The organism is Aliidiomarina haloalkalitolerans (assembly GCF_003987315.1).
Lineage (GTDB): Bacteria > Pseudomonadota > Gammaproteobacteria > Enterobacterales > Alteromonadaceae > Aliidiomarina > Aliidiomarina haloalkalitolerans.
This window is the reverse complement of the sequence record NZ_PIPI01000004.1, coordinates 1-57,671: the sequence shown is the minus strand read 5'-3', so window position 1 is coordinate 57,671 and position 57,671 is coordinate 1. Positions and strand designations below refer to the sequence as shown.

General features: G+C 49.2%; 54 protein-coding genes and 1 rRNA gene (1 of these 55 running past the window's edge). 32 read left to right on the top strand and 23 right to left on the bottom strand.

Annotated features, from left to right (window positions below; genetic code table 11):
* Window positions 1-1,665 carry the 5' portion of a transketolase gene (tkt, locus tag CWE06_RS07115; RefSeq protein ID WP_126792599.1) on the bottom strand. The gene continues 327 nt to the left of window position 1, outside the view, so 1,665 of the gene's 1,992 nt are visible here — the first part of the coding sequence; the start codon lies at window positions 1,663-1,665; its stop codon lies off the left edge, out of view.
* A gap of 203 nt (window positions 1,666-1,868) precedes the next feature.
* On the opposite strand from tkt, the gene metK reads away from it, so the two are divergent.
* The 6 genes from metK to ruvX all read left to right on the top strand — a co-directional run bounded on the left by metK (window position 1,869) and on the right by ruvX (window position 6,486).
* Entirely contained in the window at window positions 1,869-3,011 is a 1,143-nt protein-coding gene (gene metK, locus CWE06_RS07110) for a methionine adenosyltransferase (RefSeq protein WP_126792597.1), read from the top strand.
* A gap of 151 nt (window positions 3,012-3,162) precedes the next feature.
* Window positions 3,163-3,615, top strand: a complete 453-nt coding sequence (locus CWE06_RS07105; RefSeq protein ID WP_126792595.1) for a hypothetical protein — start codon at window positions 3,163-3,165, stop codon at window positions 3,613-3,615.
* Between the two features lie 143 nt (window positions 3,616-3,758).
* Complete coding sequence (locus tag CWE06_RS07100; RefSeq protein WP_126792593.1) at window positions 3,759-4,487, top strand: 16S rRNA (uracil(1498)-N(3))-methyltransferase; 729 nt, start codon at window positions 3,759-3,761, stop codon at window positions 4,485-4,487.
* A 9-nt stretch (window positions 4,488-4,496) separates the two neighbouring features.
* A complete protein-coding gene (gshB, locus tag CWE06_RS07095; protein WP_126792591.1) occupies window positions 4,497-5,456 on the top strand; it encodes a glutathione synthase in 960 nt (319 codons plus the stop codon).
* A gap of 11 nt (window positions 5,457-5,467) precedes the next feature.
* Entirely contained in the window at window positions 5,468-6,052 is a 585-nt protein-coding gene (locus CWE06_RS07090; protein WP_126792589.1) for a YqgE/AlgH family protein, read from the top strand.
* A 17-nt stretch (window positions 6,053-6,069) separates the two neighbouring features.
* Entirely contained in the window at window positions 6,070-6,486 is a 417-nt protein-coding gene (gene ruvX / locus CWE06_RS07085) for a Holliday junction resolvase RuvX (RefSeq protein WP_126792587.1), read from the top strand.
* Between the two features lie 18 nt (window positions 6,487-6,504).
* Here the strand turns inward: ruvX and CWE06_RS07080 are convergent, their stop codons facing one another.
* Window positions 6,505-7,902: a PhoH family protein gene (locus CWE06_RS07080; protein WP_126792585.1), complete on the bottom strand. Its 1,398-nt coding sequence runs from the start codon at window positions 7,900-7,902 to the stop codon at window positions 6,505-6,507.
* A 163-nt stretch (window positions 7,903-8,065) separates the two neighbouring features.
* Here CWE06_RS07080 and CWE06_RS07075 point away from each other — a divergent pair, with 163 nt between their 5' ends.
* Window positions 8,066-8,725: a pseudouridine synthase gene (locus CWE06_RS07075; protein ID WP_126792583.1), complete on the top strand. Its 660-nt coding sequence runs from the start codon at window positions 8,066-8,068 to the stop codon at window positions 8,723-8,725.
* On the opposite strand, the gene murU is transcribed toward CWE06_RS07075, so the two are convergent.
* Both murU and CWE06_RS07065 read right to left on the bottom strand, forming a co-directional pair.
* On the bottom strand, window positions 8,662-9,405 hold the full coding sequence (gene murU / locus CWE06_RS07070; protein WP_126792581.1) for an N-acetylmuramate alpha-1-phosphate uridylyltransferase MurU: 744 nt from the start codon (window positions 9,403-9,405) through the stop codon (window positions 8,662-8,664). The two genes, CWE06_RS07075 and murU, sit on opposite strands and share 64 nt — an antisense overlap.
* Entirely contained in the window at window positions 9,402-10,472 is a 1,071-nt protein-coding gene (locus tag CWE06_RS07065) for an aminoglycoside phosphotransferase family protein (RefSeq protein ID WP_126792580.1), read from the bottom strand. The genes murU and CWE06_RS07065 overlap by 4 nt, the downstream gene beginning before the upstream one ends.
* A 282-nt stretch (window positions 10,473-10,754) precedes the next feature.
* On the opposite strand from CWE06_RS07065, the gene CWE06_RS07060 reads away from it, so the two are divergent.
* Genes CWE06_RS07060 through CWE06_RS07035 form a run of 6 tightly spaced genes read left to right on the top strand, consistent with a single transcriptional unit; the run spans window position 10,755 to window position 17,370 of the window.
* A complete protein-coding gene (locus CWE06_RS07060) occupies window positions 10,755-13,028 on the top strand; it encodes an LPS-assembly protein LptD (protein ID WP_157981152.1) in 2,274 nt (757 codons plus the stop codon).
* 10 nt (window positions 13,029-13,038) lie between these two features.
* A complete protein-coding gene (gene surA, locus CWE06_RS07055) occupies window positions 13,039-14,322 on the top strand; it encodes a peptidylprolyl isomerase SurA (RefSeq protein ID WP_126792576.1) in 1,284 nt (427 codons plus the stop codon).
* Between the two features lie 6 nt (window positions 14,323-14,328).
* Complete coding sequence (gene pdxA / locus CWE06_RS07050; RefSeq protein WP_126792574.1) at window positions 14,329-15,348, top strand: 4-hydroxythreonine-4-phosphate dehydrogenase PdxA; 1,020 nt, start codon at window positions 14,329-14,331, stop codon at window positions 15,346-15,348.
* On the top strand, window positions 15,341-16,153 hold the full coding sequence (rsmA, locus tag CWE06_RS07045; protein ID WP_126792572.1) for a 16S rRNA (adenine(1518)-N(6)/adenine(1519)-N(6))-dimethyltransferase RsmA: 813 nt from the start codon (window positions 15,341-15,343) through the stop codon (window positions 16,151-16,153). Before pdxA ends, rsmA begins: the two co-directional genes overlap by 8 nt.
* Window positions 16,150-16,524: a Co2+/Mg2+ efflux protein ApaG gene (gene apaG, locus CWE06_RS07040; RefSeq protein ID WP_126792571.1), complete on the top strand. Its 375-nt coding sequence runs from the start codon at window positions 16,150-16,152 to the stop codon at window positions 16,522-16,524. The genes rsmA and apaG overlap by 4 nt, the downstream gene beginning before the upstream one ends.
* A gap of 33 nt (window positions 16,525-16,557) precedes the next feature.
* Window positions 16,558-17,370, top strand: a complete 813-nt coding sequence (locus CWE06_RS07035) for a symmetrical bis(5'-nucleosyl)-tetraphosphatase (protein ID WP_126792569.1) — start codon at window positions 16,558-16,560, stop codon at window positions 17,368-17,370.
* Between the two features lie 76 nt (window positions 17,371-17,446).
* Here the strand turns inward: CWE06_RS07035 and tyrS are convergent, their stop codons facing one another.
* Window positions 17,447-18,646 carry a tyrosine--tRNA ligase gene (gene tyrS / locus CWE06_RS07030; protein WP_126792567.1) on the bottom strand — a complete coding sequence of 400 codons (1,200 nt, stop codon included), beginning with the start codon at window positions 18,644-18,646 and terminating at the stop codon, window positions 17,447-17,449.
* 155 nt (window positions 18,647-18,801) lie between these two features.
* Here tyrS and CWE06_RS07025 point away from each other — a divergent pair, with 155 nt between their 5' ends.
* Window positions 18,802-20,106, top strand: coding sequence for a peptidoglycan DD-metalloendopeptidase family protein (locus CWE06_RS07025; RefSeq protein WP_126792565.1), 1,305 nt, complete (start codon window positions 18,802-18,804; stop codon window positions 20,104-20,106).
* A 3-nt stretch (window positions 20,107-20,109) separates the two neighbouring features.
* Window positions 20,110-21,258 carry an anhydro-N-acetylmuramic acid kinase gene (locus CWE06_RS07020; RefSeq protein WP_126792563.1) on the top strand — a complete coding sequence of 383 codons (1,149 nt, stop codon included), beginning with the start codon at window positions 20,110-20,112 and terminating at the stop codon, window positions 21,256-21,258.
* 93 nt (window positions 21,259-21,351) lie between these two features.
* Here CWE06_RS07020 and pepQ read toward each other — a convergent pair whose 3' ends face one another.
* The 4 genes from pepQ to CWE06_RS07000 all read right to left on the bottom strand — a co-directional run bounded on the left by pepQ (window position 21,352) and on the right by CWE06_RS07000 (window position 24,590).
* Complete coding sequence (pepQ, locus tag CWE06_RS07015; RefSeq protein WP_126792561.1) at window positions 21,352-22,656, bottom strand: Xaa-Pro dipeptidase; 1,305 nt, start codon at window positions 22,654-22,656, stop codon at window positions 21,352-21,354.
* A gap of 126 nt (window positions 22,657-22,782) precedes the next feature.
* Window positions 22,783-23,187: a DUF3718 domain-containing protein gene (locus tag CWE06_RS07010; protein ID WP_126792559.1), complete on the bottom strand. Its 405-nt coding sequence runs from the start codon at window positions 23,185-23,187 to the stop codon at window positions 22,783-22,785.
* 260 nt (window positions 23,188-23,447) lie between these two features.
* A complete protein-coding gene (gene erpA / locus CWE06_RS07005) occupies window positions 23,448-23,795 on the bottom strand; it encodes an iron-sulfur cluster insertion protein ErpA (RefSeq protein ID WP_126792557.1) in 348 nt (115 codons plus the stop codon).
* Window positions 23,796-23,867: 72 nt separating this feature from the next.
* Window positions 23,868-24,590 (bottom strand): DUF6776 family protein, encoded by a 723-nt coding sequence (locus CWE06_RS07000; protein WP_126792555.1) that lies wholly within the window; start codon window positions 24,588-24,590, stop codon window positions 23,868-23,870.
* 85 nt (window positions 24,591-24,675) lie between these two features.
* Between CWE06_RS07000 and hemJ the strand changes: the two genes are divergently transcribed.
* From hemJ to CWE06_RS06980, 4 genes are all read left to right on the top strand, one after another.
* Entirely contained in the window at window positions 24,676-25,113 is a 438-nt protein-coding gene (hemJ, locus tag CWE06_RS06995; RefSeq protein ID WP_126792553.1) for a protoporphyrinogen oxidase HemJ, read from the top strand.
* 79 nt (window positions 25,114-25,192) lie between these two features.
* On the top strand, window positions 25,193-26,209 hold the full coding sequence (locus CWE06_RS06990) for an aspartate carbamoyltransferase (RefSeq protein WP_198679064.1): 1,017 nt from the start codon (window positions 25,193-25,195) through the stop codon (window positions 26,207-26,209).
* A 14-nt stretch (window positions 26,210-26,223) separates the two neighbouring features.
* Window positions 26,224-27,510: a glutamate-1-semialdehyde 2,1-aminomutase gene (gene hemL, locus CWE06_RS06985; protein WP_126792551.1), complete on the top strand. Its 1,287-nt coding sequence runs from the start codon at window positions 26,224-26,226 to the stop codon at window positions 27,508-27,510.
* Between the two features lie 103 nt (window positions 27,511-27,613).
* Window positions 27,614-29,308, top strand: coding sequence for an NAD-dependent malic enzyme (locus tag CWE06_RS06980; RefSeq protein ID WP_126792550.1), 1,695 nt, complete (start codon window positions 27,614-27,616; stop codon window positions 29,306-29,308).
* Window positions 29,309-29,371: 63 nt separating this feature from the next.
* On the opposite strand, the gene mrcB is transcribed toward CWE06_RS06980, so the two are convergent.
* From mrcB to pepB, 3 genes are read right to left on the bottom strand one after another with little or no spacing between them, the layout of a single operon-like run.
* Window positions 29,372-31,654 carry a penicillin-binding protein 1B gene (gene mrcB, locus CWE06_RS06975; RefSeq protein ID WP_126792548.1) on the bottom strand — a complete coding sequence of 761 codons (2,283 nt, stop codon included), beginning with the start codon at window positions 31,652-31,654 and terminating at the stop codon, window positions 29,372-29,374.
* Complete coding sequence (hrpB, locus tag CWE06_RS06970; RefSeq protein WP_157981151.1) at window positions 31,654-34,206, bottom strand: ATP-dependent helicase HrpB; 2,553 nt, start codon at window positions 34,204-34,206, stop codon at window positions 31,654-31,656. Before hrpB ends, mrcB begins: the two co-directional genes overlap by 1 nt.
* Window positions 34,207-34,255: 49 nt before the next feature.
* On the bottom strand, window positions 34,256-35,548 hold the full coding sequence (gene pepB, locus CWE06_RS06965; RefSeq protein WP_126792544.1) for an aminopeptidase PepB: 1,293 nt from the start codon (window positions 35,546-35,548) through the stop codon (window positions 34,256-34,258).
* Window positions 35,549-35,624: 76 nt separating this feature from the next.
* Here pepB and sfsA point away from each other — a divergent pair, with 76 nt between their 5' ends.
* From sfsA to panC, 7 genes are all read left to right on the top strand, one after another.
* The gene (gene sfsA / locus CWE06_RS06960; protein ID WP_126792542.1) at window positions 35,625-36,350 is read left to right on the top strand and encodes a DNA/RNA nuclease SfsA; all 726 of its coding nucleotides are present in this window, start codon (window positions 35,625-35,627) and stop codon (window positions 36,348-36,350) included.
* A 174-nt stretch (window positions 36,351-36,524) separates the two neighbouring features.
* Complete coding sequence (gene dksA, locus CWE06_RS06955) at window positions 36,525-36,980, top strand: RNA polymerase-binding protein DksA (RefSeq protein ID WP_126792541.1); 456 nt, start codon at window positions 36,525-36,527, stop codon at window positions 36,978-36,980.
* A gap of 6 nt (window positions 36,981-36,986) precedes the next feature.
* A complete protein-coding gene (gene gluQRS / locus CWE06_RS06950; protein ID WP_126792539.1) occupies window positions 36,987-37,865 on the top strand; it encodes a tRNA glutamyl-Q(34) synthetase GluQRS in 879 nt (292 codons plus the stop codon).
* Window positions 37,866-37,888: 23 nt separating this feature from the next.
* The gene (gene pcnB / locus CWE06_RS06945) at window positions 37,889-39,415 is read left to right on the top strand and encodes a polynucleotide adenylyltransferase PcnB (protein ID WP_420808524.1); all 1,527 of its coding nucleotides are present in this window, start codon (window positions 37,889-37,891) and stop codon (window positions 39,413-39,415) included.
* 7 nt (window positions 39,416-39,422) lie between these two features.
* Window positions 39,423-39,908: a 2-amino-4-hydroxy-6-hydroxymethyldihydropteridine diphosphokinase gene (gene folK, locus CWE06_RS06940; protein ID WP_126792537.1), complete on the top strand. Its 486-nt coding sequence runs from the start codon at window positions 39,423-39,425 to the stop codon at window positions 39,906-39,908.
* A gap of 84 nt (window positions 39,909-39,992) precedes the next feature.
* Complete coding sequence (panB, locus tag CWE06_RS06935; protein ID WP_126792535.1) at window positions 39,993-40,787, top strand: 3-methyl-2-oxobutanoate hydroxymethyltransferase; 795 nt, start codon at window positions 39,993-39,995, stop codon at window positions 40,785-40,787.
* A gap of 30 nt (window positions 40,788-40,817) precedes the next feature.
* A complete protein-coding gene (gene panC / locus CWE06_RS06930) occupies window positions 40,818-41,666 on the top strand; it encodes a pantoate--beta-alanine ligase (protein ID WP_126792533.1) in 849 nt (282 codons plus the stop codon).
* An 85-nt stretch (window positions 41,667-41,751) separates the two neighbouring features.
* On the opposite strand, the gene panP is transcribed toward panC, so the two are convergent.
* The 6 genes from panP to mpl form a co-directional block, all read right to left on the bottom strand.
* Window positions 41,752-43,416 (bottom strand): pyridoxal-dependent aspartate 1-decarboxylase PanP, encoded by a 1,665-nt coding sequence (gene panP / locus CWE06_RS06925; RefSeq protein WP_275065572.1) that lies wholly within the window; start codon window positions 43,414-43,416, stop codon window positions 41,752-41,754.
* A 93-nt stretch (window positions 43,417-43,509) separates the two neighbouring features.
* Window positions 43,510-44,235 carry a tRNA (guanine(46)-N(7))-methyltransferase TrmB gene (gene trmB, locus CWE06_RS06920; protein ID WP_126792531.1) on the bottom strand — a complete coding sequence of 242 codons (726 nt, stop codon included), beginning with the start codon at window positions 44,233-44,235 and terminating at the stop codon, window positions 43,510-43,512.
* Between the two features lie 3 nt (window positions 44,236-44,238).
* Window positions 44,239-45,012, bottom strand: a complete 774-nt coding sequence (locus tag CWE06_RS06915) for an ABC transporter permease (protein WP_126792529.1) — start codon at window positions 45,010-45,012, stop codon at window positions 44,239-44,241.
* The gene (locus CWE06_RS06910) at window positions 45,005-45,946 is read right to left on the bottom strand and encodes an ABC transporter ATP-binding protein (RefSeq protein ID WP_126792527.1); all 942 of its coding nucleotides are present in this window, start codon (window positions 45,944-45,946) and stop codon (window positions 45,005-45,007) included. Before CWE06_RS06910 ends, CWE06_RS06915 begins: the two co-directional genes overlap by 8 nt.
* A gap of 18 nt (window positions 45,947-45,964) precedes the next feature.
* Complete coding sequence (locus tag CWE06_RS06905; protein WP_126792525.1) at window positions 45,965-46,588, bottom strand: flavin prenyltransferase UbiX; 624 nt, start codon at window positions 46,586-46,588, stop codon at window positions 45,965-45,967.
* 23 nt (window positions 46,589-46,611) lie between these two features.
* Window positions 46,612-48,000 (bottom strand): UDP-N-acetylmuramate:L-alanyl-gamma-D-glutamyl-meso-diaminopimelate ligase, encoded by a 1,389-nt coding sequence (gene mpl, locus CWE06_RS06900; RefSeq protein WP_126792523.1) that lies wholly within the window; start codon window positions 47,998-48,000, stop codon window positions 46,612-46,614.
* Window positions 48,001-48,174: 174 nt separating this feature from the next.
* On the opposite strand from mpl, the gene CWE06_RS06895 reads away from it, so the two are divergent.
* The 5 genes from CWE06_RS06895 to CWE06_RS06875 all read left to right on the top strand — a co-directional run bounded on the left by CWE06_RS06895 (window position 48,175) and on the right by CWE06_RS06875 (window position 52,495).
* Entirely contained in the window at window positions 48,175-49,176 is a 1,002-nt protein-coding gene (locus tag CWE06_RS06895) for a class 1 fructose-bisphosphatase (protein ID WP_126792521.1), read from the top strand.
* Between the two features lie 184 nt (window positions 49,177-49,360).
* Entirely contained in the window at window positions 49,361-49,894 is a 534-nt protein-coding gene (gene ppa, locus CWE06_RS06890) for an inorganic diphosphatase (RefSeq protein WP_126792519.1), read from the top strand.
* Between the two features lie 6 nt (window positions 49,895-49,900).
* A complete protein-coding gene (locus CWE06_RS06885) occupies window positions 49,901-50,605 on the top strand; it encodes an ABC transporter ATP-binding protein (RefSeq protein ID WP_126792517.1) in 705 nt (234 codons plus the stop codon).
* Window positions 50,602-52,011 (top strand): ABC transporter permease, encoded by a 1,410-nt coding sequence (locus CWE06_RS12590; protein ID WP_126792515.1) that lies wholly within the window; start codon window positions 50,602-50,604, stop codon window positions 52,009-52,011. Before CWE06_RS06885 ends, CWE06_RS12590 begins: the two co-directional genes overlap by 4 nt.
* A gap of 1 nt (window position 52,012) precedes the next feature.
* On the top strand, window positions 52,013-52,495 hold the full coding sequence (locus tag CWE06_RS06875; RefSeq protein WP_126792513.1) for a DUF3299 domain-containing protein: 483 nt from the start codon (window positions 52,013-52,015) through the stop codon (window positions 52,493-52,495).
* Between the two features lie 148 nt (window positions 52,496-52,643).
* Here the strand turns inward: CWE06_RS06875 and CWE06_RS06870 are convergent, their stop codons facing one another.
* The 4 genes from CWE06_RS06870 to CWE06_RS06855 all read right to left on the bottom strand — a co-directional run bounded on the left by CWE06_RS06870 (window position 52,644) and on the right by CWE06_RS06855 (window position 56,795).
* Entirely contained in the window at window positions 52,644-53,351 is a 708-nt protein-coding gene (locus CWE06_RS06870; protein WP_126792511.1) for a TIGR04219 family outer membrane beta-barrel protein, read from the bottom strand.
* Window positions 53,352-53,374: 23 nt separating this feature from the next.
* A complete protein-coding gene (locus tag CWE06_RS06865) occupies window positions 53,375-53,836 on the bottom strand; it encodes a copper chaperone PCu(A)C (protein ID WP_126792509.1) in 462 nt (153 codons plus the stop codon).
* A gap of 52 nt (window positions 53,837-53,888) precedes the next feature.
* The gene (locus tag CWE06_RS06860; protein WP_126792507.1) at window positions 53,889-54,182 is read right to left on the bottom strand and encodes a hypothetical protein; all 294 of its coding nucleotides are present in this window, start codon (window positions 54,180-54,182) and stop codon (window positions 53,889-53,891) included.
* Between the two features lie 210 nt (window positions 54,183-54,392).
* Entirely contained in the window at window positions 54,393-56,795 is a 2,403-nt protein-coding gene (locus CWE06_RS06855; protein ID WP_126792505.1) for a TonB-dependent receptor plug domain-containing protein, read from the bottom strand.
* 237 nt (window positions 56,796-57,032) lie between these two features.
* Between CWE06_RS06855 and CWE06_RS06850 the strand changes: the two genes are divergently transcribed.
* Window positions 57,033-57,482 carry a nucleoside deaminase gene (locus CWE06_RS06850; RefSeq protein ID WP_126792503.1) on the top strand — a complete coding sequence of 150 codons (450 nt, stop codon included), beginning with the start codon at window positions 57,033-57,035 and terminating at the stop codon, window positions 57,480-57,482.
* A gap of 69 nt (window positions 57,483-57,551) precedes the next feature.
* On the opposite strand, the gene rrf is transcribed toward CWE06_RS06850, so the two are convergent.
* Window positions 57,552-57,667 (bottom strand): 5S ribosomal RNA (rrf, locus tag CWE06_RS06845).
* Window positions 57,668-57,671: the final 4 nt, after the last annotated feature.

The window sequence follows — 57,671 nt, the reverse complement described above, 5'->3', positions numbered from 1 at the left end:
CAGAATCAATTCAGGCTGTTCCGCAAAGTCTTTCAAAACATAAGCACCTTTACGCACGTCAGCGAGTTGCTGAGCGTCGCGTGCCATTTGCGGTACACCTTGGCGCGTGAAAATTAAGCAGGTTGGACCGTCAGTGCGTTCTACCGCAGCTTGCCAAGCAATTGCCGACTCAACTTGGTCACACGGACGCCATGTTTGGCAGTTCGGCGTTAAGCGCAAATTGGCTAATTGCTCAACCGGTTGATGGGTTGGACCGTCTTCACCAAGACCAATCGAATCGTGGGTATAGACATGAATGACAGGCTGCTTCATTAGCGCAGCCATGCGCACTGCGTTGCGAGCGTATTCCATGAACATTAGGAAGGTTGCGCCATACGGACGGAAACCACCATGCAACTGAATACCATTCATAATGGCAGACATACCAAATTCACGCACGCCGTAATAAATATAGTTACCGCTTGCATCTGCAGCCGTCAAAGGCTGTGAGTCTTTCCAAATGGTTAAATTCGAGCCAGCTAAGTCTGCTGAGCCGCCCATTAGTTCTGGTAAAACCGGACCAAGTGCGTTCAAGGCATTTTGTGACGCCTTACGGGTCGCAACTTTTTCTGGGTTCGCTTGCAGTTTTTCAACATAAGCGGTGACCGTTTCGTTCCAGTCTGCTGGCAACTCACCGGCCATCCGGCGACTAAACTCTGCCGCTAATTCTGGGTGTGCTTGACTATACGCGGCGAACAATTCATTCCACTTCGCTTCGACAGCAGCGCCCTTCTCTTTGGCGTCCCACGCAGCGTATACGTCTTCTGGCACTTCAAACGCAGCGTGGTTCCAGCCTAATGCTTCGCGAGTCTTGGCGATTTCATCGTCACCTAATGGGGCGCCGTGACAGCTTTCAGTACCCTGCTTGTTTGGTGCGCCGAAGCCAATAATTGTTTTACAGCAAATTAATGTTGGGCGCGTGCTGTCAGCTTTCGCTGCCGCAATGGCTTGCTCAATCGCGTCACTGTCATGACCATCGACATCGGCAATAACCTGCCAGCCATAACTCTCGAAGCGCTTGACGGTGTCGTCGGTAAACCAACCTTCCACTTCACCATCAATTGAAATGCCGTTGTCGTCGTAAAATGCAATCAATTTGCCAAGCCCCAACGTGCCGGCTAATGAACAGACTTCATGGGAAATACCTTCCATCAAACAGCCGTCACCAAGGAAGGTATAAGTGTAGTGATCAACAATCGGGAATTGTGGTTGGTTGAACTGCGCCGCAAGTGCTTTTTCAGCAATCGCCATCCCAACCGCATTTGAAATACCTTGGCCAAGTGGTCCGGTGGTCGTTTCAACGCCTGGCGTGTAGCCATACTCTGGGTGACCCGGGGTTTTCGAATGCAATTGACGGAACTGTTTAAGGTCGTCGATGCTGACGTCATAGCCGGTTAGATGTAACAGTGAGTAAATCAACATTGAGCCATGACCATTTGACAAAACAAAGCGGTCACGGTCAGCCCAGTTTGGGTTCTGGGGGTTATGTGACATATGATCCCGCCATAACACCTCTGCGATATCTGCCATGCCCATCGGGGCTCCAGGGTGACCAGACTTGGCCTGTTGTACTGCATCCATACTTAACGCACGAATCGCATTGGCAAAATAGCGACGATCTGACATCGGAAACTCCTGACTGTATTGATCAATATGAAGGCGCACAGCGTACACCACTTAGCGCGCGTATTGTCCATCATTCGAGCGATTCACGCAAATTGGAAACGTTGAGAATTTGTTTCATTTAGACAGATAGACGTCTAAATGTAGATTTTTATTCATCAATCGGCTACCATACTCCCACTTTAAGTCTTAGCTTTGGAATTACTATGGCTCGTCACGTATTTACTTCTGAATCTGTGTCAGAAGGTCATCCTGATAAAATTGCGGATCAAATCTCTGATGCCGTGCTTGATGCGATTCTCGCTCAAGACCCAAAAGCCCGTGTGGCTTGCGAAACTTTTGTCAAAACCGGCATGGTTTTAGTTGGCGGTGAAATCAACACCAATGCGTGGGTTGATATTGAAGAACTCACTCGCGACACCGTGCGTAAAATCGGCTATGTCCACTCAGACATGGGCTTCGACGCTGACAGTTGTGCAGTATTAAACGCAATTGGTAAGCAGTCTCCTGACATTAATCAAGGCGTTGACCGTGAGCGTCCAGAAGATCAAGGCGCCGGCGACCAGGGTTTAATGTTTGGTTATGCCACCAATGAAACCGCAGAGCTCATGCCTGCACCAATTATGTATTCGCACCGCCTCGTGCAAAGACAAGCAGAAGTGCGTAAAGCTGGTTTGGACTGGTTGCGTCCTGACGCGAAAAGCCAGCTCACCTTCGTTTACGACAATGGCAAACCAGTCGGTATCGATGCCATCGTGCTTTCCACCCAACATGCTCCGGAAGTCAGCTTGCAAGAATTACGTGACGGCGTGCTTGAACACATCATTCAGCCTGTATTACCGGCTGAGTGGCTAACCAAAGAAACCAAAATCCATATCAACCCAACCGGTCGCTTTGTTATCGGTGGGCCAATGGGTGACTGTGGTTTAACGGGTCGTAAGATTATCGTCGATACCTATGGCGGAATGGCTCGTCACGGCGGTGGTGCGTTTTCGGGCAAGGATCCATCGAAAGTTGATCGTAGTGCCGCTTATGCAGCGCGTTATGTCGCCAAGAACTTAGTTGCCGCTGGTTTAGCGGAGCGTTTAGAGCTGCAAGTTTCGTATGCAATTGGTGTTGCTGAGCCGACATCCATTAGTATCGAAACCTTTGGTACCAGCAAATACGACGAGGAAACACTCATTCGTTTAGTGCGCGAGCACTTTGATTTGCGTCCTTACGGAATTTTAAAAATGCTTGACCTCGAGCGCCCAATTTACCTGCCGACTGCAGCGTATGGCCACTTCGGTCGCGAAGAGTTCCCGTGGGAGCGAACCGATAAAGTAGACGCTATTTTAGCCTCTCTGTAACGCTCGCCCCAGATAAAATTGAAGCCGCTTGAGTCTTGCTCTGGCGGCTTTTTTATTGGCGTTGAAAAATTGCCAACCTGATCGTTGTCGGCTAAGCTCAATGAGATAAAAACAATTATTTGTCAGTACTTTAAAAGTGATGAGGCAAGCTATGAGCGACGATAAAAATATGATTCCCGGCATTAGTGTCAAACAGCAACTTGGACCGGCACTCATCCAAGCGCTGATCTTAGTTATTTTACGATTATTCACAATTCCATTAAGAATTTGGTTAGGTGCTATGGCGCGATTAGCCGAACTCCATGAAGAAACCCGCAATGAATCTGATTCGACAAAAACCACCGAGTTTCCAGTTCTCGACTGGTTTCGTCGTGCCTGGGATGGTGTCATTCTGCTTTGGTGGGTTGGCGGCGGCATTTTCGTGGTGTTTGGATTCCTCGGTGGCATTTTCATCTATGGCATCATGGAAGCCTTCGCTACTGCACTCGCTGCGACCGTTGTGCTCTATTTCTCAGTTATCTTTATCTCGTTAATGAAAGAGTCAATGATTCTATTGTTATCGATTGCCACCAACGTCGAAAGCATTCGTCGCAAGCGCAATTAAGAAATTGAGCTAGCATGCAGGCATACTAGAGGCCTTGCCGCTGTTACGTTGGAGCGGTAACATGACGTTTTAACGAATGTCTTGACGAATGTCTTGACGAACGTCTTGACGAACGTCTCGACGTTTCAGCAGCAAGGATCTGTATGCGTATTCCTCGGTTCTATCAAACTCAAACCTTTGCGCTCAATGGTGTCTTCCAACTGAGCGATGAAGCCAGTCATCATGCGAGCCGTGTGTTGCGTTTACCCGTTGGTGCGACCATCGAGCTGTTTAACGGCGACAATCGTGCTTATACCGCTGAAATTACTGCGGTCAGCAAAAAGAGTGTCGACGTCAAAATCACCGCTGAGCGCGAGGCCAATGTCGAATCAGACCTAAAAATCCATCTCGCCCAAGGTATCAGTAAAGGCGACCGCATGGATTTCGTTTTACAAAAATCGGTAGAACTCGGTGTGCATGAAATTACGCCCCTGTTTACCAAGCGCTGTAATGTGAAACTTAGCGGTGACCGGTTAGAAAAAAAGCAGGAACAATGGCAAAAAATCGTTATCTCAGCATGCGAACAGTCAGGACGAAACTTTGTTCCGAAAGTACTCCCAGCGATGAAGCTCACCGATTGGCTTGCTGCCGAGCGTAACGGTATCACCGTCACTCTCGATCCACATGTCAAAACGCCATTCTCCGGTTTAGCTGAGGCCAATGAATACCATCTCCTGATTGGCCCCGAGGGCGGCTTTTCGGAGCAAGAGGTGTTAGCCACTGCCGCCGCAGGTTGCCACCCGGTTCAGCTTGGGCCGCGGATTTTACGCACCGAAACTGCAGCACTTGCAGCCATAACTGCGTTACAATGCCATTTTGGCGATTTAGGTTAGGAGTCCGACATGATCCGTGTTGCTATCGTCATGGACCCAATTGCGTCCATTACCACTTACAAAGACACCAGTTTCCGTATTGCGCTTGAAGCGCAAGCTCGTGGCTATGAGTTACTTTATCTTGAGCTAGCCGACATGTTTATTGACCAAGGCACGGCGAAAGCACGCGTTCGTCCGTTGCAGGTCTGGGATCGTAGCGAAAACTATTTCCAATTAGGCGCCGACGAAATCGTCAACATGGGCGATCTCGATGTCATTTTCATGCGCAAGGATCCACCATTTGATATTGAGTTTGTTTACGCAACCCATATCTTAGACTTAGCCGCACGTGACGGTGCCTTAGTGGTAAATCGTCCGCAAAGTCTGCGCGACTGCAGTGAGAAGCTATTCACCGCGTGGTTCCCAGACTTGATCCCAGCGACGCTTGTAACACGCAGTACCAAACAGATTCGTGAGTTTCACCAAAAGCATCAAGACATTATATTGAAACCGCTCGACGGTATGGGTGGTGCGTCTATTTTTCGGGTTGACGAGCAAGGCTCAAACCTTGGTGTCATCATCGAAACACTGACTAACCATGGCAAACGTTTCGCTATGGTGCAGGAATATTTGCCGGCCATTAAAGACGGCGACAAGCGCATTTTAATTATCAACGGCGAGCCGGTGCCCTATTCACTCGCACGGATACCGTCTGCGGGTGAAACGCGAGGCAACTTGGCAGCCGGTGGTAGTGGCCGTCCACAGCCATTGAGCGAAAGTGACTTGGAACTGGCTCGCACCATTGGGCCAGTTTTAAAAGAGAAAGGTTTATACCTTGTTGGGCTTGATGTGATTGGCGATCGTATCACCGAAATCAATGTCACTAGCCCGACGTGTATGCGCGAAATTGAAAACGCATATCAAATTAATATTGCAGGTCAATTATTTGATGCTGTCATCGCTGATTTACCCTCAGCATCACGTTCATAAAAGGAGTGGATATGTCAGACACCCCGAAAAAAGCACCGTTTCATAGCCTGCAGAATCATTTTTTAATTGCCATGCCTGGCTTAAATGATCCGTTTTTTCACCACACGGTCACCTATGTCTGTGAGCACAACGAAGAAGGCGCGATGGGTTTAGTGATTAACCAACCGGTCGGCCTTACCGTCGCGAGCTTGCTTGAACAAATTGAAGTGGAAGTCACGACGACCCGTTCGCTCGAAGATATCCATGTTCTCACCGGCGGCCCTGTCGCCACCGACCGCGGTTTTGTTTTACACCCACCACAAGAAGGCTGGCGCAGTAGTTTGCAGTTAAGCGACGAGATTATGATTACTACATCTCGCGATATCCTTGAGTCGCTTGGCTCAGACCGAGCGCCGCAACATTTTTTGCTCACCCTGGGATACGCAGGTTGGGACGCTGGCCAACTCGAAGAGGAAATTGCCGACAACTCGTGGTTAACCATTCCTGCTGACGCTGATTTGTTGTTCCATACCCCCACTGCACAGCGATGGGAAAAAGCTGCTGAGCGTTTAGGTTTCGATATTAATCAGCTCTCCAGTGAAGCCGGACACGCATAGTCGATAGGTAGCAATCCATGAGTATTCTTGGCTTTGATTACGGCACGAAAAGCATTGGCGTCGCCGTCGGTACTGCGTTAACCGGTACCGCTTCGCCGTTGCCAGCTTTGAAAGCCAACGATGGCGTGCCGCAGTGGGCGCAAGTTGAAAAGCTGATCCAAGAATGGCAGCCGGCGCTTTGTGTCGTCGGTCTACCACTGAATATGGATGGCACCGAGCAACCACTTACAGCACGCGCAAGAAAGTTTGCGAATCGACTTCACGGTCGCTTTGGCGTACAAATCTTTCTGCAAGATGAGCGGCTAACCACGGTCAGTGTCCGTGAAGAGTTGTTTGCCCGAGGTGGCTTCCGTGAACTGCAAAAAGGCCGCGTCGATAGCGCCGCGGCCTGTGTGATTTTAGAAGATTATTTTGCCCACCATGCAGCCCTGTAGCTGCCTACCTGTAGCTGATTATAAGTTTTCTTCCGCATACTGTGCCAAACTCGAACGCACAACGCCGTTGAGGTTCATGGTCGAGCTGCCATAGTAATTTTTAAAGCGCTCAACAATAAAGGTTAAGCCGGACGTCACAGCGGTTAAGTAATAGCTGTCAATTTGAGCCAAGTTACCGGAGCAAATAATTTTCGTTCCAGCACCGCAGCGAGTGATGATAGTTTTGAGCTGACTCGCCGTTAAATTCTGCGCTTCGTCAAGAATCACCACAGCATTCTGAATACTCCGACCGCGCATGAAGTTCAGCGACTTAAACTGAATATTGGCTTTTTTCATGGTGAACTCAAGACTCGCATCCATGTGCTCATCATGTTTGTGCAATACTTCTAATGAGTCAGTAATCGCAGCAAGCCAAGGCGCCATTTTCTCCTCTTCGGTACCCGGTAAAAAGCCAATCGATTCGGCTATTTCCGGTGTATTGCGAGTCACGATAATTTTCTCGTACATGCCCTTTTCGACCACTTGTTCAAGTGCTGTGGCAAGTGCAAGTAATGTTTTACCGCATCCTGCGGGGCCCGTTAAAATGATTAAGTCTTGGCTTGGGTCAAGCAAGGCGTGCATACCCATCGCTTGATAGATATTCTTTGGACTAATTCCCCATGCTCGAATACCCATGAGCCGCTCGCGGCCTAAGTCTAAAATTTTCACATGGCTGTCGGTGAAACTTTCAACGCGAGCGCAAAAGTGGTCCGTTTCATCTAGCAAGTATTCGTTCGGGTAAACCGTTGGGAACAAGTCGCGAGCAATAAAATGATAAATGTCGCGACCATCTTGCTCGGTTTTGACCTCGCCAACACTGTCCCAAAAGTTACCCTCAAACTGATAAAAGCCTTTTGACAATAAGCGAATATCATCAATTAATTGGTCCGTACGATAGTCTTCAACGCATTTAACACCTGCGCCTTTGGCCTTTAAGCGCATGTTGATGTCTTTCGTGACTAACACCACTTTCGCCGGTGCTTTGTCTTTTTGTAATTGCAGCGCTGTTTGAATAATCCGATGATCATTTTCATTCAACGCCAACGCAGATTCTGCCTGACGTAACTGAAAATCGGGGAAAATCGACAAGTGCCCCACAGCTTGGTGTTCACCTGAAATCCGCGTCAGCGGCACTCCGTCGATAATTTGCTCTGGAGTTGCTTCATGCAGTGCTTCTTCGAGCGAACGAATTGCCACCCGGGCGTCGCGACTGACGTCTTTCTGGCGGTCTTTGATATGGTCGAGTTCTTCAAGGACGACCATGGGAATGACAACGTTATGTTCTTGAAAGTTTAAAAAGGCAAGCGGTTCATGCAAGAGGATGTTGGTGTCGAGAATATAGAACTTGGGGTCTTCATTCTGAATCGATTCAGGCATAGCCCACCTCTGATTTTTTGTTGTTGTCTTTTGAGCATAGCGCAAGAAAATGACGCTGTGATGAATTCCATAAAAAAAATTCAAAAGGTAGTGATTTCTGGTAACATTTCGCAGCTCTGACCATCCGTCACAAAATTCGTCAAGAAACTCTTATTAGGCTTTTATGTTTGTTTATAACCCGCCCCAAACCCCTTGGTTATCGATTGTGTATCGTGACGAGCATGTCATTGTGCTGAATAAACCCGCTGGGCTTTTGACGGTTCCAGGTAAGGCTCCAGAACACAAAGACAGCTTGGAAAAACGCGTGCAAGCGGTTTTGCCAACTGCACTGATTGTGCATCGATTAGACATGGCGACGTCTGGCTTAATTATTATGGCGCTGGACAAATTTAGTCAGGGCCAGTTAGGACGGCAGTTTCAAGAACGGCAAGTACAAAAACGTTATCGCGCGCGGCTGCACGGGGTGTTAGAAAGTGAATCAGGAACGGTTGAATTACCCTTGCGCTGTGACTGGCCGAACCGGCCGAAGCAAATGGTCTGTTATGAGCACGGTAAGGCTGCTCTAACCAAGTTTGAACGCGTTGCGGTGAATGCAACAAGCACTGAAGTTCTGCTCTACCCTGTCACCGGTCGTTCGCACCAATTGCGGGTTCACATGCAGCAACTCGGGCATGCAATCATTGGCGATCGCCTCTATGGCTGCGAGGATTGCAAACAACAGCCACGCTTATTGCTACACGCAGAGTGGATTGCCTTCCGTCACCCGCGCACGGGTGCGGCGCTCGAGTTTGAACTACCGGCAGAATTCGCTTCGAGCAACTGATTCAGTTGCTGCAAACGTTCTGGGGTGCCAACGTCAGTCCATAACCCTGCATAGTGTTCACCGACTAAACCACCACGTGCTAACTCAGGCAAAAACACTTCGCGCAGCGGCAAGCGTTTTCCGGAGTAGCTCAACCAAGGTTCAAATAGCTGCGGATGTAACACACTCAAACCACTGAAGGTCAAACCAGGTTTGCTCCCTACTCTGGGCGTGACTTGGCGGCTCGAATCAAGACAAAAGTCGCCGAGCGGATTGTGCTCTGGGTTATTCACCAGAACTAAATGACCCAGTTTGTCATTGAGTTCCGTCGGTAAATTAGCGTAATCGTAATCACTAAACACATCGCCATTCACCAGATAGAAAGGATCTTTTCCTAACAGCGGTAAGGCCTGCAAAACCCCGCCGGCGGTTTCCAAACCGCCGGCTGGTTCGTGACTCCAATGAATCGTCAGTCCCCAATCGGCACCGTCCCGCAAACGTTCGACCAACACCTCCGGCAGCCAAGCCGTGTTAATCACCACATCGGTCACGCCAATTGCGGCAAGCTTTTCAAGGTGCCAAACAATTAACGGTTTGCCCGCCACGGACAAAAGTGGTTTTGGCTGACTGTCTGTTAGCGGTCGCATGCGTTCGCCGCGGCCTGCGGCAAGGATCATTGCTGTGCAGGCAGAAACCTTCATACGCTTTCCTGATGCTCCGTTTTCGCAGCCTTAGCCGCAATGGCCGGTTGAATGCGTGCTTTTAGCCAGTCATGGTAGTCCGCTAATTCCGGATAATCAGCGGATACGTCAACAAGATACTGCACGGTGCGCGGGACATCGGCCAAGTAACCTGCCTTGCCATCCCGATGGTAAAGACGTGCGAAAATTCCGCTGGCTTTGGTATGGCGCTGTAAGCCCATCAAATCAAACCAACGGAGAAACTGTTGCCAGCTCACTCCGTCAATGAGGCCTTCTGATTGCAATAGCGCATACGCCTCTTCAACGCGCGCCAACACCCAATCTCGCGGCCAAACGACATAGCAATCACGCAGGAGGGAGACAAGATCATAAGTAATGGGGCCGCGTACCGCGTCTTGGAAATCAATCACGCCTAAATCACGTCCACCTTGTAGCGGCTCAGCCAGTAGCATGAGGTTGCGCGAGTGGTAATCGCGATGAACACCAAGCTGTGGCTGCGCTAATGCGTTCTCAATAAGCAATTCGTTTACCTGCTGCCAAAGCGCTTGCTCTGCGGCTGACAACTCGAGGCCTAAATGTTCCTGCAATAACCAGTCGGTAAACAGGCTATTTTCGCGCTGTAATAAGGCGCGGTCATAATCCGGAATCGCCCCCTGGCGATGTTGTTTTACCGCCATGATCTGAGGCAGCAGTTCAATCGCAGTTTGATAACGCGGTAGTGCCGTTGCCATTGAAAGATTATCCGCGAACAATCGGTTGCCGAAGTCTTCCAAAAGCATCACGCCAAGTTTTGCATCGGTGGCCAGAATTTTCGGTGTGCGCACACCCTGTTCTTGATAAGCAATAGCAAGCGAGACAAATGGCTCGAGCGACTCTGGCGGTGGCGCGTCAACTAGCACCAGACTGTCCGGCTGTTGCGACTGGCTGGGAGAATGCAGGACGACCCGAAAATAGCGTCGAAAACTCGCATCACCCGCAAGTGACTCGACAACAAAACTGGATTTCGGAGCGAGCTCGCTCACTTGACTTTGCAACCAGGGTTGTAACAGACGCAAACGTTGATCCACTGAAACCTCATTTATTTAACTTTTTAACTGCGATGAGCATATTAGCAAATAGCCGCGCAAAGGAAATTGCTTTATCATAATGCTTACGATGCCAAATCAAACAACAATAGTTAAGCTTTCATGAATGAACAGCAGAAATTGATGCTGAATCAGAGACGTTGCCTGCTCAATGAGCATGCGACGCATTCCGCGCTTCCCGCTTCCCGCGCCTTCGTTTTGTCGCGACCATGTCGTTCAGTATTCATGGTGCTCGCGGCCTCGATGACGATGGCGTTTGCCGTCATGCCAGCAACGGCTCAACAAACGAGTCCGCAAACCTTGTCACAACCCGCACAAGCGCCGTCAACGGCTCTCGCGAGCTGCCAAGTGTCGCCGCAGTGGCTTGATCAAATCCCAAGTGCGGATGAGTTGCTACAAGGTCGTGAATTAAGCCTCGAAGATTTACTCGTACGTGCCGACCATACCCAGCTCGACGCTGATCGTTTTGCGCAGTTTCGAGGCAACGTGGTGCTACTGCAAGGTCGCCAACGACTCTTAACCGGTAATGCCGCTTTTGACAATGTCACTGGTGAGTTGCGGGCTGACGGTGGTCTCCTTTTTAGCGACGATTACATTGCCGTGCGAGCGTCTGATATCCAAGCAGACAGTTTTTCGCAAAGTGCTTCAATTATTGATAGTGAATACTTACTAATTGAGCGTTCTGCCCACGGTGTTGCGGGGCAAATCGATATCCGCACGGCCGAAGGTGAACGGCAAGTCATGCTGCACGACGGGACCTTCACAACTTGTCCAGGTGATCGTCCAGCTTGGCAAATCGCTGCTCGCAACATTGAAATCAATGAAAACGACAGTTGGGGTACCGCTCATCACGCACAATTCCGCTTATTCAATGTGCCGGTGCTGTATATTCCACGGTTTAGCTTTCCGTTAACTGACGAGCGCAAGTCAGGACTCTTATATCCGACCATTCGCAGCTCGGCACGCAATGGTGTTGAACTTGAAGTGCCTTACTATTTTAATCTTGCCGAAAACTACGACCTCACGTTAACCCCAAGGTTGATGACTGACCGTGGTGTGATGGGCATGGCCGAATTCCGCTATTTAACGGATAGCCATGCAGGGACCGTTGAAGCCAATTACTTGCACAAAGATCGCCGCAGTAATAACGACAATAGCCGCTCACTTTGGCGAGTCGAACAACAGTCTCGGCTGAACGAGCGCTGGAGTGGTTACTTAGATTATGCGCAGGTGAGTGATACCGCCTACATCAATGATTTTGGCAGCACATTTATAAACCGCGCCGACCCTCATTTATATCGTCGCGGACAATTAGACTATCAAGCGGGTCTAACTCGCATACAAATCCAGGTCGAAGACTTTCAAATGCTTGGGCCATATCGCGCACCCTATCGCACTATGCCGCGTTTTTCTGCTTGGCATGAACAACCGCTTGATTTAGGTTTTGAGCTGAAATGGTTTTCCGAAGTGACTCATTTCCGAAACCCTTTAAATGGCAGTGATACTGCAACTCGAGTGCATGCTGAGCCAACTTTACGTTACGAAGTTATTCGGCCGGCCTGGGACTGGCAAGCGGATTTGAGTTACTTGGTCACACACTATGATCAATTTGCAGACGAGCAACGGGACGCAAGCGTCACACGAGCAATTCCGCAAGTTCGTTGGCATGGGCGTATTCATCTTGAGCGTCCGTTCACCAATAGTTTGGGTTACCAAACTCTGACACCACAACTGCAGTATTTGTATGTGCCTTATCGTGACCAAACCAACATTGGTATTTACGACACGATTCTCATGCAAGACGATTACTACAGTTTGTTCCGTCCGCGTCGTTTTACCGGCCTCGATCGCATCGCTGATGCGCATCAGGTGACATTTGGTGCAACCACAAGCTTTTTTAACGACTACGCCGATGAACTTTTACGTTTAAGTCTTGGCCAAATTATTTATTTAGACGAAAGCCAAACGCAGTTATTTGACGAAACCAGTCGCATCACAGCAAGTAACTCTGAACTAGCCGCAGAACTCGACTTTCGTATTTCTGAGCGCTGGTTTGCTAGTTCGGCCGTTCAATACGATACCGATTTAAGTATTGTTCGCAAAAGTCGAGCGGCACTTGAGTATCGTAAAGACGCAGGGAACTTGATACAGTTGAATCATCGACGCGTTCAAGGCCTTGTCGGTACCACCGAGGAAGTGGAGCAAATTGGTATGGTTGCTTCATGGCGACTAAATCGCGATTGGGCATTTGCAACTCATTGGTACCAAGATTTACGAACAAATCGAACTATGGACGCATTATTTGGTCTGCAATATGACAGCTGCTGTTGGTCGATACAAATTAGCGCTTATCGCCGAGTCAATCGTAATTACGATCTGAACTTTAGTGATGAGCCGTTGCCACCTGCAGAGTTTGATAATGGCGTCAGTTTGCAGTTCAGTTTAACTGGACTCAGCAACGCGGCAAGTTCAGGCATCATGAATTTATTACAACAAGGTATCTTTGGATATCGTCGACCATTTTATTTAAGTAATTAACGGAAGTTCTATGAGAAAAATAACAGCCTTAGTTTTTGGTGTCGTTGCCATTTGGGCGAGTGCCGTCGCAACCGCAGAAACCTTGGTGGATCGCGTCGCTATCATTGTTGATGAGCGAGTCATCTTGGAGAGTGAATTAGAAAGCTTGATTGCTTCTGCTCGCCGTGAAATCCAACAGAACAATACACCCATGCCTTCGGAAACAGCGCTTCGCACTCAGGCTGCTGAGCGTTTAATTTTGCAAAAGCTGCAAATGCAAATGGCTGACCGCATGGGTATCCGCGTGAACGATGCTTACCTCGACCAAGCAATTGCTCAAATTGCTTCCGAGAACAACATGCCAGTTGAAGCAATGCGCCAACAGATTGAATCAAGTGGTGCATCTTGGGCGGAATATCGCGAAGAAATTCGTAACCAGATCGTCATGAGCGAGGTGCAAGGTTCTGCTATTCAGCGTCGTATTTACATCAGTCCGCAAGAAATTGAATTAGTCACTAATTTAATTAAAGAACAAGGCACACAAAGCACTGAATATCGCGTCTCTCACATTCTCATTGGTATGCAAGATGAACAAGGTAATGACGATGAAGCTGGGGCCCGTTCGCGTGCTCAGCGCGTTCTAGAGCTTACCGAGCAGGGTGATGACTTTGCCCAGTTAGCAATTACTAGTTCAAGTGCTGCGAATGCGCTTGAGGGCGGAGACATGGGCTGGAGTCCATTAAATGCCATGCCAACTTTGTTTGCTAACGCTCTGCAAGGCACAACGACCGGTGATGTGGTAGGTCCTTTGCGCAGCGGTATTGGCTTTCATATTTTGAAAGTGACCGATATGCGCGGCGTTGAGCAAGCCACACTCGAAGAAGTCCGTGCCCGTCACATTCTTATTCGTCCTTCGGTGATTTTATCGGACAACCGTGCACAACAAATGCTGCGTGATTTCCGTGAACAAATTATCGCTGGCGACAAGAGCTTTGGTGAACTTGCCCAAGAGCATTCCGCTGACACTCGCTCAGCAACTCGTAATGGTGAGCTAGAATGGGCAGTTCCAGACGTTTATGTGCCAGAATTCCGTGACCGTGTGCGCAGTTTACCTCTGAACCAAATTTCTGAACCGTTCCGCACCACCCACGGCTGGCATATCGTTGAAGTACTTGAGCGCCGTCAGCAAGACGTGACTGAGCAACGCTTCGTCGAGCAAGCTCAGCAGCTGCTGTATCGTCGGAAATTTGCCGAGGAATTAGATGTTTGGCTGCAAGAAATTCGTGCCAATGCATTCATTGAGTTCCGCGACTAAACGCAAATGACTTTACGTATTGCGGTTACTCCGGGCGAACCTGCCGGAATTGGCCCAGACCTTCTCTTACAATTAGCTCAGCAGGATTGGCCTGCTGAGCTTGTTGTTTGTGCGAGCAAAGCTCTGTTATCCGCGCGCGCAAAGGAACTAGGCATCGCCATCACCTTGCACGACTATGATGAAAGTGCTGCACCACAACCTCATCGCGCTGGTCACGTGGTTGTCTGTGACATTCCGCTCGCCGCTCCCGTGCAAGCGGGACAGCTTAATGAGCAGAATGGTCCTTATGTCGTGGAAACATTGCGCCGCGCCAGCGCTGGAAATTTGTCGGGCGAGTTCGCGGCAATCGTGACGGGGCCCGTGCATAAAGGCATTATTAATCAGTCAGGCATCGCTTTTAGTGGCCATACCGAATATTTTGCACTGCAGGCAAACCGCAAAGATGTAGTGATGATGCTCGCAACTCAGGGGTTACGAGTTGCCTTGGTCACCACCCATATTCCTCTTGCTTATGTTTCGAAAGCAATTACCGCAGAGCGATTACAGCAAGTTATTCATATTTTGCATCGCGACTTAGTGGAAAAATTTGCTATTCCACAACCGCGGATACTAGTGTGCGGCTTGAATCCCCATGCTGGTGAAGGCGGCCACCTTGGCTACGAAGAAATTGATGTGATTGCCCCCACTCTCAAGCAACTTAGACAAGAGTACGGCTATCAACTTTCCGAGCCACTACCAGCTGACACTATTTTTCAGCCAAAGTACCTCGAGAACGCAGATGTCGTGCTCGCTATGTATCACGACCAAGGCTTACCCGTGCTAAAATACAAAGGTTTTGGCGCGGCTGTGAACATTACGCTTGGGTTACCTTTTGTCCGCACATCCGTGGATCACGGTACCGCATTGGACCTTGCCGGTACGGGTCAAGGTGACAGTGGCAGTTTTAAAATTGCACTCGAACAGGCAATTCATATGGCCGCGCGCCACCAGCAACAGAAAACAGGACACTCGCAAATTCATGAGTAAAGCTCTCGACGGTCACCGCGCCCGTAAACGTTTTGGCCAAAACTTTCTGCAAGACGAAATGGTCATTGATGCCATTGTTGACGCTATTGCACCGGAACCTGGCCAGCCATTACTGGAAATCGGTCCTGGCTTAGCCGCCCTAACACGCCCAGTCGTGCAACGTAGTGGCCACTTACATGTCGTCGAACTCGACCGCGATCTCGCTAATCGTTTAGAAAAGTCTGCCGAATTTGCCGGTAAATTAACGGTCCATCGTGCCGATGCGCTCAAGTTTAATTTTGCTGATCTCGCTGCAAGCCTCGGCACACCGCTGCGGGTTTTCGGCAATTTACCTTATAACATTTCAACGCCGCTGATCTTCCATTTATTGAGTCACGTTAATACCATTAGCGATATGCATTTCATGTTGCAGAAAGAAGTGATTGAGCGCATGGCCGCCGAACCTGGAAGTAAGGCATTTGGGCGACTGACTGTTATGATTCAGCAAGCCTGTGAAGTCGTGCCCGTGCTTGAAGTGCCACCAGAAGCGTTTGACCCAGCACCTAAAGTCGATTCAGCTGTCGTGCGTCTATTACCTTATGCCGAATCACCTTGGCCAGTTAAAGACCGTGCAACACTAAATCATGTCTGCCATATGGCCTTCCATCAACGGCGGAAGACCTTGCGCAACAATATGAAAAAACTAATGAGTGCAGAAGAGCTAGAATCATTGGGTATCGACCCAGCGGCTCGACCTGAAACGCTCAGCGTGGCTGATTTTGTCAACATGGCAAACTGGATTACAGAGAATAATCGTACGTTATGAAGTCTTACCTTGTCGACGTAACCGTCGCGACTGAGTATTTACCAAATCAGTCGGAGCCCGGTCAAAAACAATTTGTATTTTCGTACACCATTACGATTAAGAATAATGGTGCAGAGCCCGTGCAACTCTTAAGTCGCAAATGGGAAATTACCGACGCTGATGGCAAAACCACTGAGGTCATCGGTGAAGGGGTCGTCGGTAAACAACCAACGATACAACCCGGTAAAACCTTTACCTACACGAGCGGCACTGTTTTACGCACGCCAATTGGCCATATGCAAGGTAGTTATGGCATGGTTAATCCTAATGGGGAACATTGGGACTTAGATATCCCAGTATTCACCTTAGCGAAACCGAATATCTTGCACTAGAAGCCTATCGCTTTAAGGAATGAACGAGGACATATGGCTCGCTATATCGTTGGCGACATCCATGGTTGTTTGCAACCCCTACAACAATTGCTCGACAAGGTCGGGTTTTGTCCTCGTGCCGATGAACTATGGGCGGTCGGTGACCTCATTGGTCGTGGGCCGGAAGCACAAGCCACGCTTGAGTTTCTAGCTGAACTTGGCACGTCATTTCGCTGTGTGCTCGGTAATCATGACTTACATGCGTTGGCTGTCTTTACCGAAGTTAAACCCATTAATCCAAAAGATAAGACCCACGAGATTGCCCGCTCAGCCGACCGCGACTACTGGATCGACTGGTTACGTAAACAGCCTTTATTTATTGCCGATGCTGCGAACTGTATAGCCATGGTGCACGCAGGTATTCACCCTGATTGGCGTATTGACCAAGCCGCCGAATATGCCCAAGAGGTAGAGCTTTATTTGCAAAGTCGCCAGTACGTTCAGCTGCTTGAGCAAATGTACGGCAACGAACCAGCTTCTTGGTCTGATGATTTAAGTGGCTTTGAGCGTTTGCGCTGTATTATTAACGTCTGTACCCGCATGCGTTATTTGCAAAGCGACGGCCGCATTGACCTCGCACACAAAGAGCCCTTAGAGTCAGCACTTCAACACGGATTAAAACCGTGGTACGAAGACTTAACCATTGCACCGTGGCAATTGGCATTTGGTCATTGGGCAAGTCTACAAGGCAATGCGGAGCATCCTCAGGTGTTAGCATTAGATACCGGTTGTGTTTGGGGTGAGCGTTTAACTTTGTGGGACTGCGAACAGCAAAAAAAAATTAGCGTACCCGGATGGATACGCTAATTTCTGTCAAACGTTAGAGTTTTCAGCCTGTTTTATACCGACGTTTCGCTAGCGCCGTACAAGCAGTGCATGAACATTAAGCTAATGTAATCCGGGCAAATTTACGTTTACCCACTTGATAAACCGCTGTGCCCAATTCACAGGTTATGCGCGCATCTTCAACTCGGTCACCATCAATGCGTACCGCATTTTGTTTCACCATACGCATCGCTTCCGATGTTGAAGCCACCAATCCGGCTTCTTTCAACACATTCGCTAAGCCGCGCTGATCTTCCGGCAGCTCTAGCGTTAACTCGGGCATGTCATCTGGAATCGCGTTCTTTTGAAAGCGTTGAATAAAATCTTGCTCGGCAGCGTCAGCGTCTGCAGCGCTGTGGAAGCGCGCAATCAATTCTTTTGCTAACTGAACTTTCGCATCACGCGGGTTAGCGCCAGCGGCAACTTCCGCTTTTAATGCATTAAGCTCTTCCGTTGGCCGGAAGCTCAACAAATCAAAGTACTTCCACATGAGGTCGTCAGACACCGACATGATTTTGCCGAACATATCATTTGGGGCGTCGGTAATACCAACGTAATTACCCAATGACTTCGACATTTTCTGAATACCGTCCAAACCTTCTAATAATGGCACGGTAATCACCGTCTGCGGACGCTGCCCTTCTTCTTTTTGCAACTCACGCCCCATCAGTAAGTTAAAGCGCTGGTCGGTTCCACCCATTTCAATGTCTGCACGCAACTCCACCGAGTCCCAGCCTTGCACGAGAGGGTAAATAAACTCATGAATGGCAATCGGCTGACCGCCTTGGTAGCGTTTTTTGAAGTCATCACGCTCTAACATCCGCGCGACCGTTTGCCGTGAGGCAAGTTTGATCATGCCTGCCGCGCCTAACTGCTCCATCCATTCGCTGTTGAAACGAACTTCCGTGCGCTCGGGGTCGAGAATCTTGAATACTTGCTCTTTGTAGGTTTCAGCATTAGCAAGGACGTCTTCACGACTGAGTGGCTTGCGGGTGACATTCTTACCCGTGGGGTCACCAATCATGCCGGTAAAGTCACCGATCAAGAAAACAACTTTATGGCCAAGATCTTGGAAGATCCGTAGTTTGTTGATTAAAACAGTATGCCCTAAATGTAAATCAGGCGCTGTTGGGTCAAAACCGGCCTTTACAGTCAGCTGCTTGCCTTCTTCAAGCTTATCCTTAAGTTCTTGTTCAACAAGAACTTCGTCAACGCCACGAGTGATTAACTCGAAGGCTTCGTGCACTGATTTACTCATCTTTACTCCAAACGCTGAAACTTTTTTGCGATTTTGCATTCTACTTGATTCGTACAAGGCTTTTAAGCGTTGAGTAAAGGTTTGCGCGTAAAAATGTGCATCGACGCAAAAAATGCTAAGATAGTAGAGTTCAAGTAGTGCAGAGGTTCAAACACATGGTCAAGCCGGTTCAACAATTATTAGAAAAACTACCTAGGCGTCACCAAGTGATCATACTATGCGTCGGTATCCTATTATTGGTACTGATGGTATGGCCGTCGGAAAAAGCTAGCGCGTCGCGCGATATGTCTGTTGCCGAGCCCCTCGAGCCGGGCGTGCGCTATAGTCTCGATTTACACCTCGAAGCCGCCGAAACATTAGAAATCGAAGAGCCAGACTTTACTTGGGTCGAATATGAAGTTCGATCGGGTGACAGCATGGCCATCATTTTTCAGCGTCTTGGTTTTTCTGCACGTCAACTTCACGATCTTACCCAAGCTTCCGATGCCAACGTTCTTCGCCGAATTCACCCCGGTGTAGTGCTGCGTTTTGCCAAAAATGACGATAACGAGCTGGAAGCCCTGCATTATCGTCTTAGCCAAATTGAAACCTTGGTTTTTGAGCGCAACGAAGAGGGTGGCTATAGTAGTCACCGCGAAGCGAAAGCAACGGATATTCGTTTAGCGTTCGCCCATGCAGAGATTACCAGTAACTTCTGGAATGCAGGTGTACAAGCCGGTCTAACGCAAGGTCAAATTATGAGCTTAGCTGAACTATTCGGCTGGGACGTCGACTTTGCCCTCGACATTCGTCGTGGCGACCAATTTAGCGTGCTCTTTGAGCAGCGTTTTATTGATGGACATTATGTCGGCACAGGTCAAATCGTTGCGGCCGAATTCATTAACCAAGGTGAACGCTTTACTGCGGTGCTCCATGAAAATGGTAGCTATTACACCGAAAAAGGCCGCAGCTTGCGGAAGTCTTTCTTGCGTGCACCGGTTGCCTTTAACCGTGTATCTTCAGAGTTTAACCCTCGCCGCTTGCACCCCGTCACGGGTCGAGTGGCGCCGCATCGTGGTATTGATTACGCCGCACCGGTCGGCACCCCAGTTATGGCTTCGGGTGATGGTCGTGTCGTCGAAAGTGGTTACAACAACCTCAACGGTCACTATATTTTCATTCAACACGGTGAGCGTTACATGACCAAATACCTGCACTTGCATCGCCGTTCTGTTCGTCAGGGCGACCGCGTACGTCAAGGCCAAGTCATTGGCCAAGTCGGCGCAACTGGGCGTGTCACCGGACCGCACTTGCATTATGAGTTTCTCGTCGACGGCACGCACCGCAATCCACGTACTGTCAATTTGCCAGAAGCACCGTCTTTGGCGAAAGAAGAAATGCCTGTCTTTAACCTAATTGTTGAAGAGCGCATGGCGATGATTGACGGTCGTAAACGTTTCTATCTCGCTTACGCCGAGTAAATTGTGGCCAATTCAGCGCACGAACTGTACATCGGCATTCTCTCGGGTACGAGTCTCGATGGGCTTGATTTGGTTCTTACCGCAATCGATCCTGCGGGCACCATTAGTCATCGCGCGGCCATGAGTTGGCCGTTGCCCGATGATCTCCGCAATTTATGTCAAACACTATGTACTCCAGGTCACGACGAATTAGTGCGCTATGGTACTGCAGATCGCTTATTCGCAACGGTTGCTGCCGCGGGTGTACAAGCACTTCTTGAGCAAGAGCAGCTGCAACCGGAAGACATCAGAGCGATTGGCAGTCATGGTCAAACGGTTCGACATCACCCAGACAAAGCGCCAGGCTTCTCATTACAGCTTGGGTGTCCGCACACCCTTGCTGCAAGTACAGGCATCGATGTCGTCGCTCAATTTCGGCAAAAGGATATTGCGCTCGGCGGCGAAGGCGCCCCGCTTGCGCCAGCGTTCCATCAACAAGTATTCACCAGCGCCGAACACGACCGTGTGGTCGTTAACATCGGCGGCATTGCTAATGTCACTTATCTACCGGCAGATGCGAAGTCGGCACCGCTGGGCTTTGACACCGGTCCCGGCAACACATTGCTCGACTATTGGATCTACCGTCATCACCAACAGCATTACGACTTGCACGGCCACTGGGCTGCGTCCGGTCGAATCAATGATGATTTGCTTAACTTGCTGCTGAACGACTCCTATTTTCGTCGGCCAGCACCGAAAAGCACCGGGCGTGAGTATTTCACACCACAGTGGTTACATCGCTCGCTTGAGCGCTTTGAGCCATTGCCGCCGGCAGACGTCCAAGCAACCCTGGTTGAGTTAACTGTTCGGACTATGATTGAGGGAATTCAGCAAGCATGCCCTGCCCCATGCTCTGACGAGAACGCAGCGATTGATATTTACGTTTGCGGTGGCGGTGCTCACAATCGTTATTTGTTAGAACGCTGTGCCCTCGCGTTACCGGCAGCGAACTGGCAAACAACTGCAGCGCTTGGTATTCATCCTGATTGGGTGGAAGGCGCTTTATTTGCTTGGTTGGCGTGGAGCCACGTGCATAAAAAAGCCCCCGATCTGCGTGCAGTGACGGGGGCTTCAAGACCTTCCATTCTTGGGGCGTACTACCTGTCTAAGTGAAGGTCGCCTAGTAAAGGTCGCCTAGTAAAGTTAACTCAAGCTAACAAGCTCAGTTAATTTAAGCTCAGTTAAGTAAGAACACTCGACCTGCCTTTAGCTTAAACTGGCGAACGCATCGCGGGTAATATTCTCGTAACCATCAGCAGTCACGACCACACTGTCTTCGATACGAACACCGCCATACGGACGTAGTTCAGCGATACGTTGCCAGTTAAAGTCTTCGTTGCCGTCAAACTCTTCCAGCAATTGATCAATCACGTAAATACCTGGCTCAATGGTGAACACTTGACCCGCTTCGAGTTCACGACGTAACCGCAAGAATGGATGCGTTGCGTCACGCTCGTAGCTTGTGCCATCGTCGGACTTCAAATAACCACCCACGTCATGCACTTGCAAACCAATATAATGTCCCAAACCATGCGGGAAGAACGGTCGCGTATAACCGCGCTCGAAGATGGTTTCGGCGTTGACTTTGAAGAAGCCAAAGTCAGCCAAAATTTGCGCAATCATTCGATGCATTTCGACATGCAAGTCGTAATAGGAAACACCTGGTTTCACTTTCTTGATAATTGCTAATTCGGCAGCGTCAACAGCGGCAACGAGGTCGCCATAGAAACCATCTTTGGCAGCATAAGAACGCGTGATATCGGCGCAATAGCCGTTGTAGTAGGCGCCAGCATCAATCAAAAATGACCGGTGCTCTGCCGGTGCGTCGGCGTCGTACACGTCATAGTGCAAAATTGCACCGTTTTGGTTCAGTGCAATAATGCTGTTATACGGGGTTTCGGTTTCGCGGCATTTCATCGCAGCTAAATAAGCAGCGTGAATTTCAAGCTCTGACTTGCCTGCATAGAATGCGTCGCGGGCAGCATTATGACCGCGGGCCGCAAGCACGTTTGCTTTGCGCATATTCTGTAGTTCCCATTCGGTTTTAATGGCCCGATGGAAATGGATCGAATGAATCATCGACTCTGGGTTAAGTGCAGCCAAGCCCCAACTATCAATAGGTGCATGCACTTCGCCAAGAAAAGCGGTGTTGCTAACTTGCTTACCTAGGGCTTGGACTACAGTTTCAACATTATCAATTAAGGTAACGTCGAATCCTTCTTGCCATTCACCTGGTGGTAATTTTGGCGTTGAATGCCAGAAGTCCCGCGCCTGATACAAAAATAACCGTGGTTTTTCACCAGAACGATAATAAATAAAACTTTTCGGGCTGGCGGTAATTGGGAGCCAGTATTTGAACAACGGGTTTACGCGGTACGGATAAGCATTGTCATCGAGAAATGCAACTGCTGGTTGACCCGCCGCAATCAATACAGCGTCAAAGTCGGAACCTTGTAAGGCATGGTCGAAACGACCTTTGACATGCTCTAAATGTTGCAAGTAATGGCTCATACATCCCCTCATCACGACAGCACAGCTTGGTTAATTCACGCGAGTCTGTGCCATATAGCTAGAAAGACTTTGCATCATGTCACGCAAAGCAAGAAGGCTGACAGTGTAGCAAAGCTGAGTCGAAGGTTAAATGCTAGGAACGCGCTGACGCAACGCTTGAATGACAGAGGATGTGTCGTAACCGGTTGTTTCCGCCCACTCAAAAATAGTTCTGCCGTGATGGTCACGTTCGAGAATCATTCGTGAAGGCAAACTGCGAGCGAGCAGCGAACCGACTTCGGTGGCCTCAGCAGTGACTGCAAACTGAAGCAGGTTATAGCCATTGCAACGCACAGAAGAATAAAGGTTATTGATACGCAGGTTGTAGCGGGAGAGAACGGCTTGAAACTCTCGGCGATCGTCAGCACTCACTAAGAAACAAATCTCGCGCGCAAGGTCTTCGCCCTGGGCATAGCTTTGTTTACTTACAACTACAGATGTTCCACCCGTAAGCAACAATACTGCGCTACTTAATGCTAACCAACGGTTCATATAAAGCCTTTGCTAGGAAATATTCACAGCCGAGCAGTTGTACACTTGTCTCGACTGCGGTCATTTTTTCTCGTCAACGACTGAATGGCAAGTACTTTTATGTACTAAAATTGTTAAAATTCAATAACTTTGTTATGCGGAACTATATCAAAATTAATAAAAAAAGGCTCTCACCATCGATGAGAGCCTTGTTTTACAGGAGTTAGCAGCTGTACGAAATTGCAACAATTCTATACAAGTTCGGCTGCAAAAATTTCGGCTTATACCGAAAAAGACGAGCCACACCCACAAGTAGTCGTTGCATTCGGATTGTTCACAAAAAAGCGCGCGCCTTGCAGGCCTTCTTCATAGTCAACAACGCCGCCAACTAAGTACTGTAGGCTCATAGGGTCAACGACAAGCGTGACGCCTTCTTTTTCAATTTCCATGTCGCCTGCGTTTACCTTCTCATCGAAGGTAAAGCCATACTGGAATCCTGAGCAGCCCCCGCCGGTCACAAACACCCGCAATTTTAACGCAGGGTTTTCTTCTTCGGCGATTAAAGTCCGCACTCGGATAGCAGCTGCTTCAGAAAACTCGATTGGCATTGCCTGTTCAACAGCACTCATTGCGGTCGCTCCACTACAAATATCTTACTACAACAATTAGGGTATATATTGTCGCTGATGCGCATCTATTGATCAACTCTCGTCGCTGATTTCTTCACCGAGGCGAAGTAACTCAGACCAAGGGTAAATGCGCTCCGTTTGTTGGCCCGAGTTAGACGTCACGCGAACCAGCATCGACTCAGGCGTAAATTCCCCAGGAAAAGTCCACGTGCCTTCTTGCAGAGAGAAATAGTTCAACGCAAAACTAATGTGATCACGCTCCTCGCCTGCTTCGGCTGCCGCTAACTGAGCAAGGTTCAACTCTCGCCGCTCACCGTCAACGTGACCGCGAACGAAGACTTCTAAACGCCCACGAACCAACTCTTGTGTACGCACTGTATGCAATAAAATGACGCGGAAATAATAACTGTCACTACCGGGCAGTTGTCGCACTAAGACCGAGTCAATGGTCATGCCTTCAGCGTCAAGCTCTGGCGAAACCACTCGTTGATAAAATGCTAGCTCCCGACGCGTTTGCACCATGTTGTCCTGCGCTAAGCGCAGCTCTTGTTGTAACGAACGATTGGCTGCACGTTCAACATCAAGCTCTACCGTCAGTATATTGTTGCGGTATTCAAGTTGGTAAACTTGTCGTTGAAAATCACTTTTTTGTTGCGACAGCAAGCGGTAATTCTGCTCTAAATAAATGCCACGGCCGATGCCGATACCGTAACCAATCGATAACAGCAAGAGTACAACGGCAATGGTAATACCCGTGCTTTTCTTGTCGCGAAAAAGCAAGTTTAAATATTGCACAAAGCACCTCGCGTTTGCAGCTGTTGAGCACTTCGAACTTGTGCTACATTCGGCATGTTAATTTCCTATTTCACTGAGGTTCACAATGAACGAGTTTCTTTGGGTACAATGGTTCAAAGCATTACACCTGATTTTTATGGTCGCATGGTTTGCTGGTATTTTCTATTTACCGCGCCTGTTTGTTTACCATGCCGAGTCAGTTGAGCCCAAAGTCCATGCGCAACTTAAAATCATGGAGCGAAGATTACTGTATTTTGTGACGCCCTTCATGTTTTTAACCATATTTTTTGGTATTGGTCTGATTTACCTCTACGGGGCTGTGTGGTTTAAATTTAGCACCTGGATGCATTGGAAGCTTATTCTGGTGATTATCTTGGTCATTTACCATCTGTATTGCTTTAAGTTACTCAAGCAGTTTAAAGAAGATCGTGTCAGTCGATCAGGCCGGTGGTTTCGCTGGTTCAATGAGATGCCGGTTATCTTATTGTTCGCGATCATTATTTTGGCAGTTTTGAAACCGTAAACTCGTTCTTAGGCTGTGCCTAGCCGCCCTTTCTGGTATGCTAGGCGGCCAACAGCCACCCACGTTGGAACTCGCATTCATGATGAAATTTACTGGTGCCAATATCCTGTCCGTCGATCAGTTCAACCGCGAGGCAATTGAACATGTCTTCCGTATTGCTGATCAAATGGAACCATATGCACACCGACGCAAACGCACTCGCGTATTAGACGGTGCGATTCTTGGCAACCTCTTCTTTGAGCCCTCGACTCGCACCCGCGTCAGCTTCGGTACGGCGTTCAATCTACTCGGCGGCGAAGTCCGCGAAACTACCGGGATGGAAAGTTCGGCTCTCGCCAAAGGTGAATCCCTGTTCGACACAGCTCGAGTCCTATCCAGTTACAGCGATATTATCGCGATGCGCCACCCAAAAGCCGGCTCAGTAGCCGAATTTGCTGAGGGCAGCCGGGTACCCGTCATCAACGGTGGCGATGGCGCCAATGAGCACCCCACGCAAGCATTACTCGACTTGTACACCATCGAGAAAGAACTCGATCATCATGGCCGTCAAATCGATGGGATGCATATTTGCATGCTCGGTGATCTCAAATATGGTCGTACCGTACATTCATTGTCGAAGCTACTTTGCATGTACAAGAATATTCGCCTGACATTTATTTCCCCACCGGAATTAGCCATGCCGCAATATATTTGTGATGCGCTAACAAACGCTGGGCACCGGGTAACCGTTACAGCAGAGCTGAGTGGCTCACTCGACGCGGATATTGTTTACCAAACTCGAATTCAGCAAGAGCGTTTTAATAGTTTGGAAGAAGCCGAGCAATACCGCGGACGCTTCCGCTTGAATAATGAAATTTATACTCGGCATTACAAGCCCAATACCGTCATTATGCATCCATTGCCGCGCGACTCACGCGCGGAAGCAAATGAGCTTGATAATGATTTAAACCAAAACCCTAACTTGGCTATTTTCCGCCAAGCTGACAATGGAGTCTTAATTCGCATGGCTCTCTTTGCAGCGACTCTTGGGGTTGAACATCTCGTTAGCCGCTATGACACCGATGTCATTTGGTATAGCGATAAAGCCAGTAGTTAAAGAGGTTATGACGTATGTCTCGTTCTGAAGATTTATTTAAGAAAGCACAAGAATTTATCCCTGGTGGTGTTAACTCTCCAGTCCGTGCATTTAAAGGCGTTGGCGGCACTCCACTGTTTATTGAGCGTGCGCAAGGTGCATACCTTTTTGATGTCGATGGCAATCGTTATATCGACTACATTGGTTCATGGGGGCCCATGATCTTAGGGCATAATCACCCGGAAATTCGTGACGCGGCGATTGAAGCAGCCGAGCGCGGCCTCAGCTTTGGCACGCCGACTGCGATTGAAATCACCATGGCTGAGAAGGTCATCTCGATGGTACCTTCGATGCAGAAAGTGCGCATGGTCAACTCGGGTACAGAAGCGACCATGAGTGCCATTCGCTTGGCGCGCGGCTACACCGGCCGTGACAAGATTCTAAAATTCGAAGGCTGTTACCATGGCCACGCTGATTCACTATTGGTCAAGGCAGGTTCTGGAGCACTGACTCTCGGCGTGCCGAACTCACCGGGTATTCCAGAGGACTTCGCCAAACATACATTGACCGTGAGCTACAATAACCTCGATGAAGTGCGCCAAGTGTTTGCTGACTTGGGTGACCAAATCGCTTGTATTATTGTTGAGCCAGTCGCTGGCAATATGAACTGTATTTTACCTGAGCCGGGATTCCTCGAAGGCTTGCGGTCGATTTGCGATGAATACAACAGTGTTTTGATTTTCGATGAAGTCATGACTGGCTTCCGTGTAAGTCGCGGTGGTGCTCAAGAGTTTTTCAATGTTACACCTGACCTAACTTGTTTAGGTAAAGTCATTGGCGGCGGCATGCCAGTTGGCGCATTTGGTGGTAAACGTGAAATCATGGATTACATCGCCCCGGTTGGTCCGGTTTATCAAGCGGGTACCCTCTCAGGTAACCCGGTCGCAATGGCGGCAGGTTTAGCGGCCTTAAATTTATTGCATGACCAAAGCTTATACACACAACTAGAGTCGCTCGTCACCGAGTTAACCACAGGTTTGCAGGAAATTGCAGACGCCAAAGGCATTCCATTTACGACAAGTCAGGCGGGAGGCATGTTCGGGTTCTTCTTCACCGAAGACAAGAAAGTTAGCACTTACGAACAGGCAACTCATTGTAATATGGAACATTTCCGCACGTTTTATCATGAAATGCTGCGCCGTGGCGTTTACCTCGCACCAAGCGCATACGAAGCGGGTTTCATGTCACTTGCTCACACTGTTAGTGATATTGAAGAAACTCTGCAGGTCGCAGAGCACGCTTTTGCCATGCTCAAACGCTAAAAGTTATTGCGGTCTAATCACTGCCAGCCCAGGAAAGTGCTACACTATCCGGCTGGCAGTTTTTTTTATCGTGAATGTATTTTATTGAGTGGTTGGAGTACGCATGAGTCAACACGAAGATCAGGGTCCTTTATATATCCCGCACGCGGGGCCGTCGCTTTTAGAGACCCCTTTATTAAATAAAGGAAGTGCTTTTACTCGTGAGGAACGGATTGCCTTTAATCTAACCGGGCTATTACCCCCGCGTTATGAAACCATCGAAGAGCAAGTGAGTCGGGCTTACATGCAGTATCAAAGCTTTGACACACCGCTAAATAAGCATATCTATTTACGCGCTATTCAAGACAATAATGAAACCATGTTTCATCGCCTAGTCGCGTCCCATCTTGAAGAAATGATGCCGATTATTTATACCCCAACGGTCGGTGACGCCTGCGAGAAATTTTCTGATATTTATCGCAGCTCTCGCGGTTTATTTATCTCCTACGCTGAACGCGAGCAAATGGACGATATTTTGCGTAACGCCACAAAACGCAACGTCAAAGTTATCGTAGTCACCGATGGCGAGCGGATTCTCGGTTTGGGTGACCAAGGCATTGGTGGCATGGGTATTCCTATCGGTAAGCTCTCTTTGTATACCGCCTGCGGTGGTATTAGCCCCGCTTACACGCTACCCGTCATGCTCGACGTCGGCACCAACAACGAAAAATTGTTAAATGACCCGATGTACATGGGCGCTCGACACAAACGCATTACCGGTGACGAATACGACGCTTTCATCGATAAGTTTATGAAAGCCGTGAAACGGCGCTGGCCCAATGCCATGATCCAGTTTGAAGACTTTGCGCAACAAACTGCCATGCCTATTCTTCGTCGCTATCAAAACGAAGTGTGCTGTTTTAACGACGACATTCAAGGTACTGCTGCTGTGACTGCGGGCTCGTTATTGGCCGCTTGTAAAGCCAAAGGGCAGGTTCTTTCTGACCAGAAAATTGTCTTTGTGGGTTCAGGCTCTGCGGGGTGTGGTATTGCCGAACACATTATCTCGCATATGTGTGCTGAAGGCTTAAGTCGTGCCGAAGCGAAAGCGAAGATTTTCATGGTCGATCGCTTTGGGCTCTTGTGCGAGGGCATGGAAGGCTTACGTGATTTCCAAGAAGAGCTTGTTCAACCGCAAAGCGTGGTCAGTAACTGGCAATTTAGTGGTGACTTCCCGTCGCTGCTAGACGTCATGCATTGTGCTCAGCCAACGGTTTTAATTGGTGTTTCCGGTCAGCCTGGACTATTTACCGAGCAAGTTGTCCGTGCCATGCAACAGTATACCCCGGAACCGATTATCTTCCCGCTGTCGAACCCGTCTCGTCGTGTTGAAGCAGCGCCAGCTGATGTGATTCGCTGGACCGAGGGTAGAGCGATCATTGCAACGGGTAGCCCGTTTGCACCGGTTCAGTACGAAGGTAAAACCTTTCCCATCGCACAATGTAATAACAGTTATATTTTCCCAGGCATCGGCCTTGGTGTCATCGCAGTCAAAGCGAATCGAATTACTGAAGAAATGCTCATGGCTGCGAGTCGCACATTGGCAGAACACTCGCCTCAGGTCCGCGGCGAGTCTAACCACTTGCTACCAGCAATTACCGAAATTGCGAAGTTAAGCAAAGAAATTGCGTTTGCCGTTGGCAAAGTTGCGCAGCAACAAGGTCATGCACTCGAACTGGATGACGAGACCTTTCGACAACGCATTAACGCTAACTTCTGGCGCGCAGAATATCGTCAATATAAACGCGTCAGCATTTAAACAAAACCCCCAGAACGTGAACACTGTTCTGGGGGTTTTTTATCACTGAAACCATGTCTTTGGTCAATTACCGCGATTGAAGATGCGCCGCCAGAAGCCACGCTCTTTTTCCTCTTCGGTTTCCTTGTTGTTCAGTTCGTTACCATCGCCACAGGTCGTGATCGGTTGTTCACTTGCAATACCTGGGAGAACCCGTGCATTCGGGCAGCCAGGCGCGACCGCTACGCCGGTTTCAGCATCCCAACTGCGCATGACGACACCAGGTGGTGGCGCCAAGTTGAGGGGGAAAACATCTTGTTTTCGCCAAAAGCGCTGGGCGACAGGCAATGCACCGCGACTACCAGTCAGGCCTGTGGGTTGATTATCATCGCGGCCGAGCCAAACCGTCAGCAAATAACGATTATCAAACGATACAAACCAACTATCTCTTAGATCGTTGGTCGATCCAGTTTTACCGCCTAATGGCCGACTCGTTTGCTGGCCTAGCGCTCTACCCGTGCCGACTTCCACCACACCATGCGCCGCATACCGCGCTAAATAAGCCGCTTCAGGCTGAAAACCTTGATTCACCCGACGCTGCTGCAAATATAAAACATCACCGCGATGAGTCGACACACCATGAATAGAGGTCACCCGGTAACCCTCGCCATAGTTCGCTAAATAGCCGTAGAGTTCGTTCACACTGAGCGGACTAACTTCTAATGTCCCAAGCGCCAATGCTGGATACGGACGAATATCGGTTTTTACACCAAGTTCGAGTAAGCGTTGTCGCAGCCGTACAGGCGTGACCTGCTGACCCACTTCTACCGCCGGAATGTTGCGTGAGTCTAACCAGCTTTGATAGAGCGAAATAGGTCCTTTAAACTCACCGTCAAAATTGCGAGGCTGCCACACTGCCCCGCGTTCATTGGTAATACTCATCGGTTCATCGTAAAGAATCGAAGCGAGCGTAAACTGGTTTGGATCTTCAAGCGCTAATGTATACAGCAATGGCTTCATTAAGGAGCCAATTTGTCGACGCGCTTGAAACGCTCGGTTAAAGCCGGCAAAAACAGGCGCGCGGCCACCCACCAGCGCACGTACCGTACCGCTATGGTAGTCGGTCAACACTGCAGCGGCCTGCAGTTCATGATCCGGCAGTTCTTCCATGCGCTGATACACCGCTTCTTCTAAGTCATTCTGCAACCAAGGGTCGAAGTAGGTAAATACCTTCAAGCCGGTTTGTTGCCACTGACGTCCCGGCACTAACTGACGCAACTCCGCTTGCACCAAGTCAATATAATCAGCGCGCTGACGTGCAATCAGGCGAGCACTCGCGCGCGTGACGACCGGTGCCTCAAGGCCTGCCAATAGTTGTGGTTGATTAATTAAGTCGTGTTCGTACATCAAATGCAGAACTAAGTCGCGACGCGCTTCTGCGCGCTCAGTATGCCGATATGGGTTATACAAACCCGGGCCACGTATCATGCCCACCAACATGGCAATTTCTGCAGGCGTTAATTGCTCAGGCTGCTTACCGAAATAGAACTGACTACCAAGGCCAATACCATGAATCGCGTGACCGCGATCTTGGCCAAAGTAAACTTCGTTGAAGTAGGCCTCTAGAATTTCGTCCTTGCCAAAGCGAAAGTCGAGAATGAGCGCCATGAGCGCTTCGTTGACCTTGCGAACCATGCGCTTTTCGTGACTCAAAAACATGTTCTTCACGAGTTGCTGGGTTATCGTGCTACCGCCTTGCACTGTGCGGCCGGCAGCCAAATTCGCCAGTGCCGCACGCATGATTGAGGTCGGTTTGACGCCCCAATGATGATAAAAATCACGATCTTCAACTAATAACAGCGTTTGTTGTAACAGCTGTGGTACCTGCTCAAGGCCCACCAACAATCTTTCTTCTTGGTTATCGGAAGCGAAGCGACCAATGAGTTGCGGTTCCAAGCGCAAGCCATTGATAAAGTTCTGTTCTGGCCAAGTCTCAATTTCGACGAGGTAGTTTTCATCATCAAAGCGCAAGCGCACCCGTAAGTCGGGCTCATAACCATCCGGAAAGTCAAAACCCCGACGATACAACAACATTTCTTGGCCTTGAATGCGATACTCACCGACATTACGGGCATAACGGGTAGGACGGTAATCAAGCGCCTTTAACTCACGCTCCAGAAGCGTTTTCGTCACACCTAAGCCTGGTGATACTTCAAATGCTCGACTATACAGAAGTGCTGGTGCTTGATAACGCGCATCGGTGAAACGCTTGGTAACAACCGAGTCGAGGTAGATCATATAGAAACTAAGGCAAACGAGCGCAATTAAGGCTAATTTCCATAACAGGCCGCTGAATTTCTTGATCATTAATGCTTACCTTGTGAATTTCGTTCTTCGGACTGACTAAAAGCCCGCTTAGTTAAGTGTGTTGCCGTTGCTGCCCACGGCTCTTCCGGCCAAGGATGCTTCGGGTATCGACCACGCATTTCTTTGCGTACATGCACATAGGCGTCGCGCCAAAATGACGCTAAATCATTGGTTCGATGTAACGGCCGACCGGCCGGCGACAATAGCTCAAAAGTCGGTTTTAGTCGTCCTTTGGCAAACTCAGGCGAGTTCGGTGTACCGAACACTTCCTGCAGTTTCAATGCTATCAAGGCACTACCGTCCTGCTGATACGTGACTGCGTGGGAGCGGCCGCTCGGTGCTTGCCAACGCGTCGGCATAAGTTCTTCAAGCTGTTGCTGCTGTGCGTAGCTCAGTTGCTCTTTTAGCGCTGGCAATGGGTGCCAAGCTAAGGCTTCTGCGCGCGAAGCCAATAGTGTGACATAGGGTGTTGCCCAGTGCTCAAGATCTGCAAGTAAATTTTCCGTAAGCCATGCGTTCGCTTCTAAGCCGAGGAAGTCAGCAACGACCCGAATTCGCGCCAACCACTGTTGGGTTTTAGCGTCGGCAAAAAGTTCGCTTTCGCGTTCCCGGATTAGTGCTAGCAATGCTTGCGTGCGCAGTGACTGTTCCGGTACTCGGCCAGTTTCCCGCCGACGAATCAAAAGTTGCCCAACCCAATATTCTTCCACTTCCAGCAACTTGCCTTGCTTACCTTGCCATTGCCAGCCCAGCCGTGGCTTGGCATGCTGGGCTAACCAGCGCTCCATAAACGGCTCGTCGAGTGCCAACGCCTGCCATATTGTCGCCTCCGCGGTGCCTTCTTGTAGGCTCAAGTTAGTCACCAAAAGCCATTGTGACGATTGTTGCTGCGTTGGAAATTGGGCAGCATTGCCACTGGCGAGAAGATAACGACCATCATTATCCTTGCGAGCACTCGACTGCTTGCCACCCTGCAGTTTCGCTAAACGCAGTGGCAGTGCCGCTAACATAAGTTCGGCGACAACCTGCTTATCGGCCAATTGCGTTTGCGGTTGAGTCGATAATTGCCGACACCAATGACGATAACGCGTTAGCACTCGTTGTTCGACCGGGTTGTGTGAGTGCTTACTTGCAGCCAACAAGTACTGCAGCCTAGTAAGAAGGTCTGGCTCTTGATCATGGTGAGCTTCTTCTACATAAGCAGCTAACAGAGCTGCAGCGTTGGCGAAATCGTCACGCTGTTGCTGCTGCCCATAAGCCAACAGAGTTGCTGCGACTAAGTCGGTTCCCCAACCCTGCACTTGTTTACCAAACGCGGTTAAATGCTGCTTGTCGTCGAGTAGCTCCGCACTTTGTAATTTTTCAACTGCTGCTTGCAGCGCGCTTTTAGGGGGTGCGCTAAACCAAAGTAATTGCTCGGGCTGGCTACCCCAAGCCGCAATCTCAAGCACGAGGCTACTTAAATCTTCCGTTTCCAATGCGGGGCTGCTGTATGGAGCAAGTCCCTGCTGTAGCGACTCTGACCATAAACGGAGGCAATGCCCTGCTTGCACCCGGCCAGCCCGCCCAGCTCGTTGCGCTGCCGCAGCCTGAGAGATCAATCGAGTCGCTAGCTGTGTCATACCATAACGCGGATAATAGCGCGCTTGTCGCTCACGCCCGCTATCAATCACCACATCAATATCTGGGATCGTGACACTGGTTTCTGCGATGTTCGTGGCTAAGACCACTTTACGCACACCTTGCTGGTGCTGCTCTTTCGGTAATGGCTGCAATACCCGACGCTGCTCTTTTAGCGGCAAGCTGCCATAAAAAGGCATCACTGTAATCGCTGGTTCATTGGCGAGTTCACGGGCCAAACGCCGAATTTCACGCTGCCCGGGTAAAAAAACCAGTACGCCGTGTTGGGCGAGTTGTAAGCCCTCACGAACGGCTGGCAACAAAGCTTGCTGCCAATCCTGTAAGCGCACAGGAGGTCGATACTGAATTTGGATAGGGAATTGACGCCCTTCGCTGACAAAACTTTGTGCTCGCTGACCATGCTGCTCAAGCCAGGTGCGTAGGCTTTCGGCTGGCAAAGTGGCCGACATAATCAGGAGTTGAAGGTCTGGACGCAGCTCTTTGGTTTCGAGCGCCAGCGCTAAACCAAGGTCGGCGTGTAAATTACGCTCATGAAATTCGTCAAAAATAACGGTAGCGACTGTGCTCAATTCAGGGTCAGCCTGAATCATGCGGGTAAACATGCCATCGGTGACAATCAGCAGCCGAGTTTTGGCACTGACTTGCCGTTCTTGGCGGACCCAGTAGCCGACTTGTTCACCAACTTTTTCACCGAGTTGCTCGGCAAGATAATGGGCAATATTCAATGCAGCCACACGACGTGGCTGCACCAAAATAATTTGCTTGGAACCTGCAACTGCGTCACCTTGCAAAGATCCGTGCTGCAATAAGTAGAGTGGTAAAACCGTCGATTTACCAGCCCCCGGAGGGGCTTGTAGAACCACCACTGCTTGTCGCAGCGCAGTAGCGACTGCCGCTAAGATTTTTTTCACAGGTGACCGCTTACCTAGATGCTCGACGTACAATTCGTCGAACGGCGAACTAGCCCGCCGACGTCAGTAATGCTGCAATATTGCGAATACCTAAGCCGGTCGCGCCAGCAGCCCATAAACCGTTTGCATTGTTTTGGTAGGCACCGGCGAGATCGAAATGCACCCAACCTTGACCTTTATTCGGCGCAAAACGTAACAAGAAGCCAGATGCATTGCTCGCGCCACCTGAGCCACCACCTTTAATTGGTTTACTATTCGCCGTGTCGGCAAAAGCAGACGGACAGTTTTCTTGATGCCAATGAGCGAGTGGCAAACGCCAGAGTGGTTCAGCGGTTGCTTTTGCTGCTTGCAGCGCTGCAGTCGCAAAATCGTCATCGACCGCAAACAGTGCGTTATACTCGGTACCAACCGCAACTTGCGCAGCACCCGTAAGGGTCGCCGCATCGATAATCCGTTTCGCACCTAATTCGCCAGCACGCAAGAGACCGTCAGCAAGGACAATCCGGCCTTCAGCATCGGTGTTCACAATCTCGACCCTTGTGCCATTCTTGTAGGTGATAATATCGCCATTTTTATAAGCTGTGCCGTCGATCATATTCTCGGCGCAACACAGTAGTAAACTGACGCGCTTATTCAAACCTTGCCGAATAGCGAGCAATAAAGCGCCTGCGACAGTTGCAGCTCCGCCCATATCGCATTTCATTGCGACCATGCCTTCGTTGCTCTTGATACTGTAACCACCGGTATCGAAAGTAATGCCCTTACCTATTAAGGCGAAATCGACTGCTGCGTTAGCATCGCCGGTCGGATTAAAGTCTAGTTCGAGTAATGCCGGTGCACGCTTACTGGCACGGCCAACCGTGTGAATACCAAAGCGTTCTTCCGCTAATAATTGGTCACCTGCGACAACCCGCGCTTGAATGTGGTTTGGCGCTGCCTGTTGTAACTTTTCAATGACACGTTCACACAGCGACTCCGGATAAATTTCTGAAGATGGCAGGTTAATCAGTTCGCGGCTCCAGCGCACAACCTCATTAATTTGCTCGAGTTCTGCCTTGCTTTCACCCTGAAACACCACCGTGTTGGTATTTTTTGTGTCGGTAAAACCTTGGCTAAGAGCCCATTGGCGATCCCGTGTCCAACCGTCACCCGCCGGCTCTATTGCAGTAATCCCGAGCTGGTCGAGTTTACGTCCGGCTTTTTGAATACTGCGCAACAACAACTCTTCTTGCTCCATGAGGACAATGTGCATGCCTGCATCGGTCAAGTAGCACTGACTATTGCCCTTGTATTGCGCTGGGGCTGGAGTTTGCGTAAAACGAACTTGTACTGCACTGGACATAAGTTTGATCTCCACGTATGTTGCCGGCTGAGAAGAATAAAGAAACCTATTCAATTTAAGGGAAAACTAGACCCCGATGCAATTTAATCCACCATTGCAACGCGGCGTTTTACTTCGTCGCTACAAAAGGTTCTTAGCCGATATTGAATTAAGTAACGGTGATCATATCACAATTCATTGCCCAAACACCGGAGCAATGACGGGTTGTGCTGAACCCGGCAGCGAAGTTTGGTTTAGTACGAGCGATAATCCGAAACGCAAATACCCGCATACGTGGGAACTCACCCGAACAGCTGAAAACGCTTGGATTTGCGTCAACACTGCACGTGCGAACGAACTCGTCACTGAAGCTATCCAACGGAGTCAAGTCGCTGAATTGGCGGGCTATAACAAAATTCAACGCGAAGTAAAGTATGCTGAAGGCAGCCGAGTTGATCTCTTGCTCAGCGACCATGCAAAGCTACCGAACGCCTATGTCGAAGTGAAATCGGTGACCTTATGCGATGAAACTCAGTCAACAACCCATAACGGTTTCTTTCCTGATGCAGTTTCAACTCGCGGGCACAAACACCTGCAGGCTTTGACCAGTATGGTTGCAGCGGGCCAGCGTGCCGTCTTGGTTTATGCTGTGCTGCATTCACAGATCCATTCGGTTACGTCGGCAGTACATATTGACGCGACCTACGCCGAGCTGGCAGAACAAGCGAAACACGCCGGCGTCGAGATACTACCTTTGTTTTTTTCGATCTCTGAGCTTGAAATCTCGCTACAGGCGACCCATTTTAGGAACGCACATTCCTGAAGTAACGAGGAAAATAATGCAGTTAATCAATCACTTTTCTCTGGGTGAAGAGTGATTAGTCGGTTAAAATTGCGCCCATAGGGGCAATCTGGTATACATACCCATCTTTTTTGTTAGGTAGGCTAATTGAACGCTGGTGAATTCAATAGAATTGCCTGCTGGAGGATAGAAAATATGACTGATGCGACTAAGGAAAGAAAAGCGCACGGCGTCCTGGCAATGGCCGAATTGGCGCCATACCAGGAGAAGGATGGCGAAGAGTACATGAATGAGGAGCAACGCGCTCATTTCAAACGTATTCTTGAAGCATGGCGTGCACAGTTACGCGAAGAAGTTGACCGTACGGTTGGTCACTTAAAGGAAGAAGCATCAAACTATGCCGATCCAGTTGATCGTGCAGCCCAAGAAGAAGAGTTCGCAATTGAATTGCGAACTCGTGATCGTGAACGCAAGCTCATCAAAAAGATCGAGAAAACTCTCGAACTGATTGAGCGCAATGACTTCGGTTACTGTGAATCTTGCGGTATTGAGATCGGTATTCGTCGCCTTGAAGCACGGCCGACTGCCGACCTGTGTATCGACTGTAAGAGTCTTGCGGAAATTCGCGAAAAGCAAATGAAAGGCCATTAATGGTCTATGCAGCAACCTGAACGCTACCGTGGGCGTTTTGCCCCGAGCCCTTCTGGTCCGCTGCATGCCGGCTCCTTGGTAGCTGCATTAGGCAGCTACCTCGACGCCCGCGCACACCAAGGCGAGTGGTTGGTGCGCATCGACGATATCGATCCTCCTCGCGAAATTCCTGGCGCCGCCGATACCATCTTAAAACAGCTTGAAGCCCATGGTCTCGAATGGGACGGTTCCGTCGTATGGCAAAGCCAACAATCTGAACGTTATGCTGCTGCGCTCTCAACGTTGAACACCGCCCAGCTTTGTTATTATTGCCATTGCACACGCGCACAAATTAAAGCCCGTGGCACATATTACGATGGTCATTGCCGGCATTTACAGTTGAGCTCGAAGGGCACAGCGGTGCGCTTAATCAACCGCAGCCCTATCTGTCGTTTTCATGACCGCTTTCACGGTCTCGTCAACAGCGACCCACAACAAGCCGCTGAAGATTTTCTTTTACGTCGGCGCGATCAACTCTGGGCTTATCAACTGGCAGTTGTTTGTGACGACCGTGCAGCAGGGATAACTGACATCGTTCGCGGCGAAGATTTACTGCATGCTTCGGCTTGGCAACTCACCCTTTGGCAAGTGTTTAATGATATTCACTTAGACGACACTCAAGCTCCCCTTCCACGCCTTGCGCATTTACCGCTCGTGGTCGACGCTAGCGGCCGGAAATTGAGTAAGCAAAATCACGCCCCAGCATTGTCATTACAAACACCATTGGCAAACTTACGCAGTGCTGCGCAGGCGTTAGGCCTACCGGGTGCCGCTAGCACAGAGGCAGCGAACATCGAGGAATATCTTGCTTGGGCAATAGATGCATGGCGACAGCATAAAAAGTAGGTTAAAATTGCGGCCATTCGATCATGAGGAGTTCAACCATTATTAAACGTCTCGCTAGGATTGCGCAGAAAGTACTACCTTCCCGAAAACGTACCTCTCGCAGTGATACCCCAGAGCATTCGCCAGAACAGTCAAACGCAGCAAGTGATGCACGTACCGCACCACCGACGGCCCCTGCAGCAAACAAAAAGTCTGTTGGTAAGCGTCAAGGAAAACAAGGCACGCAGACTTTGCCGATTCGCATTCCGCGGTCAGAGCATCCTATTTCGCGTGAGCACATTTCCGACAATGCATTAAAAGTGCTTTATCGTCTGCATAATTCTGGTTTCGACGCCTATTTGGTCGGTGGTTGTGTCCGCGACCTGTTACTTGGCCTGCAACCGAAAGACTTCGACGTTGCCACCAACGCCAAGCCAGAAGAAATCAAAAACTTATTTAATAATTGTCGCCTGATCGGTCGTCGTTTTCGTCTGGCGCACATCGTTTTTGGACGCGACGTTATCGAAGTTGCGACCTTCCGAGGCCACCATAGTGACGATGAAGAAAGCGGTACGCAGCGCTCAAAGCAAAGCGAGCACGGCATGCTGCTGCGTGACAACGTCTATGGCTCAATTGAAGAGGACGCACAACGGCGCGACTTTACCGTCAATGCGCTGTACTACTCGATTGCCGACTTTGCCATTTATGACTATGCCAATGGTTTAGCCGATTTGAACCAAGGCCAATTACGGTTAATCGGTGATCCGGAGCAACGTTACCGGGAAGACCCAGTGCGTATGCTGCGTGCGGTGCGCTTTGCCACCAAGCTCGGTTTACGCATTGAAGACTCAACTCGTAAGCCAATTAAACCGCTGTCAGGATTACTCGATAACATTCCACCTGCGCGCTTGTTTGAAGAGTTTTTGAAGCTTTTCTTGCATCGTCGGGCATTGGCCAATTTCGAGTATTTACATGAGCTGAATTTGTTCCAATACCTTTTCCCAGTCTTGAAAAGTGCTTTAAAGAATCCGGAAAGCCTCGAGTATCGGATGGTCCGCCAAGCATTTGTCGATACCGATGAGCGTTTGAATCAAGACAAAGGTGTGAACCCAGCGTACTTGTTTGCTGCGATTCTCTGGTATCCGGTCGCCGCTCGTGCGGACGAGATTATCTTAGAAAGTGGGTTAACGGAGTACGATGCTTATCAGGTGGCCGCTGCCGACGCGTTAAGCCGACAGTCTCGGAGTATTTCGATTCCGAAGCGTTTCAGCTTACCCATGCGCGATATTTGGTTATTGCAATTACGCTTGCAGCAAACCCAACCTAAGCGCGCAATTCGCTTACTTTCGCATCCTAAGTTCCGCGCTGCCTATGATTTCTTATTACTTCGCGCTCGCATCGAAAACGATCCGAAGTTAAAGCAACTCGGCGAGTTTTGGACCGACTTCCAACGGCAGTCGCCTGAGGTGACACCGGAAGCTGCGCCAAAACCAACTGGGCCCAGAAAGTCCCGGCCGCGGCGTGGGCGCAATAGCTCACGGCGACGCAAGCCTGCGGCCAAGAAAGACTAACGCTGCTATGTCGGCCGTACGCTGTTACATCGGACTAGGCGCAAATCTCGACCAGCCACTGCGAACATTAACTGCTGCAGTGGCTGAGTTAAGCCAATCACCGCAATTAACAAACTGGGTTTGCTCGACATTTTACCAAAGCAAACCGATGGGTCCGCAGGATCAGCCTGATTACATTAATGCAGTCGCCACGTTTACCACCACGCTGACGCCATTAGAGCTCCTTGATTATCTTCAACATATCGAAAATAAATTTGGTCGGGTGCGCAGGCAACGCTGGGGTGCTCGCACATTAGATCTCGATATCTTGTTATACGGCACTAACACCATTGCAACCGAGCGCTTAACGGTGCCACACCCCGGTATGCTCGAACGAGAATTTGTACTCGTGCCGTTAGCTGAAATAGCCCCAGACTTAACTTTAAGTAGCGGACAAAGCGCCGCAGCTGCGGCCGCGCAAATTCCCTTGAACGGCTTATGCAAAGTTATCTAAACTGCTATGATGTTCCCTTCCTAATCACTATGTGAACGCAGAATAATCGCCCACGTAGAGTTAAACACCAAAGAGGAGTGAGTCATGAGTCGCATTCGAACCGCCGGTTTATTAAAGAAAAAACGTAACGGCGAGAAAATTACCGCCCTGACTGCCTACGACTCAAGTTTTGCCAAGCTGTTTCATGAGTGCGGTGTAGACGTGCTGTTAATCGGTGATTCTCTCGGAATGGTGTTACAAGGGTTAGACTCGACGGTTCCAGTAACCATTGACGAAGTGGCCTATCATACTCGCTGTGTTCGCGCAGGCAGTAGTGACGCCTTTGTCATTGCCGACATGCCGTTCATGACCTATCCCGAACCGCTGATTGCCTGTGAAAATGCAGCTGAGCTGATGCGTGCGGGTGCCAATATGGTCAAGCTCGAAGGTGGTGACTGGTTGGTCGAAACCGTTCAGGCGCTTACTCGCCAGGGTATTCCAGTTTGTGCACACATTGGCTTACTGCCACAGTCTGTTAATGTGATTGGCGGCTACAAAGTGCAAGGTCGCGATGAAGCCAGCGCCCAAGCATTAGTTGATCACGCCCTGGCATTAGAAGCCGCCGGGGCTCAATTACTCGTGGTTGAATGTATTCCAACGCACGTGGGTAAACGCATTTCCGATGCATTGAACATTCCGGTCATTGGGATCGGTGCCGGTAAAGAAACCGACGGTCAGATCTTAGTCATGCATGACATGCTCGGCATGAACGCTGACTATTTACCGAAGTTCACCAAGGACTTTTTGGCTCAAGGAGGCAGCCTGCGGGGTGCCGTCAGCGCTTATGTCGAAGAAGTTCACCAAGGTAAATTCCCAGCACCTGAACATTGCTTTGATTAGTCTTCGACCGACTGAAAAGGAAGTGCATTGATGTTACATCTAGAAACTCTCGAGCAACTCCGTCGTACGCGTCAGCAGTGGGCTGAATCAAAAGCCAGCGTCGCATTTGTACCAACGATGGGCAACCTGCACGAAGGTCACCTGCGTTTAGTTGCTGCTGCTCGCGAACTTGCCGACAAAGTGATTGTGAGCATTTACGTCAATCCGATGCAGTTTGGTGCGAACGAGGATCTTGATAAATATCCCCGCACCTTAGCAGCTGATATGGAAAAGTTAACCGCTGCCGGCGCAGACGCTGTATTCACGCCAGACACTAGTATGATTTATCCGCGTGGACTAGGCGACCAAACCTATGTTGAAGTTCCCGGCATTAGCGACACTCTGTGTGGCGCGTCACGACCAGGACATTTCCGTGGTGTCGCAACCATTGTCTGTAAGTTATTTAATATGGTGCAGCCAGATCATGCGGTGTTTGGTAAGAAAGATTATCAGCAATTGATGGTCATTCGTCTTATGAGCCAAGATCTGTCATTACCGTTAACCATTCATGGTATCGATACCGTCCGCGCTGACGACGGTTTGGCCTTGAGCTCTCGCAATGGTTATTTATCTACCGCTGAGCGCCAGCAAGCAACGGCTGTGTATCGGTCTATGCAGGCCGTCGCTCATGCTCTGCAAGGCGAGCGTAATGACTTTCAAAACATCGAGCAAGAAGCTCGCAGTATCCTCAAAGACGCAGGATTCACACCCGATTACGTGAGTATCCGCCGCCAAGCGGACTTAACGCCGCCGAGTGCAGAAGACACGCAACTTGTCGTCCTCGTCGCCGCGTATTTAGGAAAAACGCGCTTAATCGACAACCTCGAAATTAATCGCTAACCGCAAAGTCACACACAGCCCAATGTATGTTTGGGCTGTGTGCACATGGCTTTTGGCTTTTGGCTTTTGGCTTTTACTTATAGACTTAAAGTGCAGAAGGTTCTTGTACGAGTAAACCACAGTGTTCCGCTGTGGTTTTTATTTGCTGCATGAGGTTCTTCGCATGGCTCGCTAATTCACGTTGTTCAGCAATAATTTCCTGCAGCATTGTCTCCGTAGTCAACGGATTGGCCAGCACTGTACGAAACACCACACTACCTTCATGGCCGTATTGGGCAGGCGTTAATTTGGTCCGAGAAACAAACGAACGGCCATTCTCACGCTGGGTTTTCTGAATATAGCGTGTCAGCGTGTTCAATAACGGCGTCATTTCCTTGATTTGCTCATGGCTCGCATGCGGCAATTGTGCTTTCAGCCCAAATGGCACATAGCGATAGGTTAACAAGCACAGCTCTGGGTGAGTAATCACTTCAAAGTCGTCTTGGCGGTCAATGAGTTCAGCAAAATACTTGGCTTTTTTAATACTGGTGTCGATTAATAGCTCGTAACCACGACGGCCCATGACATGCAACGCCGAGTAAACCAACATAGCCATGCCCGGACGTGAACCTTCCATAGTATGGCTACCTAAGTCTTTTGAGCCGCGACGAATAATGTATTCCGCATGATGCTCAATCGCGTTCACTAAGCCTGGGTCTTTAAACAAAACCATACCTGCGCCCATCGGCACGTACATCTGTTTGTGCGCGTCAATGGTGACACTGTCTGCAAGTTCAATGCCAGCAAGTAGCGGCCGATGCGTGCTCGACATTAAAGTCGCACCGCCCCATGCGGCATCGACGTGAAAATGCGCCCGATATTCTTTGGCTATTTCGGCCATGGCTTGTAATGGATCGATATGGCCAGTTTCTGTCGTACCAGCAATGCCAACAATCGCCAGTACGCGGCCACCGCTGGCGGTGACGTCGGCAGCTGCTTTACGCAACGCATCCACTCGAATACGGTTGTTCTCGTCCGTGGCGACGGTAACAATGTTCTGACGGCCGATACCCAGTACATCGGCAGCTTTACCCAATGAGTAATGACCACGTTCAGAAACTAAGATAACTAATCGATTGTAACCGTAGTGGCTTAAACCTGCCGCTAACCCTTCCGCACCGACTCCGGCAAAACCTTTCCGTGGCGCCAGCAAATTATTGCGAGCAACCCACAGTGCCGAGATATTAGCAATGGTGCCACCTGAACAGAATGCACCTAACGAGTACTCGGCGTTATGCATCCAACGGTGATAGAAGGCTTCGTTCTCACCGTAAACCAAGTGATGCAACATGCCCAAAACATTACGCTCAAGCGGCGTAAATGCTTTTGAAGTTTCGATTTTGACCAGATTCTGGTTCAAGCCGACCATGAGTTTGGCCAACGGCAATAAAAAATAGGGTAGCGCCGAGGTCATGTGACCGATAAAGCGAGGCGAAGCTGTGTGCACCGATTGGGCAACAAGCTTTTTCAGCAGCGTTTCCGTATGGCTCGAAACAAACTCGGGCTGCTCAGGAATGGTACTGTCAGCGAAATCTTGTTCGATTTCATGCAAAGGACGTTCTTGCGCAACAATATGAGAGGACAGAAAATCTTCAAGATTCTCTGACAAATGCTTCTCAATTTGACCCAATGTCGAGTCTGGAGCTTCCGGCACCGTAAAGATGCGGAACAACGACTCCATGCTGACTTCAGCGGTTGTTTTGGGCGCCACGCAATTCTCCTGACTAAAAATTTTGAGCCGGCAACTCTAGCACATTTGTGGGCTGTATCGCTACATTCAGTATAGTGGCTAACAATATAGTCGCTAAGTAAGCAAGGTTGCACGAACCGCCGCTAACTCGTCAGCGGCTAACAGATTTGGCACAGTAAGCTCGCTTTGCAAACGCCAGAGCGCCTGCCCGCAAGCCTGATACTTACGCTCAAATGGTGTGATTGGTTCTAAGTTTGTTGGTAATTTTTCAACCTGTGCGGGAATTTGTAAACAGGCCAACGCCAACGCAAACTCGTCGAGATAAGTCTGCCAGTTGCTACGCATTTCCAGCTCGCCACCAAGCTTCACTAGAGCTGGAAATACCGGTGCTCCATGCCAACGTCGCCCCAAATGCTTTTTCTTCGGCCACGGATTAGGATAAAGAACAAAGTGCTTTTGAACTGGCCATTCTGCCGCATGGGCTAAACGCCAAAAGTCGTTTAAATCTGCCCGTACTAACAAATACTCGCCAGTTTCACCGTGCCGCTGATGTGCAACATGTTTACCGAGTCGATGAGCTGACTTGTCTACGCCGACAACCAGAGCTTCAGGATAACGTGCCGCCAAGTAGGCGGTGCTCTCCCCAACGCCGCAGCACGAATCTAAGATGAGTGGCTTTGAACTGTTTTGTAGCAGTCGGTCGACTTCCGCAAAAGCTGCTTCACTGTGCGCTGCATACGGCTTTTGAAAATCTGAATGCCAATATCGTGCGACGGCGCTGGGCACGTCCTCGTGCGGACCGCTTTGGTTGCTAGTAATACTACGCGATTGTTGCTGCATGACTTAAGTTCGCACCCCAGTGCCACGTTTCAGTAAATACCAAGCCAAGGTGAAGAACACTGCGTTGAACACTAACAGCACCGCAATTGCGACCATGGGTTGAATATCCGAAACCCCAATAAAGCCGTAACGGAAACCATTGACCATGTAGATAATCGGATTAAATTGCGACACCGCCTGCCAGAAGCTAGGCAACAAGGTAATCGAATAAAACACCCCACCTAAGTAGGTTAACGGTGTTAAAACAAATGTTGGAATAATCGAAATGTCATCGAATGACTTGGCGAACATGGCGTTTAATAAGCCACCAAGCGCAAAGAGTGTGGCCGTCAAAATCACCGTCGCAATGATCATGGCAATGCTTTGAATTTGCAGCGGAACAAAGAAGCCAGAAACCAACGTGACAATAATGGCAACCAAGAGCGCTCGCGCTACGCCGCCACCGACGTAACCCAAAATGATCGTAATGTTGGCAACTGGTGCCACCAACATTTCCTCAAGATTGCGCTGAAACTTAGCACTGAAGAACGAGGATGCGACGTTGGAATAGGCGTTAGTAATCACCGACATCATGATTAAGCCCGGGACAATAAACTCCATATAACTGACACCACCCATTTCGCCAATGCGCGAACCAATGAGACTGCCAAAGATAATGAAATAAAGCGTCATGGTGATGGCTGGCGGGACCAGCGTTTGTACCCAAATCCGCAGAAAACGAGTGCACTCTTTAATCCAAATCGTTTTTAGCGCTGTGAAATAAATAGGGTTACGCATGGGCAGCAGACTCCTTAGATTCCCGACCTTGTTCCACTAAATTGACGAACAGTTCTTCGAGACGGTTGGCTTTATTGCGCATCGACAAGACTTTTATGTTCTGCGCAGAGAGTTCACTAAAGACTGAGTTCAAGCCCGCCGATTTTGCTACGTCTACTTCGATGGTGTGATCATCAATCATGCGCATCGTTGCCGACTCGATGACCGGCGGTTTTGTGATCGGCTCTAAATCGAGTACGAAAGTTTCGACATTTAACTTATTGAGAAGAGCCTTCATTGTCGTATTTTCGATAATTTGGCCTTTGTCGATAATTCCGATATTGCGACAGAGCATTTCCGCTTCTTCAAGATAATGTGTGGTCAGAATAATGGTCACGCCTTCTTTGTTGATGCGCGTTAAAAACTCCCACATCGAACGGCGTAGCTCGATATCAACACCAGCTGTCGGCTCGTCGAGAATTAATAGTTTGGGTTCATGCAGCAATGCGCGCGCAATCATTAGCCGACGCTTCATACCACCAGACAGGTTGCGTGCACGTTCATTGCGTTTGTCCCACAAACCTAACTGCTTGAGGTACTTTTCTGCGCGTTCTTTCGCTAACGTTCGCGATACACCGTAGTAACCAGCCTGATTCACCACAATTTGCATCAGGGTTTCAAACTGATTGAAGTTGAATTCCTGCGGCACCAAGCCAATATGCTGTTTCACTTCGTTAATTTGCGTGTCGAGGTCGTAGCCAAATACTTTGACGGTACCTGAGCTTTTGTTCACCAACGACGAAATAATGCCGATGGTCGTCGACTTGCCAGCACCATTCGGTCCTAGCAGGGCGTAAAAGTCACCAACTTTAACGGTCAGGTCTAAGCCCTTTAATGCTTCAAAACCACCACGATAAGTTTTGCGCAATTCACTGATTTCCAGTGCATACGTCATAACAGTCTCCGAAATAACTTAGTTCGAGCGTGAGTCGTAGCCCCAGCGCGGCATAATGTCTTGGTCTAAACCTAAATGGTCAAGAATACGAGCAACCATAAAATCAACGAGATCTTGAATGGACGTCGGTTGATGATAGAAACCAGGTGCCGCTGGCATAATGACGACACCCATGTTGGCAAGCGTCAGCATATGCTGCAAATGAATACTGTGGAGCGGCGTTTCGCGCGGCACTAAAATCAGTTGCCCACGCTCTTTCAATACAACGTCGGCCGCGCGTTCAATGAGATTGTCACTGGCACCCGAGGCAATAGCCGACAGGGTTCCGGTTGAACACGGCACCACCACCATGCGTTTCGGTGCCGCTGACCCGGAGGCGACTGGTGAAAACCACTCTTCCTTGCCGAAAACCTGTAATTGCTCAGGACTGACACCAAAGCGCTGGCACAAAACCTCTTGAATAGCAGATGGTGAGCCGGGCAATTTCAAGTCTTCTTCGGTTGCCAAAACCACTCGTGCGGCACTCGATATAAGCAAATAAACTTGCTGCTTTTGGGCTAACAAACATTCGAGCAACCTTAAGGCATAGGGTGCGCCCGAGGCACCGGTTATGGCGACTGTGATGCGCTCATTTTTATGCATGTGTTGCCTCCGCTTTTTAAAGGTTAGTCGAGTCGAGCTGCAAGCCCGTCAAGGAGCAGTTGGTGAATGCCACCAAAACCACCATTACTCATAATGACCCAGTGTTCTTCGCTTGACGGACGCTGCAACAAGGCTGCAGCCAAGTCTGCCACGGTCTGACAAACCACAACATGGTCATTGCTCTCACTTAACTGCCCAGCTAAGTCCCAGGTGTTTAATTCATTCAGGGCATACACGGCGTCTGCGTCAGCAAATGACGCAGCAAGCGTCTGCAAATGAACACCCGCTTTCATTGTATTTGACCGCGGCTCGAACACCGCAATAATCCGAGCATCGTCACCGAAACGAGCTCGCATCGCTTGTAAGGTTGTCGCGATAGCGGTCGGGTGATGCGCAAAGTCGTCGTACACCGACACGCCATGAATGGTTCCGCATAACTGCAGCCGTCTTGCCGGCGCGGTAAATTGCTCTAACGCCTGTGCGGAGGTCGCGAGATCCACTCCAACTTGAGCCGCGGCCAACATTGCCATCATACCATTGGCAACATTGTGTTTGCCGAGCAATGCCCAGCGCACGCGCGCTTGTTCATTACCATTCCAGTATACCGTGAAGCCAGTTCCGGCGTCGTCGTGCAGTTGTACTTCCCAGCCGTTCTTACCTAACGACTCACTCGGCAAGATAATTTGCTCAACGCAAATTTGCTGCGACCAACAGCCAGCAGCTAACACTTCTTGTAGAGCATGCTCTTGTCGCGGCGCCATCACGGCGCCATCACGGGGTACAGTACGCAACAAGTGACTAAATTGTTTTTGAATGGCAGCTAAATCGGCAAAAATATCGGCATGGTCAAACTCAAGATTATTCAATACTAGCGTGTCCGCATAGTAGTGCAAGAACTTGGAACGCTTATCAAAAAAGGCGGTATCGTACTCATCTGCCTCGACAACAAAGTATTCACTATCAGTGAGTCGCGCCGTTTGACCGAACGGCTGCACAACACCGCCCACTAAAAAGCTTGGATTTTTCTGCGCTTGCTGAAGAATCCAGACTAACATCGATGCCGTCGTGGTTTTGCCGTGCGTTCCTGCGACCGCCAGCACATGCCGGTTACGCAGAATCTGCTCACCTAACCATTGCGGTCCGGAGGTGTACGGCAAGCGCCGCGCTAACACTTCCTCAACCAAAGGATGTCCTCGACTCAACGCATTGCCAATAATTACCAAGTCAGGCGCAGGCTCAAGCTGAGTTAAATCGCTGTCGCTACACAATTCGATTCCGAGCGCTTCGAGCTGGGTACTCATCGGTGGATAAACATTTTTATCCGAGCCAGTGACGCGATGTCCAAGGCTTTGCGCTAATGCCGCAATTCCGCCCATAAAGGTTCCGCAAATACCGAGCACATGAATATGCATAGCCGCTGTCCTACTCCTTTTGATATAACTCACGATTGTATCACCTCGCACGTATTCGATCATCACTACAAATCTGCAGCATACCGTTAAAAAAGAAGCATCCGCTGACAAATTCGGGTAAACTACAGGGCGTTTCCGGCAACGACCTAAACGCAAAATCAACAGAGGCTAATCATGCAACGCCTGATTCCCGTTCTGAACAACGATCACGTACCTTTACACCTAATTTCCGTGATCAACACCCTGCTCACCGCAGCAAAAGAAATCTCTCACCGACTTCATCAAGGCAGCTTAGCCGGTACGCTCGGTTCAACACTCGACGAAAACATTCAAGGCGAAACCCAAAAGAAGCTCGATGTGGTTTCTAATCAGCTGATCAAAAACATGCTGTTAGAAACAAATCTGGTGCACGCGGTGGCGTCGGAAGAAGAAGATGACGTTGTCATGGGCAATCCAGACGCCAAGTATTTAGTCGCTTATGACCCGCTCGATGGTAGCTCGAATATTGATATTAATGGTTCTGTTGGAACCATTTTTTCTATTCTGGAAAAACCAGATCACTGTGCCGAAGGCAAAGAATTATTCTTGCAAACCGGTGATGAGCAAATTGCTGCTGGTTATATTTTGTACGGCCCGTCGTCATTGTTAGTCATGACAACTGGGCAAGGTGTGCGGGTATTTACGCTCGACCACACAGTCGGTGAGTTCTTACTAACTGTCGATAAATTGAATATTCCGGCTGACACCCAAGAATTTGCCGTCAACATGTCGAATCAACGCCATTGGACTAAGCCAATGCAGCAGTACATTCAAGATCTGCTCAGTGGTGAACTTGGCCCGCGCAAGAAAAACTTCAACATGCGTTGGAACGCGGCCATGGTCTCGGATGTTCATCGGGTACTGAGTCGTGGCGGTATCTTTACCTATCCAGCTGACTGTAAACACCCAGAAAAACCATGCAAATTGCGCTTACTCTACGAAGCAAACCCAATGAGTTTCCTAGTTGAGCAAGCAGGTGGCCGAGCAAGCACTGGATACGAGCGCATCATGTCGCTCCAGCCAACAGAAATCCATCAGCGGGTTTCAGTCATTATGGGGTCGAGAAACGAAGTCGACACCTGTCTTGACTACTTCAAGTCGATTCCATGTGACCGTCCAGATGCACCAACGGCTTAACCAATGAGTTGAATCAGCGCGAAAATATGAAGTTTTGACTGTATTTAGGACAAAACTGTCATTTTTCGCGCTAATTGCTTTGAGTTTCACCAAAAAGCTTCGTTATACTTGAGCGATCAGAATTTTAATCCTAACCCTATTCGGTTGGGTCAATGAATTAAGTTACGTAAGAAAAGGAACTGACATGAGTTTAAATGCTGTACCAGCAGGCAAAAACCTGCCTGAAGAAGTCAATGTGATCATTGAAATCCCTGCTAACGCAGACCCAATCAAGTACGAAGTGGACAAAGACACAGGTACTGTATGGGTTGACCGTTTCATGTCAGCACCTATGTTCTATCCGTGCAACTACGGCTACGTCAACGACACGTTGTCTTTAGACGGTGACCCAGTTGACGTATTGGTCCCAACTCCTTATCCGTTGCAGCCGGGCTCAGTGATTCGTTGCCGCCCTGTTGGTGTATTAAAAATGAGCGATGAGTCTGGCGAAGACGCCAAAGTTGTCGCGGTGCCAATCAGCAAGCTCACCAAAGAATATGATCACATTCAAGACGTGAATGACTTACCTGAGTTGTTACGTGCACAAATTACACACTTCTTTGAGCGTTACAAAGAACTCGAAAAAGGCAAGTGGGTGAAAGTAGAAGGTTGGGACGACGCAGCAGCTGCCAGAGCTGAAATCGAAACTTCTTACGCTCGCGCCCAAGAAAGCAAGTAAACGCCTATGGCTGAACTTTGCATTGCTGGCCAGCAGATTGAATTCTGCTGGCCCTCTCAATCCCAGCCAACGCTCCGGATACCAGAGCTGTCCATTCGAACGGGTGAGCGCATTCTGTTGCGTGGTCCAAGTGGCTCCGGTAAATCAACCCTATTGTCTTTGCTTGCCGGTGTTAACCAACCGACTTCGGGAACCTTAACCATTCTCGGCACTGAGCTCCACCGCTTAAATCAGCGGCGCCGGGATAAATTTCGAGCCGATCACATTGGTTACATTTTCCAGCAATTTAATTTGTTGCCGTATTTAAGTGTTTACCGTAACGTATTGTTAGCCTGTGACTTTTCTGCTGCTCGTAAACAAAAATTAGCCGCTGAAAACCTCTCACCTGAAGCTGAATGTGAACGCTTGCTCACGCATCTAAATATCCCTAAAGAACTGTGGCGGCGCCAAGCTGCAACCTTAAGTGTCGGACAACAGCAACGCGTTGCTGTCGCTCGAGCGTTAATTGGTAAGCCTGAGTTGATTATTGCCGACGAGCCGACCTCGGCACTTGATACCGATGCGCGCGACAATTTCCTTTCGTTGCTACAAGATGAATGTCAGAGCGCTAATATTACCCTTGTTTTTGTCACTCACGACGCCACGCTCAGCCATCACTTTGATCGCACCATTGAGCTGACTGAGATTAATCAAACAGGAGTGTCTGCATGAAGCTATTTCGATTAGCATTAGCAAGCCTCCTAAGCCGCAAAACCAACGCATTGCTTACCATTTTTGCAATTGCCATCAGCGTCATGCTGTTGTTGGGAGTCGAACGTGTAAGTCAGCAAACCCGTGCAGGTTTCGCCAATACGATCTCAGGCACGGACCTGATTGTTGGTGCCCGCAGTGGCTCGGTAAATCTATTGCTGTACTCGGTATTTCATATCGGCAACCCCACGGCAAATGTCAGTTGGCAAACCTACGAGCGTTTTGCGAACCACCCACAAGTCGCATGGTCGGTGCCCATTGCCTTAGGCGACAGTGTCAGAGGCTTTCCCGTTATTGCGACAGAGCCCGCTTATTTTGAGCATTTCCGTTTTGCACAACAACAACCCCTCACATTTGTCGAAGGCCAACCGTTTGCCCGCGAACAGGCTGTTGTCGGTGCTCAAGTAGCCCAGCAACTTGGCTTACAAGTCGGTTCTGAATTAGTTGTCGCACACGGCACCGGCAGCGTTAGTTTTCATGAGCATGATGACCATCCGTTGATTATTTCTGGGGTTTTAGCTCGAACTGGTACCCCTGTTGACCAAGCGATTTTTATCAGCTTACGTGACCTCGACATTATGCATGGTGGTGACCATGACCATGACCATGATCACGACCATGAACATGAGCACGAGCACGAAAGTCATGCGGGTAATGATGAACATGGACACATGCATCAAAGCGATGAGCATAATCATGAACATCAGCACGGTCACACGCATCAAAACCATGATCACGGACATGAACACTCGCACCAAAACCACGAACATGAGCATGCAAGTCACGAACATGAACATGTAGTGCAACCGCCAATTCCGAGCATTAGTGCATTCTTAGTTGGCTTGCAAAGCCGTCCGCGCGCTATCTTTATGCAGCGGGAAATCAACACCTATCGTGACGAGCCACTCACTGCAATTATGCCTGGTGCAACGCTGCAGGAACTCTGGCGCACACTCAGCGGTTTTGAAACGGCGCTCTCGATTGTCTCGGCATTCGTATTATTAACTGGCCTTATCGGTATGTTAGCAACGCTTCTTGCCAGCTTGCGTGAACGTCGCCGCGAAATGGCTGTCTTAAGAGCTATCGGAGCAGGTCCAAAAACGATTTTCACCTTACTGGTGAGTGAAGCTGTCGTATTAACGGCAGTTGGTATCGCAGTCGGCGTTGCTTTGCTTTATGGTATGGTTGCGGTGCTCGCGCCATGGATTCAAAGTAGTTTTGGAGTTGTCGTCAGCTTAGGCGCAATTTCAACTGAAGAGTGGCAACGTATGGGTATTGTTCTCGTTGCTAGCTTCTTCATCAGCTGTATTCCGGCCTGGCGAGCCTATCGAAATTCGCTCGCCGACGGCTTATCAATGAGGTTCTAACATGAAGTTTTGGTTAACCCTAGTAACACTCGCTTTCCTTGCCTGTGTGCCGCAAGTTCAAGCCGATGTGCGGACATTAAACTGGAACGAACTCAAGCCGTCCGATTGGAAGGCGCCACCCGTTCGTGATCCGATGTTTTATGAACAGAACCCTGAAGCACAGATTCAACAGAGTCTAGACGCTCCAGTTGTACCAGAACTAGATGGTCTACGAATCAAGTTGCCTGGCTACGTGGTGCAACTTGAAGGTGACGATCGCCGCGTGACCGAGTTTTTGTTAGTGCCTTATTTTGGTGCATGTATTCACGTGCCACCGCCGCCACCGAATCAAATTGTTCACGTCACTTTCCCAGAGGGCGTGCCATACCCTGTTACTTACGATGCAGTCTGGGTTACCGGTACGATCAAAGTGGAGCATAAAGATTCAGACCTAGCGCTGGTCGGTTACCAACTTGAAGCAACTGCGGTGGAGCCTTATTTCTAGGCGCTCTTATTTCTAAGTGCTCTTATTTCTAAGTGCTCTTGTTTCAAAGTGCTGTGGCATCGCTAGTTACAGCTAACAAAAATGCCGGTACTGTGCTGAACACAGACCGGCATTCTTTTTGATAGCGCGGATAAAATTTAGATCGAGCTTAGAAGCGCACCGTTAAATTCACGAACGGACCTTTAAAGCTATAGTCGGTCGCAAAACTACTGTTTTTATTCAGCTGCATTTGCATGTCGCGATAACCAACGCCGATATGACCATCGAGCACAGTCTCTAGAAAACGGTAACGAATGGCTGCTTCAATGTCATACACGTCATTATCGCTGCCAACAGAAAATTGTCCCTGGCCAACTATCGAAAAACCAGTTAGCGGTAGACCAGCAGACGCCCGTAAATATGCCATGCCAATGTCTTCTGAAATACTTTGGCTGACTGCTGCAGTGTCATTACCTAACTCATTAATCGAGCCACGTAAGCGCATTAAACTTGCGCCAAACTGTACGGTAACTAAATCATTATTAAGCGGTGCATAGTACAGAGTAAATGTTTCATGACCGAGGTCAGAACGAGCAGCCAACTGCCCTTCACGAGCGGCATCAAATTCCAATGACTGACTCGTAACTTTTGCATTTGGAATTAACGGTAAAAAGTGCTCAAGCGCTAAGCTCAAACGCATTTGCCCATCGCTATCCCAGTCGTTACCGACCGTGGTGAAATCGCCAACACGGTGCTCACCACTGGCACTTGCAAACCAGTATTGGGCGTCTGCTTCAATACTGATTATATCCGCATTTGCTGGAGCAACCAGAGCAAAAGACGACATCGCCAACCCGGCGACAACATAATTCTTCATAACAAAATCCTTTCGTATCTATATCAATGTCCACCATGCCCACGATGCGAACCGCTGACAAGCGCTTTTACTGGAACTTTAAGTTCAATCACGTCCCCATCGCTGAAGATTAACACTAAATCGTGGACGTCGCCCACTTTTAGAGGGCTAGTCAAAGACATTAACATGAGGTGGTAGCCGCCAGGTTGCAAGGTAACTTCACTACCTGCAGGGATAATTAAGGCATCCATGGCTTCCATGCGCATTTGCTCGCCTTCACGAACGTGACGATGAATTTCAACGTCTTCGGCGATGGCGATGCTTGCACCAATCAAGACTTTATCTTCGTTACCATGATTGACTAGCTTGCCGAAGCCTGCTCCATTCGGTTGTCCGGGAATACTTTCACGCAACCAAAATTCTTCAGCATCAACCGATGCCATGACAGGCTGCATAGCGAAAACTAAACCAACTACTAATCCAAACGCAGTCAATAAACGGGTCATAGGTGTCTCCAAAGAATCAATGATTATTATTATGGAGACACTTTACCTAATTTCACAAGGTTTGGGTACGACTGCGACTAAATAGCCAAACGATTAATAATAGAAGTAAGACAGGCCAGAAAATACTGAACCCAAGCACAACCACCACGAGTGCCGCAATTGAAAATGCCAACACAGTGCTACCAAAGACCACACTGCCGATGAAAAAGCCGACACCAGCTACCGCAGCGACGACCAGTAGAGGAACAAAGAAGAGCAGGATGCCTTCGACCAACAATGTAATTAGCGCTGGACCAAACCAAACAAGACCAAGCACAATAGCGACAGCGATAAGAAAAGTACGCATGTTTTTCTCCTAGAACAGCAATTAAGACGTTTGTATTAGAAGAAAGCAAAAACAGTGCCAATTATGTATCTTGTTGTTTTTATGAGGATAAACGAAATAACCCAGCTTAATCACACCATGATGTTCGTGGTTTTAACCAACTTTTAATAAAAACGCCCTCATACAAGATGCATGAGGGCGTGCGTCTCTTAAAATAATGATTAACCGCTACTAGAAGCGATAAGTAATCTCACCGTAGTAATAACCGCCATTAAAACCAAATGGTGCATTCGTATTCGGGTAAATGAAAATGCCGTTAAATTGGTTCTGTGGCAGTTGTTCATCAGGGTATGTGTCGAACAAGTTCTGGACGCCAAACTTAAACGCTAGGTTATCGGTAAATTGATAGCGTGTTGAAACGTCGGCAATCCATTTGCCACTGAACTTAGTGCGCACACCTGCGTTATTTTCTAAGATATAGTCGCCAAAGTAGCTAAAGGCGACATGGTTCGTCCATTTCTCGTAGCTGTGTGTCATCGATAAGGTTGCGCTGTTGCGCGGAACTGAACGTGTCATCCGCGTCCGCTCAACGTTATCAAATAGCTTATCGTCGAGACCATCGAGAATGCTTGGTAGGTTCACGGCATCGACTTTTGTTTCGTTGTAGCCATAAGCAGCTTGCGCTCGCAAGCTGCCGTAAGCACCTAAATCGAAACGTTGGGCGACAACAATATCAAGCCCCCGCGTCGTCGTATCAACCGCGTTAATAAAGAATCGCGCATTATCTGCCCCTGCTGCCGCTAAAGCGTCAGCAACCGCTGGCGAATCACTTGGAATGAGTGAACTTGAAAGAATGATGCGATCATCAATTTCAATTTGATAAGCGTCAACGGTAAGAGACAAGCCGTTATCACCATTCCAGACCACGCCAAAGCTATAGCTTTGCGATTCTTCAGGACGCAAGTTTCCAATTTCAAGCTCTCGTGCTACCGAGCTGATGTTGTTAAACGTGCCTGACTGTTCAGGAACCAACTCACCATCACGGTTCACAAAAAGGGTCGAGATATTGGTGAAATAGAGCTGCTGCACGCTCGGTGCACGGAAGCCGGTGTTAGTGGCACCACGAATGGCTAGGTTCGGCGAGAACTCGTAGCGACCCGACAATTTCCAACTGGTGTTGCTACCGAAGTCAGAATAGTCTTCATAGCGAAGCGCTGCGCCCCACTGGAAGTTTTCGGTCAACATATTTTCCAGCTCAACGTACAAGCCGGTGTTGTCACGAGACTCGTTCACTTCCGAGTCTGGGCGGAAGCCAGTAAAACCTTGGCTGCCCGCTGGGCGATTGTCGAATCCGCCATTTTCATAGGAAGCTGGTTCGCCAGCTTTAACCTGATAGCCGTTCTCGCGGTAACTAACACCAAAGGCAACCGCTAGGTCAGAGTAGTTGTAGAACGGAATCAAGCGGCTCACTTCGAACGTGACGTTCAACTCGTCATGTACAAGGGTTCCTGCGTCAAATTCCGTTGGCGTACTTGGGCCAAGAGAGGCATTGAGCGAATTCTCGAGCCGATAATTAAACTCTGACTCACCGTAGATAACTGAAAGGTCCGCGTCCCACTCACTCACGGTGAAACGATACCCTGCCGCTAGTGATATGTCATTGGTGTCAGGGCTTAGTAGAGGTAGAAAGCCGTCCGGATAAACTTCGATCAGATTTCGATCGTCGATAGCTCGGCGATAGAAAGCGCCCGATTTTGTGCGTCTTTCACTAAATCCACCAAAAGCGTATAGGCTGCCATTGTCGAGCTGGTAATCGGTATTAAAGAAGATTGCGATGTTTTCAAATTCGGCATCGCCGACATGATGGCTTTTACGATTAAACGTCTGCTCGCGTGGATCCGGTTGGCCATCGATTAATGGATATTGTTGACGTGGATCTAGACCTGCTCGATTTGTACGCGCTTTGTCATGATACTCAGCAGCAATTACAAACGCACCACGGTCATTTAAATTGAAGCCAACACTACCATGAAGTTTGAACTGCTCACCGTCACCTTCATAAGTTTGGCCAGCACTAAAGCTGAGATCTCCACCCTCTGAATTGTCTTTCAACACAATGTTGATAACGCCGGCAATCGCATCAGAACCATATTGAGCCGCTGCACCGTCACGCAGTACTTCGATACGTTTTATCGCTGAAATTGGAATTGCGTTTAAGTCGACGTTGGAGCTGCCGCGGCCGGTCGTACCATTCAAGTGAACCAAGGCGCTGGCATGTCGGCGCTTGCCGTTAATTAATACCAGCGTGTGATCAGGTGACAAGCCGCGTAATGACGCAGGTCGCACGGCGTCTGATCCGTCTGTAATTGACGATGATGGGAAGTTAAAACTTGGGACTGCATACTGCAGTGCTTTTGCTGTTTCGGTGAAGCCTGCGGCAATAAGATCTTCACCGGTAATAATATCGACTGGCGCGCTTCCCTCTGTTGCTGTGCGGACACTTAATCGTGAACCAATCACTTGAATCCTTTCTGCTGCCACATCAACCGATTCGCCACTATCTTGTGCCCAGGCGACCGCTGTGGGCAACGCCAATGCGCTCGCGATGGCGGTAGTAATTAACTTCGTTTTCATAGTGTTTTCCCTTGTGATGGACATGATTCATTTCTTATACAACTTAGCAAATAGACGTCTAGACATACAAGACTATTAGCATCTTATATAGACCAAAGTCTTATAAAGTGCGAACTGCGAACGTTTCAAGAAACTATACAATTTAACGCACAAAAACCCAGATGAACTCGCTATTTGTCTAATTGCTGTTAAGTGTTACTGTGTTTGCTACGAAGAAATTTACAATAGGGATTGCCCATGAATTATGATCAGCTGCTTAGCGTCGCTCGTAAACAAGCCGAAATTGGCGCAAAAGAAGGTGGTGTACCCGTTGGCGCAGCGTTATTTGATGCTGAAGGTAAGTTGCTTGGTGAAGGGCGAAATCGCCGCGTACAAGAAGATGACCCTTCAATCCATGGTGAAACCGATGCTTTTCGCAAAGCAGGTCGGCAAACCAATTACCGTGACAAAATTCTAGTTACGACTCTTGCGCCCTGTTGGTATTGTTCGGGGCTTATTCGTCAATTCAATATCGGTACCGTTGTTGTTGGTGAAGCAGTCAACTTTCCAGGCCATTTAGATTGGCTACGCGAAGCCGGTGTGAATGTCATCGAACTCCGCGATCCAGAATGTATCAAGCTAATGGCACAGTTTATCGAGCAGCGACCCGATATTTGGAACGAGGATATTGGTGAGTGCGAACATTGATCTGATGGTTACAGCGCCCAAACGAAAAAAGCCCTTCGCATGATAGCGAAGGGCTTTTCCGTATTAGGTGCCTGGCGGTGTCCTACTCTCACATGGGGAGGCCCCACACTACCATCGGCGCTGACATGTTTCACTTCTGAGTTCGGAATGGATTCAGGTGGTTCCACGTCGCTATGGCCGCCAGACGAA

What these genes read in the sequence shown, in the direction of transcription:
- mrcB (WP_126792548.1), bottom strand. Translation starts at nt 31,654, where the DNA reads ATGATCAAGAAATTCAGCGGCCTGTTATGGAAATTAGCCTTAATTGCG.
- gshB (WP_126792591.1), top strand. Translation starts at nt 4,497, where the DNA reads ATGATCCGTGTTGCTATCGTCATGGACCCAATTGCGTCCATTACCACT.
- CWE06_RS06860 (WP_126792507.1), bottom strand. Translation starts at nt 54,182, where the DNA reads ATGCGTACTTTTCTTATCGCTGTCGCTATTGTGCTTGGTCTTGTTTGG.
- pdxA (WP_126792574.1), top strand. Translation starts at nt 14,329, where the DNA reads ATGACTTTACGTATTGCGGTTACTCCGGGCGAACCTGCCGGAATTGGC.
- dksA (WP_126792541.1), top strand. Translation starts at nt 36,525, where the DNA reads ATGACTGATGCGACTAAGGAAAGAAAAGCGCACGGCGTCCTGGCAATG.
- apaG (WP_126792571.1), top strand. Translation starts at nt 16,150, where the DNA reads ATGAAGTCTTACCTTGTCGACGTAACCGTCGCGACTGAGTATTTACCA.
- erpA (WP_126792557.1), bottom strand. Translation starts at nt 23,795, where the DNA reads ATGAGTGCTGTTGAACAGGCAATGCCAATCGAGTTTTCTGAAGCAGCT.
- CWE06_RS06905 (WP_126792525.1), bottom strand. Translation starts at nt 46,588, where the DNA reads ATGCATAAAAATGAGCGCATCACAGTCGCCATAACCGGTGCCTCGGGC.
- CWE06_RS07060 (WP_157981152.1), top strand. Translation starts at nt 10,755, where the DNA reads ATGCCAGCAACGGCTCAACAAACGAGTCCGCAAACCTTGTCACAACCC.
- panB (WP_126792535.1), top strand. Translation starts at nt 39,993, where the DNA reads ATGAGTCGCATTCGAACCGCCGGTTTATTAAAGAAAAAACGTAACGGC.
- gluQRS (WP_126792539.1), top strand. Translation starts at nt 36,987, where the DNA reads ATGCAGCAACCTGAACGCTACCGTGGGCGTTTTGCCCCGAGCCCTTCT.
- pcnB (WP_420808524.1), top strand. Translation starts at nt 37,889, where the DNA reads ATGAGGAGTTCAACCATTATTAAACGTCTCGCTAGGATTGCGCAGAAA.
- CWE06_RS07010 (WP_126792559.1), bottom strand. Translation starts at nt 23,187, where the DNA reads ATGAACCGTTGGTTAGCATTAAGTAGCGCAGTATTGTTGCTTACGGGT.
- CWE06_RS06855 (WP_126792505.1), bottom strand. Translation starts at nt 56,795, where the DNA reads ATGAAAACGAAGTTAATTACTACCGCCATCGCGAGCGCATTGGCGTTG.
- CWE06_RS06895 (WP_126792521.1), top strand. Translation starts at nt 48,175, where the DNA reads ATGCAACGCCTGATTCCCGTTCTGAACAACGATCACGTACCTTTACAC.
- pepB (WP_126792544.1), bottom strand. Translation starts at nt 35,548, where the DNA reads ATGTCCAGTGCAGTACAAGTTCGTTTTACGCAAACTCCAGCCCCAGCG.
- trmB (WP_126792531.1), bottom strand. Translation starts at nt 44,235, where the DNA reads ATGCAGCAACAATCGCGTAGTATTACTAGCAACCAAAGCGGTCCGCAC.
- tyrS (WP_126792567.1), bottom strand. Translation starts at nt 18,646, where the DNA reads ATGAGTAAATCAGTGCACGAAGCCTTCGAGTTAATCACTCGTGGCGTT.
- CWE06_RS06870 (WP_126792511.1), bottom strand. Translation starts at nt 53,351, where the DNA reads ATGAAGAATTATGTTGTCGCCGGGTTGGCGATGTCGTCTTTTGCTCTG.
- CWE06_RS07100 (WP_126792593.1), top strand. Translation starts at nt 3,759, where the DNA reads ATGCGTATTCCTCGGTTCTATCAAACTCAAACCTTTGCGCTCAATGGT.
- CWE06_RS07025 (WP_126792565.1), top strand. Translation starts at nt 18,802, where the DNA reads ATGGTCAAGCCGGTTCAACAATTATTAGAAAAACTACCTAGGCGTCAC.
- CWE06_RS06850 (WP_126792503.1), top strand. Translation starts at nt 57,033, where the DNA reads ATGAATTATGATCAGCTGCTTAGCGTCGCTCGTAAACAAGCCGAAATT.
- surA (WP_126792576.1), top strand. Translation starts at nt 13,039, where the DNA reads ATGAGAAAAATAACAGCCTTAGTTTTTGGTGTCGTTGCCATTTGGGCG.
- mpl (WP_126792523.1), bottom strand. Translation starts at nt 48,000, where the DNA reads ATGCATATTCATGTGCTCGGTATTTGCGGAACCTTTATGGGCGGAATT.
- CWE06_RS07035 (WP_126792569.1), top strand. Translation starts at nt 16,558, where the DNA reads ATGGCTCGCTATATCGTTGGCGACATCCATGGTTGTTTGCAACCCCTA.
- pepQ (WP_126792561.1), bottom strand. Translation starts at nt 22,656, where the DNA reads ATGAGCCATTACTTGCAACATTTAGAGCATGTCAAAGGTCGTTTCGAC.
- hemJ (WP_126792553.1), top strand. Translation starts at nt 24,676, where the DNA reads ATGAACGAGTTTCTTTGGGTACAATGGTTCAAAGCATTACACCTGATT.
- CWE06_RS06865 (WP_126792509.1), bottom strand. Translation starts at nt 53,836, where the DNA reads ATGACCCGTTTATTGACTGCGTTTGGATTAGTAGTTGGTTTAGTTTTC.
- CWE06_RS06990 (WP_198679064.1), top strand. Translation starts at nt 25,193, where the DNA reads ATGATGAAATTTACTGGTGCCAATATCCTGTCCGTCGATCAGTTCAAC.
- ppa (WP_126792519.1), top strand. Translation starts at nt 49,361, where the DNA reads ATGAGTTTAAATGCTGTACCAGCAGGCAAAAACCTGCCTGAAGAAGTC.
- CWE06_RS07075 (WP_126792583.1), top strand. Translation starts at nt 8,066, where the DNA reads ATGTTTGTTTATAACCCGCCCCAAACCCCTTGGTTATCGATTGTGTAT.
- CWE06_RS07090 (WP_126792589.1), top strand. Translation starts at nt 5,468, where the DNA reads ATGTCAGACACCCCGAAAAAAGCACCGTTTCATAGCCTGCAGAATCAT.
- folK (WP_126792537.1), top strand. Translation starts at nt 39,423, where the DNA reads ATGTCGGCCGTACGCTGTTACATCGGACTAGGCGCAAATCTCGACCAG.
- rsmA (WP_126792572.1), top strand. Translation starts at nt 15,341, where the DNA reads ATGAGTAAAGCTCTCGACGGTCACCGCGCCCGTAAACGTTTTGGCCAA.
- murU (WP_126792581.1), bottom strand. Translation starts at nt 9,405, where the DNA reads ATGAAGGTTTCTGCCTGCACAGCAATGATCCTTGCCGCAGGCCGCGGC.
- CWE06_RS07105 (WP_126792595.1), top strand. Translation starts at nt 3,163, where the DNA reads ATGAGCGACGATAAAAATATGATTCCCGGCATTAGTGTCAAACAGCAA.
- CWE06_RS06910 (WP_126792527.1), bottom strand. Translation starts at nt 45,946, where the DNA reads ATGACGTATGCACTGGAAATCAGTGAATTGCGCAAAACTTATCGTGGT.
- CWE06_RS12590 (WP_126792515.1), top strand. Translation starts at nt 50,602, where the DNA reads ATGAAGCTATTTCGATTAGCATTAGCAAGCCTCCTAAGCCGCAAAACC.
- CWE06_RS06885 (WP_126792517.1), top strand. Translation starts at nt 49,901, where the DNA reads ATGGCTGAACTTTGCATTGCTGGCCAGCAGATTGAATTCTGCTGGCCC.
- ruvX (WP_126792587.1), top strand. Translation starts at nt 6,070, where the DNA reads ATGAGTATTCTTGGCTTTGATTACGGCACGAAAAGCATTGGCGTCGCC.
- CWE06_RS07080 (WP_126792585.1), bottom strand. Translation starts at nt 7,902, where the DNA reads ATGCCTGAATCGATTCAGAATGAAGACCCCAAGTTCTATATTCTCGAC.
- CWE06_RS06875 (WP_126792513.1), top strand. Translation starts at nt 52,013, where the DNA reads ATGAAGTTTTGGTTAACCCTAGTAACACTCGCTTTCCTTGCCTGTGTG.
- CWE06_RS06915 (WP_126792529.1), bottom strand. Translation starts at nt 45,012, where the DNA reads ATGCGTAACCCTATTTATTTCACAGCGCTAAAAACGATTTGGATTAAA.
- sfsA (WP_126792542.1), top strand. Translation starts at nt 35,625, where the DNA reads ATGCAATTTAATCCACCATTGCAACGCGGCGTTTTACTTCGTCGCTAC.
- CWE06_RS06980 (WP_126792550.1), top strand. Translation starts at nt 27,614, where the DNA reads ATGAGTCAACACGAAGATCAGGGTCCTTTATATATCCCGCACGCGGGG.
- panC (WP_126792533.1), top strand. Translation starts at nt 40,818, where the DNA reads ATGTTACATCTAGAAACTCTCGAGCAACTCCGTCGTACGCGTCAGCAG.
- metK (WP_126792597.1), top strand. Translation starts at nt 1,869, where the DNA reads ATGGCTCGTCACGTATTTACTTCTGAATCTGTGTCAGAAGGTCATCCT.
- hemL (WP_126792551.1), top strand. Translation starts at nt 26,224, where the DNA reads ATGTCTCGTTCTGAAGATTTATTTAAGAAAGCACAAGAATTTATCCCT.